Consider the following 56,265-nt stretch of genomic DNA (forward strand, 5'->3'; position numbering starts at 1 on the left):
GCACGGCGATTTCACCCCGGGCAACGTCGTACTGGGCAACGGCGAAGCCCGCCTGGTGGACCTGGAAGGCGCAGGCCGCCGTCACCCCGGCCTGGACGCCGCCTGCCTACGCCTCCCCTTCCCGCACTACGGCTACTGGGCCACCATCCCCGACCAGGTCCTCAACCAACTCGACGCCACCTACCGATCCGCCACCGGCGACCCGGCCCACGACGGGATGATGGCCACCGGCTCCGCGGCCTGGGCCATCATCCGCGCCTCCCGCCTCCGCCTGATCGCGTCATCCGACCAGGCCCCGGCCGAGGCACTGAGACGCCGTACGCAGATCGTCCACACACTGACCGCAGCAGCAGCCTGCATGCGAGCCGTCTACCCGAACCTGAGCAGCTGGCTCGACCAACTGTCCGACGCGATGCGACTGCGCTGGGCCGAAGCCCGCCAACCACCCCGCACCTTCCAGGGCTTCCGCTCGGTGTAGCTCCGCTGGTCAGTCCAGGGGGCGGAGTTCGTCGGCGTAGGAGACGGAGACTCGGCGGAGGACGCCTTCCTTGACGGAGTACTGGCCCATGCGCCACAGGGGCGGGCTGTAGGCGTGGACGGTGACGCTGCCTTTGTCGAGGCCGGTGAGGCGGTGGATGTGCTCGGGGCCGAAGCCGTAGACGTCGCCGGCCTGGACGACGGTCTCGACGGACTCGGTGCCGATGGCGAGGTTGTGCTCGACCAGTTTGCCGCGGGCGACCGCGACCGCGCCGGAGGAGATGTCGTGGTCGTGCCAGCCGGTGTCGTTGACCGGGGTCCAGCAGATCAGCCAGACGTCGACGTTGGCGTCGCGGTGCAGGGAGGCGAAGACGCGCTCCTCGTCGCTGTACGCGACCTTGTCCTCCCACAGGTGCGGCTGGGCGGCGATCGACGCGGCGAGCTCGGACAACTCGGCCGGGTCGAGGTCGCGACCCGGAAGGTCGTCCAGCGACACACAGTTGTTGAGCTCCACGAGCCGGCTGGCCTGGCGGGCCGGGACGACGGGTACGTCGATGGGCTGGGCAGTCACTGCACTCCCCTCTCAGGAGATGGTTGCCCGGCCCCGTGCAGGAGCCGGTGTGGGTTGTCGTGGCGGATCACCGCGGTCGCGGCGGCGCCTTGGCGGTGGTCGGTGATCCCGGCGTACGGCCGGTCGGTGCCGTGCACGACCTGGTCGATGCCGAGGATCCGCGCGACCGCGTCGATCCCCTGCGGGCCGTAGCTCGAGGTGTCGACGTACAGGTTGGGGTCGATGGTGCCGAGCCGGCCGCCGCGCGCGGTCAGCCGTTCGTGGTGGACAGGCGCGAGGCCGGCCGCGGCGACGAAGCAGATCCGCAACCGCGGGAAGTCGCGGCGCCCGCCGTACGCGTGCCAGGCCCACCACGCGGCCTGCAGCTGGCTCGAGTAGTCGACGACCGGCGCCCACCAACCGGGCGATTCGTCGACCGGTACGGCGGCGCCGGGGTGGACGAGGACCGGCTTGTTCAACCGCTCGACGGTCGCGAGGAGCTCGCCGTGCGCGTTCCATCCGGCCGGTGTCCCGAGCACCTGAGCAGGCAGCTGCAGTCCGACGAATCCCTTGCCCAGCAAGGTTTCCAGGCCGCGAACGTCCGGATCGACCACACTGACCGAAGCCCACGCCTTGAACGGCCTCGGCAGCCCGGCGGCACCGACGTGCCAGGCGTCGAGCAACGACGCGTCGTCCAACTGCTCGATCCCCAGCGGACTCGACAGCGACACCACTGCCAGCGCCGTCCCGGCGTCCCGCTCCAGCGCGACCCGCTTGTCGACGGCGTGGGCCGCGGGATCGATCTCGTACGGCGCCTCGGTCTCGGTGTGCAGCGTCCAGCCGTCGAGGTACGGCGGCGTGCGGCGCGCCCGGAGCCGGTCGACGAACTCCGCCGGCCACAGGTGCTGGTGGACGTCGATCACGGCTTCACCTCCCGGACCTGATCAGATTGAAGCGCTTCAAGCTGCCTAGAGTGAAGCGCTTCAATACCTCGCTTGTCAAGTTTGTGTCCGTGCAACGGGCTAGGGTGCACCACATGTCCGGAAACGGCCGGAGGCCAACCCTCAAGGACATCGCCGCGGAGACCGGCCTGTCGATGGCGGCCGTGTCCTACGCGCTGCGTGGCCTGCACGGGACGCCGGAGACCCGGCAGCGGGTCCAGGACGCGGCCGAGCGACTCGGCTACCAGGCCGACCCGGTCGCTCGCGCGCTCGCGTCCGGCCGGAGCGGCTCGGTCGGCGTACTGTGCGCCTCCCTCGAGGACCTCTGGCAGCAGCGGCTCGCGGCCGCGCTCGGCCGGGAGCTGCTGGCGCCGGACCGGAACGCCTTGATCATCGACTCGGCCGGCGACGCCGACCGCCAGCTCGAGCTCGCCCAGCACCTGGTCGACCACCGCGCGGACGCGATCGTGGTGATCCCGGTCAACCCGGCCGCGAAGGGCTGGGCCCGGATCGCCCAGCAGGCGCCGGTGATCGCGATCGGCGACGCCCTCGCGGGGGCGAAGGCGAAATCCGACGTGATCTTCGACAACGAGACCGGCGTCAGTACGGCGCTGCGCACCCTGGCCGGCGCGGGCCACCGGACCGTGGCCGTACTCAGCCCGTCGCACCGCTTCGAGGCCCAGCGCCCGGCCGAGGAGATCGCGCAGCGGGTCGCGGCCGGGCTGAAGCTCAAGATCAGGATCGTCACCTGTCCGCACGACCTGCCCGGCGCCACCGAGGTCGCCCGCGACCTGCTCAGCGGCCCCTCGCGCCCGACCGGCATCCTGGCGCTCGCCGACTCGATGGCCTTCGGGGTGTACGCCGCCAGTCGCGAGCTCGGCCTCCGCGTCCCGGACGACCTGTCCCTGCTCGGGTACGACGACCAGCCGATGTCCCAGCTGCTCACGCCGCCGCTGTCCACCTTCCACTGGCCGCTCGAGGACCTGGTGAACGACGTCGTCGCCCGGGTCACGTCCGCGGTCGACACCAACCGCCGCGTCCGCCGTACCACCGTCGCGCCGACCCTGATCGAACGCGGCTCGGTCGCGGCACCTCCGGGAAAGCTTCACCCCGCGAAACTAGACTAACTCAGTACACTTTCCGACCGCTGTCCAGCATGCGGAAGGCCGGCCGAGCTGGGTGCTCGGCCGGCCTTCGCGGGAGTACTGCGTCTACTTGGTGCCGAAGACCTGGAGTTCGGTCATGTCGGTGAACTGGCAGCCGCCGAAGGCGCCGTCGGGGCAGTTCGTGGCGAAGTCGGGCACCTGCGGGCTGAGCATCCAGAACCGCACGTACTGGATCCCGGTCGCGTTGCCGGACGCGTTGACCAGGTTGTACTTGCCCCGGTTCTCCGCGGTGAAGGTGCCTTCCGCCGCGGTCGCCCAGGTGGTGCCGTCGGCCGAGGTCTCGATCCGGTACTGACCGGTCGACGAGCTGCCCGGGTCACCACAGGTGTTCGACGGGTCGACGTTGAACGCGCTGATGTCGACCGTCTCCGGAAGCTTGATGTCGATGTGCTTCGGGATCATCTGGTTGGTCGGCGTCGCGTTGTCGTCACCGGTGGTGCTGCCCCAGCCGGTGCCCTGCGCGTTGTCGATGGCGTAGTCCGGACCGCACTGCGGGCTGTAGTCCGGCCCGTTGAAGTCGACCACCGAACCGCCGCCGGACGACGCCGCCCAGTTGCGGCGCGGCTCGAAGTTGGCGGTGGCCCCGGCCTTGACCGTGACCGGCTGGACGATCAGCTCGTAGCCCGGAGCGGACACGACGACCTTCGGGTAGGTGCCCGGGGCAACACCGGTGATGGTGAACGTGCCGTTCGCGTCGGTGGCGTCGGCGTAGTCGCCGGCGAAACCGGAGGCGTGACCGCCGACGTAGACCAGCGCACCGGCCACCGGAGCACCGGTGTCCTTGTCCTTCACCGTGCCGGTCAGCGTGGTGGTCGCGCCCGTCGGCGGCTTGTGGAAGTCCTCCGCCGGGAACGCGTCCCCGCCGTCGACGACACCGGCGTACCAGCCCATGCCGCGGTTGGCGAACACGGTCCAGATGATGTCGGCGTTCTTGCCGCCGCTGGCGACCAGGTCGGCCTGCACGACCGCGTTGCGCATGTCGAGCATGGTCGGGTCGTTCGGCGCCAGCTCCATCGCGCGGGTGATGATGCTGACCGCGTAGCTGCGGCCGAACCGCTCCCGCAGGTCCCACAGCGTCTGCGCCCAGACCTCACCCGAGGCGTGCACCTGGGGGGCGCCGCCGATGGTCGGGAAGTCGCCGTAGGTGTAGCCGCCCTGCGAGCCGTCGGCGGCGACACAGGCCGCGGCCTTGGCCCGGACCCGGCAGTCGATGGCCTGGGTACGGATCGAGCCGCCACCGGTGACGTACTTGCCCTCGAGGATCTCGCCCGGCGCGGTGGTGTCCTTCTCCAAGCCGTGCGAGACCAGGTAGTCGAGCGCGTAGAAGTCGCTCCACGCCTCACCCATCGCGCCGGCCTGGATGCTGTTCAGCGTCGAGTTGCCGGTCGCGTCGACGACCAGGCGGTTCGACAGACCGTGGCCGTACTCGTGGTACAGGATGTCGGCCGCGTTGGACGAGCTGGTCGCCACGGTGGTGGTGTCGCCCGGCGTACCGAACAGGTACATCTGCATGGTCGGCGGGATGCCGTCCGGCGGGGTGTTCATGTTCGCGTTGTTGACGTGGTTCGCGTCCGGTCCGCCGTTGGCGGCGGTGGCCGCGCCGTCCAGCGCGTTCAGCAGGACCGGGTCGCCGCCCGCGGCGTCGAACGAGCCGGCCGCCGGGGTGAAGCTGATCGGCGGCTTGGCCAGCCAGTCGTGGAAGTTGCTGGCCAGGTAGAAGCCGTTGGTGACGTCCTGGTTCACGTTGGTCTTCCAGGAGTCCGGCTTGGCCGGGTCCCAGGAGCAGACGAACGTCGCCGAGCACAGCGATCCCGGCGCGGTGAACGGCGTCAGCTTGTACTCCGCCGTGGTCCGGGTGCCGGGCACCTTGACCGTCTCGCCGGCGTCCGGCTGGTTGTTGTCGTTCACGTCCGCCCAGGCGGCGACCGACGTACCCTCGAGCAGGGTCTTGGCGTTCTTCGGCAGCCACTTGTTGTAGATCAGGTTCTCGACCCGCTGCGTCCCGCCCTTGGCGGCGCCCGGGTAGTTGTCCTGGACGAGCGCGTCGCCGACACCGTCGCTGGACAGGTTCCGGCGGTAGAGCAGGCCGCCGGTCTGGGCGTCGATCACGTGCGTGTAGATCTTCGTGCCGCCGGTGTTGACGTACGTCATCCAGCCCTTGCGCAGCCCGTCGGCGGTGTGGAACCACACCTGCTTGACGACGTCGCCGTTGCTGAACTTGGTCTCGGCGCCGGTGGTCTTCGCGGTCGCGGACTTCGCCGTCCCGCCGATGTCCTCGGCGGCGGCGCTGCGAGCGGCCGCCGCGGTCAGCTTCGGCGCGGCCGCGGCGGACCGGCCCTGGGCCTGGGCGGTGAGGCCGGCGACCGGCGAGCCCATGACCGAGATCAGCTGGCCGTTCTTGGTGACGTTGGCCTTCAGGCCGTTGCCGAACACCTCGATGCCGTCGACCACCTGGGTCCAGAAGATGTGGTGGGTGCCGAGGTCGTCGACGTAGTCCTTGCGCAGCTTCAGCGTGGCCAGGTCGTCGGCCGAGAGCTTGAAGACCTCGGGGTGCGCCTTCACGTAGGCCAGCGCGATGTCCTGCGCCTTCTTCGCGCTCTTGCCGGTCAGGAAGCCGTCCAGCTTGGTCACCTGGGCGGGCGTGCCGGTGTTCGGGTCCACCTCGACGACACCCTGGGTGCCGAGCGAGTTGCGGAACTTCTCCGACGCGGCGGTCTCCTTGCCGGCCACCTTCGCGGCCCGGGCGTACGTCGTCTTGGCGCTGGGGGTCCGGGCGTCGTAGTTGCCCTTCTGCTCCCGCCCCCCGAGGTGCTCGCCCTGGGCCGCCTTGCCCTGGTCCGGGCCGGCGGTCTGCGCGGCCGTGGCACCGCCGGCGGCGGTCACGACCAGCACAGTGGCGGCGGAGACGGCGGTGGCTGCCAGGAGCCCCCGCCCTCTGCGTGATGTGGTCACAAACGCTCCATGGAGTTGTGTGCGCGGATCGCCCTCCACGACCCGTCCCGGGGGTGACCCTAAGCCTGGCGGGGGCCCCGGGGAAGGGAAATCACCGGATTGGCGTGGAGACGAGGGTTGTCCTTCGTGTGCGGAAGAGTACTAGGAGCGACAGCAGAACGGTTGCACCCAGCCACAGTCCGGTTGCTGTGAGTGTCGCTCCGCCTGGGTGGACGATCGATTCGCCCCGCTGGGCCTGCCAGGTGACCAGCCAGATCAGACCGGCGTACGACGCCGCGCCGACGGCCACCAGCGCGGTCCGGGGACCCTCCGGACGCAGAGCCGGGAAGCGGCGCGCGAGCAGAACGAGGCCCAAGGCAAGCAACGGGATCGCCTGCAGGGCGTGGACGCCGAGGAAGTGACCGATCCTCAGGTCGCCGCCCGTCGTGCTCCAGCCGGTGACCGGCAGACCGCCGCCGCCGTCCTCGACGCCGACCGAGTGCGACCCGAAGTGCAGTTGCTTCCCGGCCTCGGCGGCCTCGCGTTCCTGGGCCGGCGTCGACCGGAACATCAGGTTGCCGAGCAGCATGCCGGCGAGCGTCGTACCGAGGGCCAGCCGGATGCTCCAGCGCAGCGCCCGGTCTCCCGGCTTGTCGAACAGCAACTGGATCGCGATCACGAGTACGGCGGCCCAAACCAGGTAGATCGTGGTCGCCATGACGTTGTGGATCAGTTGGTCGGTCGCGGTCGAGACGTTGAAGTGCAACTGCCGCCCGCGGACCACGACCTGTCCGGCGATCAGGACCATCTCGGCCGCGACGCCGGCCGCGACGACCGTCCCCATCCACCAGCCGAGCCGCCGGGCCTTCGTCTGCAGCGACAGCATCCAGGCCAGCGTGACGCAGTAGATCCCCAGGCTGATGGCGAACTTCAGCGGCTTCATCCAGATCGGGTGCCCGATCAGCACCCGGTCGTCGAGCAGCGCTCCGCCGATCCCGATCAGCGTCATCACGGCCAGGCCGATCGACACCGCGACCAGGGGCCGGTGCAGCCGGGCGGGTCTGGGCGGAAGAGTCGGTACGGCGTCCGGCCGCGCGGTCATCGTGGTCATGTCCCGATCCTCGGCAGCGGACGCCCGCGAGGCAGGAGCGTCAGCCCCACCGGCGGGGTGGATCTTCCTCTACCCCTAGGGGTCCGCGCCCTTGACACGGTTTCGGCCTGCGGGCGTAAGGTGACGAGAAATCGATTTCCCACGTTGGAGGTCCGCTGATGTCCCTGCTCAGCCGTCGAACGTTTCTGCAGGCAGCGGGCGGTACGGCGCTCGCCGGGGCGCTGGCCGGATGCGGTGGGGGTGACGACAGCGGCGGCGGCTCGTCGACGAAGGAGCTGTCGTTCGTCTACATGGGCACGGCCGAGCAGCAGGCCACCTGGAACAAGCTGTTCGCCAAGTTCGGCGAGCAGCACCCGGACATCAAGCTCAAGGCCGAGGGCATCCCGCTGTCGAACTGGGGCGACTTCTTCAACAAGCTGTCCACCCGGCTGGCCGGCGGCCAGGTGCCGGACGTGATCCAGGTGGCCACCGAGGGACAGCGGCTGTTCGCGTCGAAGGGCCTGCTCGCGCCGCTCGACGACTACATCGCCAAGGACAAGGCGACGATCGACGAGTACTACGCCGACATGGACCCGAACCTGATCGAGTGGAACAAGAAGTACAGCTCCACCGACGGCAAGACGTACTACCTGCCGGGCGAGTTCAACACGATGTGCATGTGGTACTCGAAGGAGCTGTTCGCGAAGGCCGGCGTACCGGAGCCGAAGGCGACCTGGACCTGGGACGACTTCCGGTCCGCGTGCGAGCAGATCAAGGCGAAGACCGGGGCGTTCGGCTACGCGGCCGGCCCGGAGTACTTCGCCGCGATCATGCCCTGGCTGCTGACGAACGGCACCAGCAGCTTCAGCGACGACTGGTCGACGCCGACGTACGACGACCCGAAGGTGATCGAGGCGGCCGAGTTCAACCGGAAGCTGGTCGCGGACAAGCTGTCGCCGCCACCCGGCGGCACGTTCGACGCGACCACCGCGGCCGCGCAGGGCAAGCTGGCGATGTTCGGCGGCGGCCGGTGGCCGATCATCAGCATCCGGAACCTGAAGGCGACCGCGAAGATGGGCATCGTGCCCTGGCCGGCCAAGGCGGAGCAGGGCTCGCCGGTCGGCTGGAACGGCTACCCGATCATAAAGGCGTCGAAGAAGAAGGACGACGCCTGGACCTTCATCAAGTTCCTGATCTCGAAGGAAGGGTCCTCGTTCTTCGCCCAGCTCGGCGGCACCATCGTGCCGGCCCGCAAGTCGATCGCGAACAGCGAGTCGTTCCTGACCGACGCGCCGAAGGGCACCGAGTACCTGTACCAGGCGCTCAGCTACGCGACGCCGATCCCGTCGCCGGACAAGGGCGCCGCTGTCCAGAAGGCCGTCGAGGACGGCTGGAAGCAGGTGCTCACCGGCAACGCGTCCCCGGGCGACGCGCTCGGCAAGGCGCAGACCGCGCTCGAGGGGCTGGTCTGACTTGGCGACCGCCGTGGCCGAGCGGGCCCGGGTGCAGCAGGCGACGGCCACGCAGCGGCGGGACTGGTTGCCGGGCTACCTGTTCATCAGTCCCGCGGTCCTGCTCTTCCTGGTCTTCGTCGCCGGTCCGCTGGTCGCCGCGTTCGGGCTGAGCCTGTTCCACTGGGACTTGCTCAGCCCGCCGGAGTTCGCCGGGCTGGACAACTTCCGGCAGCTGGTGAGCGACAGCGCGACGATCCGCGCGGTGGTCAACACGTTCGTGTTCGCGATCTCGTCGGTGGTCACCCACATCGGGTTCGGCATGCTGCTCGCGCTCGGCGTCCACCGGACGATGACGCGCGGGACGAAGTACTTCGTCCGGACCGCCTTCTTCTTCCCCTTCCTGATCTCGTGGGCCGCCGTCGCGCTGATCTGGAAGTACGTGCTGGACCCGGCCTTCGGGCTGGCGAACTTCTACCTCTCGTCGACCACGAACTGGCTGGCCTCACCGACCTGGGCGCTGCCGACGCTGATCGTGGTCGACTGGTGGCACACCATCGGCTACACCTTCATCATCCTGCTCGCCGGCCTGCAGACGGTGCCGGCCCAGTTGCACGAGGCCGCCCGTGTGGACGGCGCGAACGCGTGGTGGCGGTTCTGGAGCGTCACCCTCCCGGTGATGTCGCCGACGATCTTCTTCGCCACCGTGATCACGTTCATCGGCGCGTTCCAGATCTTCGACCCGATGGTGATCATGACCCAGGGCGGCCCGGACGGCGCGACCCGGAGCATCGTGATGTACACCTACGAGAAGGGCTTCCAGTCCTTCGAGGTCGGGTACGCCGCCACCCTCTCGCTGGTGCTGTTCGTGGTGATCATGCTGGTCACCGGCCTGCAGTTCCGCCTCAGTCGCCGGTGGGTGCACCAGTGACCGGCGGGGCGTACCGGTGGCGCGGCCGGCTGATCGACCTGGTGCTCGTGGCCGGCGGACTACTGATGATCGCGCCGCTGGTCTGGCTGATCGTGACCGCGCTGTCGGAGCCGATCGACGCGTTCCAGTTGCCGCCGCGGTGGATCCCGCGGCCGCCGAGCCTGGAGAACTTCCGGCAGGTGCCGGACCTGATCCCGTTCGCCCAGATGGCCTGGAACAGTCTGCAGATCGCGGTGATCACGACCGCCGGCGCGTTGCTGACGAGTGCGCTGGCGGCGTACGCGTTCTCGCGGTTGCGCTTCCCCGGACGGGACCAGATCTTCTCGGTGCTGCTGGCCGCGCTCGTCGTGCCGGTGCAGCTGACCGTCGTACCGGTGTTCATCCTGATGCGGTGGCTGGACCTGGTCGACACCACGGTGGCGATCTGGCTGCCGGCGCTGGTGAACGTGTTCGGGATCTTCTTCCTGCGGCAGTACATCGCGTCGATCCCGCGGGAGCTGGACGAGGCGGCGATCATGGACGGCGCCGGGCACTTCTGGATCCTGTTCCGGGTGATCCTGCCGCTGGCCCGGCCGGGCCTGACCGCGCTCGGGATCTTCGTCTTCGAGGCGTCCTGGAACAACTTCTTCTGGCCGTACATCTTCCTGTCGTCACCGGAGAAGATGACGCTGCCGGTGGGGCTGGTGTCCTTGCAGGGCGCGATGGGCGGTGGCCCGGCGGTCGTCCTGTTCGCGGCGATCACCCTGGTCGTTCTGCCGATCCTCGTCCTCTTCCTGATCTTCCAGCGCTCGTTCATCGCCTCGATCGCCTCCACCGGACTGCGCGCATGACAGACCACCTTCCCGCGGCCTTGCGTGCGTTGTGGCACGAGCTGCCGCTGCTCGCGGCAGCCGGAGTCCTGACCTGTACGGCGTCCGCAGTCGTCGTGCTGTTGATGCCTGGCGTCTCACCGGGCAGCGTGTTGCTGAGTGCGTTGCTGGTCGGTCCGGTGTGGGCCGGCCTGGTGGCGACGACCGACTCTGTCGTGCGTGACGGCCGTGGTGGGGTGTTGCTGATGCTGCGCAATGTTCGACGCTACGGCCCGGCCGGTGTGGAGGTCGCCGTCGTGCCTGCGGTCGTCGGCGCGCTCGCCTTGCTCAACTGGAGTCTCTACAGCGGTCCGCTGTTCCTGCTGCCGATGGCGGTCAGTGGGTGTGCGGCGGTACTGGCCGTGCTGGCCGCCTGCTGTGCGTTCAGTCTGCGGGTGACAGCCGGACTGCGTGGGCGGGCGCTGTGGTTCACGTCGCTGGCGTTGGTCGCTCGCGCACCTGCCGTACCGCTGGGGATCGTTGCGCTGGGCGTCGTCGCGCTGCTGCTCGGCACGTCGGTCACTGCCTCGTTGCTGTTGCTCGCACCCGGTCCGGTGGCGCTGTTCGCCTCGGCCGGTACCTGGACTGTCTACCGGACGGAGAACCATGCACTACAGCGGTGACAAGCTGACGCACTTCGCACTACCGCTCGGCGGACTGGGGACCGGCACTGTCGCCCTGGCCGGCAACGGTGCGTTGCGGCAGTGGCAGCTGCACAACATCGGCAACCACGAGGCCTTCGTACCGGACAGCTTCTTCGCGCTCCGGCTGTCCCAGGTGGAGCCACCGCTGGACGACATCCGCCTGCTCCAGGGCCCGTTGCGGCAGCCGACGCACACTCCGCTGGTGACCGACGATGTCGTACCGGAGAGCGAGCGGCGGCTGCACCAACTGCTGCATCCGGTCGGCTCGGCCACTGTGTCGGCAACCTATCCGCGCGCCCGGGTGGACTACGACACCGACCTGCCGTTGGACGTGAGCATGGAGGTGTTCAACCCGCTGGTGCCGACGGACGCGGTCGCGAGCTCGCAGCCGGTCGTTGCGTTCACCTTCACCTTGCGCAACACCGGTGACTTCCCGCTGCACGGTCTGCTCGCCGGCGCCCTGCAGAACTCCGTCGGCTGGGACGGCGTGACCCCGATCGACGGCGTCTCCTGCTGTCTGTACGGCGGCAACACGAACCGAGTGCGGCAGTCCGACCAGTGGACGTCGCTCATCATGGAGAACACTGCTCTCGCTTTGGATCACCCGGGCGCCGGGCAACTGGTGCTCTCGACCGAGAGCACTGCCGCCTTGAGCTATCCGCAGTGGTCGACGCCGGAGCAGTTCGTCACCTATCTGGCCGGCCGCCCGACCCGCCGGCCGTACTCGGCCGACGGTCCCAGCGCGCACGGGACGACGTGGAACGGCGCGCTGGCCGCCCCCTTCCGCCTGCAGCCGGGCGAGACCGTGCAGCAGCGGTTCCTGATCGCGTGGCACTTCCCGAACCGATATGTCGACTTTCAGCAGTTCGGTCCGCGGCGCGACTACGGTCACAGCCGCTTCTGGCTCGGCAACGCCTACACCCGCCGTACGCCGGATGCCGTCGCGGTGACGGACTCGTTCATCTCCACCTGGTCAGACCTGGAGTCCGGCACGGCAGCCTGGGCGGATGCGTTCGAGCAGAGCAGTCTGCCCGGTGAGGCCGGATCACGGCTCGCTGCGCTGGTTGCCGACGTACGCAGCCCGACCGTCTTCCAGACCGCCGACGACACCGTGCTGGGGTTCGAAGGCGTGCTCGGCGCGTCCACCGGCATGTGGGGCGGCCGGTACGGCGGCTCCTGCCCGCTCAACTGCACGCACGTGTGGAACTACGAGCAGACGCTCTCCCGGCTCTTTCCCTCGCTGGAGCGGAACATGCGGGACACCGAGTACGACGTGATGCAGGCGCCCGAGGGGTACATCCCGCACCGGGTGATCGCGCCGACATACCACCGGCAGCTGTGGGACGTGGTGATCGGCGGCCCGGAGGAGCCCGCGCTCGACGGCATGCTCGGCGCCGTACTCAAGACCTACCGTGAGGTCCGGCAGGGTGCGGGACTCGAGTGGTTGCGGCACCGCTGGCCGAACGTCGAGCGACTGCTCACGCACATCCGGGACAAGTGGGATCCGTCGGCGACCGGCGTACTGCGCGGCATCCAGCCCAGTACGCACGACATCGACCTGTGTGGCGTCAACACGTTCATGGGCACGCTCTGGCTGGCCGCACTGCGAGCCGCCGAGGAGATGGCGCTGCTGCTCGGTGAGGACGGCAAGGACTACCGCGTGCTGTTCGAGGCGGGCAGCAAGGCGTACGACGAGCTCCTGTTCACCGGCGAGTACTACCGGCAGGTCCTCGCGCCGGAGGAGACCCGCGACTTCCAGTGGGGTGACGGCTGCCTCGCCGACCAGCTGATCGGCCAGTGGTGGGCCCACCAGCTGGACCTCGGCTACGTGCTCCCGGCCGACCACGTGAAGACGGCGCTGCGCAACGTCGTACGGCACAACCTCCGGGTCGGCTTCGAGGGGTTCGACCACCCGTACCGAGTGTTTGCTGATGGCAACGACACCGGGCTGCTGATGTGCACCTGGCCGCACGGCGGTCGCCCGGACGTCCCGACCCGGTACTGCGACGAGGTGTGGACGGGCTCGGAGTACCAGGTGGCCGCGCACTGTCTCTACGAAGGACTCGTCGACGAGGGCTTCCAGATCCTCCAGGGCCTCTGGGACCGGTACGACGGCAGCCGGCGCAACCCCTTCAACCCGATCGAGTGCGGCGACCACTACATCCGCAACGCCGCCGGCTGGACCGTCCTCGAAGCCCTCGCCGGCTTCCGGTACGACGCCCTGTCCGGCAGCGTCACGTTCGCACCCCTGGACGTCGCCCGCACCGACGACCACTGGCAACTCCCCTTCGTCGCGGCCACCGGCTGGGGCGTGGCGACGAGCACCGCCGACACCCTCACCCTGACCTGCCACGCCGGCCGGCTGACGCTCCGAGCCGTCCACCTCGACAGCACTCCGCACCCGGTAGACGCCACGGTCCTCCCCGGAAAACCCTTGGTGATCCACCGGAGCTGACGCCTACCGTCGAGAGCATGTCGCTGCTCGACCAAGCACAGGCACTCCAGGCCGAGGCCCGGCAGCTCGCCGACCGTCTCCAGCTCGAATCCGCCTTCCCCTGGCGGCCCCAGCTGATCGGCAGCGCCCTGTCGGGCCTGATGGTCGACCGCGACCTCGACATCATGTTCGACGCCCCCGACGCCACCGCGCCCCGGATCCTCGACGGCCTGACCCACGTCGCCCGCCGGATCGACGTCCGGAGCCTCGACCTCCGAGACGAACGCGCCGACCGCCGCCCAACCCCGGCAATCACCGACGAACGCTTCTACGCCGTCCTCCACACCCCCACCTGGAAAATCGACCTAACCTTCTGGCTCCACATCATCGACCGCCCGCACGTGGAGGACGCTCTCAGGCTGCGCGACGCGACGGCCGAGCAGCGCCTGACCATCCTGCGCCTGAAGGCGGCCGGCCCCGACCTCGGCAGCTCCGACATCTACGCTGCCGTGCTCGGAACGGACAGGAGTGCCGGCCGTCCGGCAACGCCACCGGACGGTCGGCACTCGTTCTAGGGGAGTCCTAGTTGGGCGGACTCCTGGTCGGTGAAGAGGCGGGAGCGGATCAGGAAGCGGACGCCTTCCGGGGCCTCGACGGAGAAGCCGCTGCCGCGGCCCCTCACCACGTCGACGGTCAGCTGGGTGTGCTTCCAGTACTCGTACTGGTTCGCGGACATCCAGAACGCGATCGGCCGGTCGAGGCCGTCGACCACCAGATCGCCGAGCTGCACGTCCGCCGACCCCGTCCTGAACTCCCCGTCCGGGTAGCACATCGGCGAACTGCCGTCGCAGCACCCACCGGACTGGTGGAACATCAGCGGACCGTGCATCTCGGTGAGGCGGCGGAGCAGCGCCGCCGCCTCGTCCGTGAGCAGCACCTTCTCGACCATGGCCTAGAAGAACCCGAGCTTGTTCGGGCTGTAGCTGACCAACAGGTTCTTCGTCTGCTGGTAGTGGTCGAGCATCATCTTGTGGTTCTCCCGGCCGATGCCGGAGCTCTTGTACCCGCCGAAGGCCGCGTGCGCCGGGTAGGCGTGGTAGCAGTTGGTCCAGACCCGGCCGGCCTGGATCTCGCGCCCGGCCCGGTACGCCGTGTTGATGTCCCGCGACCAGACGCCGGCGCCCAGCCCGTAGAGCGTGTCGTTGGCGATCTTCATCGCGTCGGCGTAGTCGTCGAACCTGGTCACCGCGACCACCGGGCCGAAGATCTCCTCCTGGAAGATCCGCATCTTGTTGTCACCCTCGAAGATGGTCGGCTGGATGTAGTACCCGCCGGCCAGGTCGCCCTCGAGCTCGGCCTGGGCGCCGCCGGTGACGACGCGAGCGCCTTCCTCCTTGCCGATGCCGATGTAGGCGAGGATCTTCTCGTACTGGTCGTTGCTCGCCTGCGCGCCCATCATCGTGTCGGTGTCCAGCGGGTTGCTCTGCTTGATCGCCTGCGTCCGCGCGGTCGCGTCGGCCAGGAAGCTGTCGTAGATCGACGACTGGATCAGCGCCCGGGACGGGCAGGTGCAGACCTCGCCCTGGTTCAGCGCGAACAGCGTGAACCCTTCCAGCGCCTTGTCGTAGAAGTCGTCGTGCGCCGCGGCCACGTCGTCGAAGAAGATGTTCGGGCTCTTCCCGCCGAGCTCGAGCGTCACCGGGATGATGTTCTCCGACGCATACTGCATGATCAGCCGGCCGGTCGTGGTCTCGCCGGTGAACGCGACCTTGGCCACTCTGTTGCTCGAGGCAAGCGGTTTGCCGGCCTCGACGCCGAACCCGTTCACCACGTTCAGTACGCCGGGCGGCAGCAGGTCGTGGATCAGCTCGAGCAGCACGTGGATCGACGCCGGCGTCTGCTCGGCCGGCTTCAGCACGACCGCGTTCCCGGCCGCCAGCGCGGGCGCCAGCTTCCAGGTCGCCATCAGGATCGGAAAGTTCCACGGGATGATCTGCCCGACCACGCCGAGCGGCTCGTGGAAGTGGTACGCGACGGTGTCGTCGTCGATGACCGAGACCGACCCCTCCTGGGCCCGGAGCGCGCCGGCGAAGTACCGGAAGTGGTCGATCGCCAGCGGCAGGTCGGCGGCCAGCGTCTCCCGGACGGCCTTGCCGTTGTCCCAGGTCTCGGCGACCGCGAGCGCCTCGAGGTTGGCCTCGATCCGGTCGGCGATCTTGTTCAGAATCGTTGCGCGTTCGGTCGGTGACGTGCGTCCCCAGGCGGGTGCGGCACCGTGGGCGGCGTCGAGGGCGCGCTCGACGTCGTCCGCCGTACCGCGGGCGATCTCGGTGAAGACCTCACCGGTGACCGGGGTCGGATTCTCGAAGTAGCCGCCCTTGGCCGGCGGCACCCACTCACCGCCGATGTAGTGCTCGTAGCGCGATTTGTACGCGACCGGGCTGCCATCACTGCCGGGAACTGCGAAGATCGTCATAGGTCCTCCTACGGAACGCTCGACGGTGGACCGAACCTAGGCAGCGTGACGTTGCATCGACGTTGCAACTCGGAGTGAGGCTGGATGGACGCACCGGAGCAGGCCCGCCGGCTGAGTGAGCTGTACGACGAGGTGCTCGGCGGCGGCCGGGTGCCGCCGAGCCAGCGCCCGCTCGTCGCCGCCTCGTGGCAACGCTCACTGGCCGCCGACGTCGATCCCGAGCTGGACGCCCCGCCGGTGATCGTCGACACCGGCGTGGTCGAGGGCCTGCGGGAGAACCACCCGCTCCGGGCCGTCCTGCCGGTCCTGCGGCAGACGCTGACGTCGATCGCCGACGAGGCCTCGCACATCATGATCATCACCGACGCCCGCGGCACGATCCTCTGGCGCGAAGGCGCAGCCGACGTCCGCCGCCAGGCCGACCGGATCGCCCTGTCCGAAGGCGCGATCTGGTCCGAGGACAAGATCGGCACCAACGGCATGGGTACGGCGCTCGCGGTCGGGAAGCCGGTGCAGATCCACTCCGCCGAGCACCTGGTCCGCCGGATCCACGAGTGGACCTGCGCGGCTGCGCCCGTACACGATCCGGACACGGGCAAGCTGCTCGGAGCGGTCGACGTCTCCGGACCGCTGCGCACGGTTCACCCCGCGATGGTCGCGCTTGTCACCGCCGCGGCCCAGCTGGCCGAGGGACAGCTGCGCGTCCGGATGGCCGCGGCCGACGAGATGCTGCGGGCCCGGAACATGCGCCACCTGATGGCCCTGGGCGACGCACCCGGCGCACTCCTCACGCCGACGGGTCGCGTCCTCGCCGTACAGCCGCTCGAGTGGTTGCCCGACCGTCTCGACGTACCGGCCGGCGCCGACCGCATCGACCTCGGTGACGGCCGGGAAGGCCTGATCGAGCCGCTCGACGAGGGCTACCTGCTGCGCATGCCCGGTACGCCGGTACGCCGGAGCACCCGCCCGTCACTCCGGCTGAAGCTGCTCGGGGCCGGTCAGCCGATCGCGGTCGTCGGCGGCCGGGAGATCGCGCTGACGTTGCGGCGCGCCGAAGTACTCGCGCTGCTCCTGCTGCACCCGGCCGGCCTCACCGCCGAGCAACTGATGCTTCAGTTGTACGGCGACGAGGGCAATCCGACCACCGTGCGCGCGGAGATGCACCGACTGCGGAACCTGCTCGGCGGCGGAGTCCTCGACACCAAGCCGTACCGGATCATCGCCGAGGTCACCGGCGACGTCACCGACGTCCAGGCCGCCCTCCGCGACGGCGAGCTGACCACCGTCCTCGACCTGTACAACGGACCGTTGCTCGCCCGGTCCGACGCGCCCGCGCTGCGCGCCGAGCGCGACGAGCTCGACGCGAGCGTCCGCCGCGCGGTCCTCGACACCGCCGATCCCGACCTGGTGTGGCGCTTCGCCCAGACCTCGACCGGTGCCGAGGACCTAGAGATCTTCGAGACGCTCGTCACAACCTTGCTGCCCGCCGACCCCAGGCTTCCGGTCGCGGCGGCCCGGCTGCACCGGCTGAACGAGTAACCTCGGGTTGTTCCAGGTCACATCTCCCACGTGACGCGGGCCGCATCGACATGACTCACGAGTAACCAACCAATAACATCGCTGGTATGCAGATCCTCGCCATCGTCGTCTCGCTCGCGATCGCCGCCGTCGGCATCGCGTTGTTCGGCAAGACGATCGGGCACATGGTGTCCGTCATCAAGCTCGGCCAGCCGGCCCCGGGCCGCGCCGACCGTCCCGGGCAGCGCAGCGTCACGCTGGCCAAGGAGACGCTCGGGCACACCCGGATGCTGCAGTGGAGTCACATCGGCGTACTGCACTGGTTCGTCGCGTTCGGCTTCATCGGGCTGTTCCTCAGCCTGGTCACCGCCTTCGGGCAGCTGTTCGACGCACACTTCGCGCTGCCGGTCATCGGGCACTGGTTCGTGTTCGAGTGGGTGACAGAGTTCCTCACCTGGACCGGGCTGATCTCGATCGTCGGCCTGATCGTGATCCGGCTGCTCAACCTCCCGAAGGGGCACCTGGCCCGGTACTCCCGGTTCTTCGGATCGCGCGCCTGGCAGGCGTACTACGTCGAGTACACGATCCTCGGCGTACTCGTCTGCATCCTGCTGCTGCGCGGCCTGGAGTACCAGCTGGGCGCGGGCTCGAAATTCCACTTCCCGGGCACGTTCTTCATCGGCGAGCAGCTGTTCGGCGGACTGAGCGAGAGCGGGCTGGAGAACGTGGTCTACCTGGTCGCGATGATCAAGATCCTGATCTCGTTCGCCTGGATGATCACGATCTCGCTGAACGCCACCATGGGGGTCGCCTGGCACCGGTTCACCGCCTGGCCGAACATCTGGTTCAAGCGTGAGGCCGACGGCGGCAACGCGCTCGGCGCGCTGCAGCCGATCATGGTCGGCGGCGCGCCGATCGACTTCGAGAACATCGAGGACCTGGACGAGGACGCCGCTCTCGGCGTCGGCAAGGTCGAGGACTTCACCTGGAAGGGCCTGCTCGACTTCACCACCTGCACCGAGTGCGGCCGCTGCCAGTCGCAGTGCCCGGCCTGGAACACCGAGAAGCCGCTGTCACCGAAGCTCGTGGTGATGAACCTCCGCGAGCACGCGTACGCCAAGGCGCCGTACCTGCTCGCGTCGTCCGACGACGAGCGCAAGTCGCTGCCGGAGCTGGTGCTGGCCGAGCAGGACAAGCCGCTGGTCGGGTCGCCGGACGTCGCGGTAATCGACGAGGACGCGCTCTGGGCGTGTACGTCGTGCGGCGCGTGCGTGCAGCAGTGCCCGGTCGACATCGAGCACGTCGACGCGATCATGGACATGCGCCGCTACCAGGTGCTGATCGAGTCCTCGTTCCCGTCCGAGCTGAACGGGCTGTTCAAGGGCCTGGAGAACAAGGGCAACCCGTGGAACATGAACCCGTCCGGCCGGATGGACTGGGCCAAGGACCTGCCGTTCGAGGTCAAGCAGGTCGGGACCGACATCGAGTCGCTGGACGAGGTCGAGTACCTGTTCTGGGTCGGCTGCGCCGGTGCCTTCGAGGACCGCGCGAAAAAGACCACGCAGGCGGTGGCCGAGCTGCTGAACATCGCCGGCGTCAGCTTCGCCGTCCTGGGTGACGGCGAGACCTGCACCGGTGACCCGGCCCGGCGCTCCGGCAACGAGTTCGTCTTCCAGCAGCTGGCGATGCAGAACGCCGAGGTCTTCAAGGAGACCGGCGTCCGCAAGGTCGTCGCGACCTGCGCGCACTGCTTCAACACCCTGAAGAACGAGTACTCCCAGCTCGGTGTCGAGCTCGACGTCATCCACCACACCCAGCTGCTCAACCGGCTCGTCCGCGACGGCAAGCTCACCCCGGTCGCCCCGGCCGACAGCACGCTCAACGGCCAGAAGATCACCTACCACGACCCGTGCTACCTCGGCCGCCACAACCAGGTGTACGACGCCCCGCGCGAGCTGCTCGACATCATCCCGGGCGCCGAGTACGCCGAGATGCCGCGGAACCGGACCAAGTCGTTCTGCTGCGGCGCGGGCGGCGCGCGGATGTGGATGGAGGAGAAGATCGGCACCCGGATCAACGTGAACCGGACCACCGAGGCGGTCGAGACCGGCGCGGACAAGATCGCCACCGGCTGCCCGTTCTGCCGCGTCATGCTCTCCGACGGCCTGACCGCCAAACAGTCCGACGGCTCCGCCCGCGACTCCGTCGAGATCGCCGACGTAGCCCAACTCCTCCTGACCTCAGTCAAACGCGCGGAGAACTGACCCCCGCCACCCCAGCAGCCGTCCATCACTCGCCACCTGCCACCACCCGCCGGGAGCTAGCGCAGGTAGGAGGCGCCGTTGAAGTCGAGGACGGCGCCGCTGGACCAGCCGGCCGCGGGTGAGGCGAGCCAAAGGACGGCTTCGGCGACCTCCTCCGCGGTCGCGACCCGGTCGAACGGGCTCTGCGCCCGGATCGCGTCGCCTCCGGGGCCAGACAGCACCGCCTCGGCCATGTCGGTGGCGATGAATCCGGGAGCGATTGACGTCACGGTGATGTCATGTGGCGCCAGCGACACCGCCAACGACTGCCCGAGCGAGTGCAGTCCGGCCTTCGCGGCGCCGTACGCGGGCACGTCCGGCTCACCGCGGTACGCCCCGCGAGACCCCACGTTGACGATCGCGCCCCGCCGTACGCCGTCGGCCGGGTCCTTGTCCAGCATCTGCCGGGCCACGCACCAGGTCACGTGCGCGGCGCCTTCCAGGTTCACCGCGAGGGTACGGCGCCAGGCCGCCACCCAGTCGTCGTACGACGTCTCGGCGAGCGGATGCCCGAGCCGACGGGAGCCCGCGACCGGCTCGTCCACGAACAGCGCCGCGTTGTTCACCAGCACGTCGATCCGGCCGAGGATCGTGACCGATTCCTCAACCAGGGAAGGGATTTCGGCCGGATCGCCGAGGTCGGCGGCGACCACGCCGTGACCCTCGCCGGGCAGGCCGGCGCGGACCTGCTCGGCCCGCTCCACCGCGCCGCGGCAGTGCAGCACGACGCGGTCACCGGCCCGCGCGAACACCTTCGCGACCTCCGCCCCGACACCCCGGGAAGCACCCGTGACGAGCACACCTCTGGACACTGCTCCTCCTGTCGCCGACTGCAGGACATTCTGCCTGTGCCGCCGTCATGACATCAGACGGGGTTGACAGTGACGTCATCATGACGTCATGCTTGCTGTCATGGAACTTGACCACTATCTCGAGTCGGTACGGCGGAGCGTCGAGAACGCGACCGCCCTGGCCGACGACCAGACTCGCTCCGTGGCCCAGCGCCTCGGAGCCACGCTGGATGACGCGGGCCGCCTGGCCCTGATTTCAGCCCTGTCCGACGCCGCCGGGGAGATCAGCCGCGAGCTGTCCCCCGGATCGGTCGAGCTCCGGATGGCCGGCGGCCGTCCCGAGTTCGTGGTCACGCCGGCCCCGAGCCAGCTGACCGGCCACGACGACACGGACGACGAGGACATCGACGACGAGACCGACGACCAGCCCGCCGAGGCGATCGCCCCGGAGGCCGACGAGCCGACCGCGCGGATCACCCTGCGGCTGCCGATGTCGGTGAAGAACAAGGTGGACGAGGCCGCCGCCGCCGAGGGCATCTCCTCGAACGCGTGGCTGATGCGCACGGTGATGACCGAGCTGAGCGACCGTGGCCGGGGCCGCGGCCGCGAGCCGCGCCCGCCGCGGCCCCCGCGTCCGCCGCGCGGCGGCTTCTTCGGTCCCGACGGACCGCTCGGCCCGAATGGACCGCTCGGACCTGAGGGCGTGTTCGGCCCGGACGGCGTGTTCGGCCCGGACGGACCGTTCGGCGAGGAGGGCGTGTTCGGACCCGAGCGCGGCAAGCGCGGGAAGGACCGCGACCGTGATCGTGACCGGGGCCGGCGGGACCGGGACCGGGACCACCGCGGCGGGCGCCGCGGGCCGGGCCAGCGGATGACGGGGTGGGTCCAGTGAGCGGGTTCACCAGTCAGTTGGTCGAGGACGCGAGCCTGATCGACCGGGTCCGGATCGAGATCGGCTCCGGCCGGGTCGAGATCGTCCCGGCCGACGGCACCGACACCGAGGTCACCCTCGAGGTCGACAGCGGCAGCGAGGAGGACGTCGTCTTCAAGGTGCACGACGGCGAGCTGATCGTCGAAGGCCCCCGCGACGTCCGCCGCGGCCCCGACATCCAGGTCCGGATCGCCACCCCGGCCACGCTGGAGGCCCGGATCAAGACGGGTTCCGGGGACATCAGCGCGCGGACGCCGCTGAGCAGCGCCCGGCTGTCGACCGGCTCCGGCGACGTCCGGATCGAGCGGGTCGAGGGCGACCTGGCGATCAACACCGGCAGCGGCGACGTCCGGGTCGGGCACGCGGCCGGCATGGTCCGCGCGGGCACCGGCTCCGGCTCGATCACCATCGACGAGGCCGGCGACGCACTCGGGCTGAGCACCGGTTCCGGTGACGTCCGGGTCGGCGACGCGGCCGGCCCGACCACCGTCAAGGTCGGCTCGGGTGACATCACCATCGAGCGGATCCGGGACCACTCGGTCGCCACCTCCGGATCCGGTGACGTCCGGGTCGAGATCGCCGACGGACCGAGTGTCCAGGCGGAGACGGCCCGGGGCGACGTCCAGATCGGGGTGCCCGACGGCGTCCCGACGTTCCTGGACCTGAAGACCGTCACCGGGCGGATCCGGTGCGAGCTCGAGCGCGGCGAGAAGCCGGCCGAGGGCGAGCGCGCGCTGATGCTGCGGGCCCGCACGGTCTCCGGCGACATCAGTGTCGTCAAGGTCTGATCCACACCAGCTGAGTCACACCAACTGAGTCACCACCACCCAGCAGGTCCCGCCGGCCACGGCTCCGGCGGGACCTGGGCGAAGCACTGCCGAGATCAGGACAGAGTGAGGAGAGCAGAACGATGATCACCGAACACCAAGAGGTCGCCCGCTACCAGGTCGCCGAGAAGGTCCGGCAGGCCGAGATCCAGGCCCGCCGCCGGCAGGTCCGCGAGTCGCTCAAGGTCGACCAGGTCAGCGCCCCGCGCCACACCCTGGCCACCGCCCTCCGGCGCCTCGCCGACCGCCTCGAGCCCCAGGCCCACGCCCGCCGCCCCGGCCTCTCGGTCGTCCGATGAGGCCGAACAACGCCCCGGCCCTGTACAGCCTGCTGCACCGTCTCGGCCTGCTGACGACCACGTCCAGGTGACGCTGCTAGCGTTCCCCCGATCATTCAGGGCGGTGGGGGAAGACAGCATGAAGCTGCGTCAGGCAGTTGTCACCGGCTTTGCCACCATGGCGCTGCTCGGCGGCTGCAGCGGGAACGACGCCGACGTCAGGCCGGACGACGCCGGCACGACCGCGGCGAGTACGCCGGCCGCCTTCGATCCACCCAGACAATTCGTCCCTACGGCTGCCTTCGGCATCCGGCGGAACCTGAAGGACAACAAGGACACCGTGTCCGCCGGCATCGTGGGCCAGACCGCGGTGAGCACCGGACTCACCGGGACCACCGGCCGCAGCATCGTGACCGAGGGCAAGTCCTGGACCGTCCCGGCGGCAGCGGCCGGAATCACCACCTACGACGTGTCCACGCCGATGCCGGTCCAGCTGCAGGGTAAGGACGTCGTCCGCCGTCGCGTACGTCCAGTCCAGCAAGTCCCGAGGACGCGTCCTCTTTCAATGGCTCGATCCGGCCGACGGCACCAAGGTCGCCGAAGTGACCGCCGACCTCAGCACCGCCCTCGGCCGCGGTCAACGCGGCAACCGCGTGCTGCGACAGGTGTACGACGCCTCGACCGGACAACTCGCGATCGGTGTCAGCCCCGGTTCGGACGCGGCCGAGGCGAGGGCCGGCGACTTCACCGTGTACGTCGACCCGACGACCCGGAAGTCGTCCGTGATCCCGTTCGTCGTCCCGGGCGGCGTACGGAACAGCGTCATCGCGGGGGTCGGGCCGGGCAACGCCCTCGTGGTGGTCAACGGCGCCAAGGCCCGGATCACGAAGCGACTTCCGACCCGCGTCGAATCCGTCTGGCCGGTCGGCAGCGGCGCACGGCACGCGGTCTTCCAGGGCTCGGAGATCGTCCGCAAGCCGGCCTACCAGTACCGCGACACGTTGCTCTCGGTGGATCTCGTCTCCGGCGCGGTCGTGCCGATCGTGTCACCACACATCGGCCCGTGGGGCTTCACTTGCCTGGGCGATCGAGCCGGTGGGATCGTCTGCAACGGGTCAGAGGATCTCCGGATGACCGAGATTCTCGGCATCGACGACGCGACCGGCCGGAAGATCTGGGGCTTCACCGAGCAGCAGGGCGCCGTACCGCGGATCACGGCGGCCTTCCACGGCGTCGTCTACGCACAGAACGGCGCGAAGCCGGTGCTGCTGGACATCTCCACCGGGAAGTACCTCTCGACCAGCGCTCCGTCCTCGGCGCTGTCCAGTTCCTTGGAGCTCTTCGACAACGCCGTACAGTCGCCCACGGCCGTCACGCCGTACGGTGGGGTCTACCTCCAGCCCGCCACCGGCACCGCGAGCTACGACAACGAAGCGATCCTGGTCGCGCTCCGGCCGACCGGCTGAGGACTGCAGGTTCGTGCAAGGGCTGTGGATAAGTCCGCGGCGGGACCCACGGACACTGCTAGCGTTCAGGCGATCATTCTCGGTCGACCTGGGAGAGTAACCAACGATGCTGCGCCCGATGGCAGTTGCCACCGCCACCGCCACCGCCGCCGTCGTCCTGCTCGCCGGTTGCGGCGGCAGCGACGACCCGAACTCCGAGTCCACCCCCGACGCCGGTGGTGCCAGCTCGGCGACAACCCCCTCGGCGCCGCCCGTCCCGTCCTTCGACCCACCCAAGTCCTTCGCCGCCGCATCGGCGTTCCCGCTCGAAGGCCAGGACGGCGTCCGGACCGGCATGGTCGGCCGGACCACGCTGGTCGCGAGTGCCACCGGCCTCACCGGGCGGGACATCGCTGCGCAGAAAGAGCCCTGGATGGTGCCCGCGGCCGAGGCGGCGACGACCGAGATCGTGCGCCTGACCGATCCGATGGCCGTCCAGCTGGACGGCGAGGACGTGGTCGCGATGGCCTACGTCCAGAACGACAAGGGCAACGGCACGCAGAAGGCCAAGGGACAGGTGCTGTTCCAGTGGATCGACGCCGCCGACGGCAAGAAGGTCGCCGAGGTGGTCACCGATCTCTCCGCGACGCTCGGCCCCGGCGAAGGTGCCGACGACCTGGTCGGCCAGGCGTACGACGCCGCCACCGGCCAGCTCGCGATCGGCCTGAAGCCCGCCGGCGCGGCCGGACGCCAGAAGGTCGGCGCGACCTTCACCGTGTACGCCGACCCGAAGACGCAGAAGTCCACGGTGATCCCCTCGTTCGACGTCGCCGCGGTGCTCAACGGAGTCGTCGCCGGCGCGAACGGCGGCAACGCGGCGGGCCAGGGCGAGGCCACGATCCTCGTCGCCGACGCGGCCACCGGCAAGATCACCAAGCGGACGCCGACCAACCAGGCCGTCCTGCACGTCGCCGGCCACGGCTCGAAGCGTGGGTACCTGAGCGGGACCACGCGCCGGAGCGACACCGACAACAACAACACCGTGTACTCCGTCGACCTCCCGACCGGCGCCGTCGTACCGATCAAGGGCCTCGTGCAGGACGGCACGATGAACTTCGGCTGCCGGGGTGACGAGGCCACGGCGGTGGTCTGCACCGCCCGGGCCACCGATGGCAACGACGAGATCATCGGCATCGACGACAGCACCGGGAAGAAGGTCTGGGGCTACACCGAGAAGACCTCGAACCGGATCGTTCCGTCCGTCACCGCGGCGTTCCACGGCATCATCTACGCGCAGACCGAGGCGCAGCCGGTCCTGATGGACGCCGCCACCGGTGAGGACCTCAAGGGCAGCACACCGGCGCCGTCGGAGAGCGCAAGCCCGACGGACGGCGGGACGCCGAGTTCCTCGCAGTCGCCCGGCTCCGGCTCGCAGACGAACGGTCCGGCCAACGCGAACGGTTCGGTCATGTCGCTGTACGACGGGAAGCTGCGGTCACCGCAGACCGTCACCAAGTACGGCGGGGTCTACGTGCAAGGCGACTACAAGCCCGCGCTCATCGCGCTGAGTCCTACCGCGTGAACGAACGGGCCCCGGTCGACCGGGGCCCGTTCGTCGTTCAGATGTCCGTGCGGTGGAAGTTCTTGTAGGAGCGCGACGGCGTGGGGCCCCGCTGGCCCTGGTACCGCGAGCCGTACTTGCTGGAGCCGTACGGGTGCTCGGCCGGGGACGACAGCCGGAAGAAGCAGAGCTGGCCGATCTTCATCCCGGGCCAGAGCTTGATCGGCAGCGTGGCCACGTTGGACAGCTCCAGCGTCACGTGGCCGGAGAAGCCGGGGTCGATGAAACCCGCGGTGGAGTGGGTGAGCAGACCGAGCCGGCCCAGCGAGGACTTGCCCTCCAGCCGGGCCGCCACGTCGTCGGGCAGCGTCACCAGCTCGTACGTCGATCCGAGCACGAACTCACCCGGGTGCAGGATGAACGGCTCGTCGCCCTCCGGCTCGACCATCCGGGTCAGGTCGGGCTGTTCCTCGGCCGGGTCGATGTGCGGGTACTTGTGGTTCTCGAACACCCGGAAGAACCGGTCCAGCCGTACGTCGACACTCGACGGCTGCACCATCGCAGCGTCGAACGGGTCCAGCTGGACCCGCTTCGCGTCGAGCTCGGCCAGGATGTCACGGTCGGAGAGCAGCACGAAGGCAACCTAGCAGCGCCTCGCCCCGTCGGCCCAGTCCCGTCGGCTCAGTCCCGTGGGTTCTGTTCCCGTCGGCTCAGTCCCGTCGGGTCTGTTCCCGTCGGCTCAGTTCCTGGCCGCCCCCGGATCCGGCCGCCGCTCCCCCGGCAGCGGCCCGAATCCTTCCACCTGCTGCGGACGAGCGACGCATCGCGCTCGTCCGGCCCTGCGATCCCGGTGCCCGGTGACCGATCGTCCGGAGCCCTCAGCTCCCCGGCGTGACCACGTCTCCGGGCTTCCCCGAGTTGTCGTCCGTCCGGCCGTCGTACCCCGGTCGTCGTCCGGCACCGTTGCGGCGTACCGGCGAGTCAGGGGCCTCAGGCAACGAACGTCAGTTGGCCAGCCGGTTGAACTTCGACACCTGGGTGGCGAAGGTCTTCACCTGGGCCGGCGACCAGTCCTTGAGCAGGTCCTCGATCACCCGGTGCCGCTTCTTCCGGGCCGCCGCGAGCTTGCGCTTGCCCGCCGCGGTCAGCGTCAGCAGCGTCGCGCGGGCGTCGGACTTGTCGGCCGCACGCTTCAGCAGACCCTCTTCCTCCAGGCGCGCGCAGGCCCGGCTGACCGGACCCTTGTCCACCTCGAGCGCCGCCACCAGGTCGGCCATCCGCACCGGCGCCAGCTCCTCGACGTGGTTCAGCAACGCGTACTGCGCCGGCTCCAGATCCGGATGCGCCTCGTCGGACAGCGTCCGCTGCAGACCGCGCAGCCGTCGTGCCAGTGTGACGAGCTCCTTCTCCAGGTTGTCCAGCGCGTCACTCGTGTCTGTTGCCACCATTCACCCCTTCATCCAGTTGCCCCGCAACCATCTTGTCCGGTCCAGGTGAGGACCGCATCCTCACGTTGCGTCGAATGTTGCCCCCGGCAACGCCCTCTAATCTGCCAGAAGATGCCGGGCCTGCCCAGTCCTCGGCGTGCCCTTTGTGGAAAACTGCCCAGGTAACCCCCGCGCAAACCGCCCGGCGGCCACTTTTCGATGCGTTCGGCATCAGTTCCGGCGGCGCGAGTACGACGTCCGCCGACGCCGGCCCGATGCCCGCGGACCGTTCTGCCCGGCATCGGCATCCCTCTAGACCACCCGAGCACCCCGATCCGTCGCGGCACGCGGACCCACCGTGGCTCGCGCCCCACCCATCCGCTATGCTCGTCTCCGCCTGCCGGGACCACCGGCCGGCCGCGCGGGTGTAGTTCAATGGCAGAACATCAGCTTCCCAAGCTGACAGTGCGGGTTCGATTCCCGTCACCCGCTCCACTTGTCAGGACATGTCAGAGCCCAGGCCGTCCGGCCCGGGCTCTTTTTTGTTGCCTGGTGCCCCTAATTCCGACAACTGGAGTTTTCGGTTCAAACGGTTGAGTTAGGCAAGTGGTCCGGGCCGGCCGTAACAGATTCTTGTTGGATCAGTTATCCAGGGCAACGGGTGAACTACGGGGTGCAACATCGCGCCGCCGCGGGGACCTCGTTGCCCGGTCCACCCGCCGCGGGCCGGGTTCGTCGTACAACGGGAGCCTTTCATGCGTTTCGCCCGCACCGCCCTGGGCCTGCTGCTCACGCTGGCCGGCCTGGTGGTCACGCTCGCCGGCGCAGTCGCCGCCTTCTGGCTGGTCGGCCCGGACAACACGATCGCCACCGGCAGCCGGCCGTTCAGCAGCCAGGGCCTGGCCGTCATCACCGCGCCCGACCTGCTCGACCGGCACGGACCGACCCTGCACGTCACCGCGAGCGGTGACCGTCCGGTCTTCGTCGGCGTCGGCCAGGACCTGGACGTCGCGAACTACCTGTCCGGTACGGCGCACAGCCGGCTGATCCGGTTCGACCCGCCGGCGACGTTCGGCACGCAGGAGATGCGCGGTCGCACCACCCGGTTGACCCCGCCGAGTGAGCTCGACTGGTGGGTCGCCGAGGCCGGCGGGCCGGGCCGGCAGTCGATCGCCTGGCCGATCCAGGACGGCCGGTACGACGTGGTCGTGATGAACGCGGACGGTACGCCGGCCGTGGGTGCCGACGTCACGTTCGGCGTCGAGGTCGACCGGGCGTTCGGGATCTGCCTGCTGGTGCTGGGCGCCGGCACTGTCGTACTCGCCATCGGCCTCACCCTGACCTTCCGCCGCCGCCCCACCCCGGCCCCCCACATCCGCATCACCCCTCTCCCGGCCATCCCCCAGCCGACAGCCCTCCAACCGGCAACCCCGCTGCCGGCAACCCTGACCTCGCGACGGGCCCCTGGCCAGCCGCACACCGCCCACGCAGCCGCCCTGGCCAACCCCCAGCCGGGCGCCGCCCGACCAGCCGCCCTCTCCCCGTTCTCGCCCACTCCTCAGTCGGCGGCACTCTCCTCTCGCACCGCCACCGACCAATCAGTCGCCCACCAACCAGCACCTCCCACCCCGCGCACCGAAACCTCCGGCCGGCAGTCCGCCGACGACACAACCACCGTCACCCCGGCCTCTGTCCCCGCGGCCTCAACCACCGCGTCCGACAACCCTTCCGGCACCCCGTCGGACAGCCCGGTCGACGCGCCTCTGTCGCAATCGCCGTACGGAGCCCCGGCCTACCGTGCGCCAGTGCGCCGGCCGGCCGAGGGGCGGGAGCCGATCACCACCGCCCCCATGCTGATGTCACCGGTCGCGGTGGCGAAGGCGAAGTCGCCCGCCTTCCTGGTCTCCGTCGGCGCGGTCCGCGACGACGCCGAGCACCAGGGAGCCCAGACCCGGCTCGACGAAACGGACTACCAGGAGGTCTCCTACGAGATCACCGAGTACGACGAGGAGCCGGCGACCGTCCGGCTGGAGGAGTCGCCGGAGTTCGAGCGCAGCGACGAGGCGGTGCGGAAGACCGCCGCGCTCCTGGCCAGCGGCGCCATGTTGCTGACGACAACGAGCTGCGGGCTGCTCCCGGCCGAGAACAGCGCGGCCGCGCCGGACACCCGCCCGGCGATCACGGTCGCCGACGCCCAGGACGTCGTCAAGCGGTACAACGAGCTGAACAACCAGGCGAACCAGGCGCGGGATGCGAAGCTGGCCGAGACGATCGAGGCCGGTCCGACGCTCACCCAGACCCGGGCCGGTTACCTGATCGGCCGCAAGCTGGACGCCGCCGGGAAGGACAAGGAGAAGCCGTTCAGCTTCACCGAGCCGAAGATCGGCGCACCCGAGTTCGGGTCGTACCCGATGCGGTTCGTGGTCAGCTCCGGCGTCTCGGACGCCCCGGGCAGCCGGCAGCTCGGTGTCTGGCAGCGGGAAAGCGCCGGTACGCCGTGGCTGCTGACGCACTCGGTCTACCCACTGAAGTCGGTCAAGCTCCCGTCGATGGACGGGCTGCGGACGCCGTCGCAGGCCGACGTGGACGGCCTGTTCACCCGGCCGTCCGCGGCCGCCGAGACGCTCGCGGCGTACCTGTCGGAGGGGGCGAAGTCGTCGGAGGCGAAGCTGTTCGCCCCGTCGCCCGGGACGACGACCCTGCTCGAGCGCCGGGCGAAGGCGAAACTCGCGGACACCAAGGAGACGTACATCGCGAGTGTCGCCGACACCTTCGCGGCGTCCGGCGAGCCGCTGCCCTTCATCACGTCGACCGGCGAGGCGCTGGTCTTCGTAGCGCTGACCGAGCAGTACCTGCAGCGGGTCGAGCCGGGGTCGAACGCCTACTGGACCAGCGGCGAGGCGACCGCGTTCAGCAGCATGGTCAAGTACACGCAGACCTTGCACCAAGACTATCTGTATCAGGCGGCCCTGGTGATCCCGACGAAGGAGTCCGGCGGGCCCATCCGGATCCTGTCGCTCGACGGCCAACTGGTGGGCGCGGGCGGCTCCTGAGCCGAAATCAGCGGCGTGCAAGCGCTTGCCGGAGGATAGTTCCGGCTGGTTGACTCCCCGGGTGAGGATTTTCCCATCCGCCTGGGAGTACCTGTGGACATCACCCGCCGCCGCCTGCTGTCGTTCGTTCCCGCCACCGCGCTGCTGACCGCGGTCAACCCTGCCCCGGGCGCCCGCGCCGCCACCCGCAGTACGGTGGCGGACCCGAGCCAGTTGCTCGCCAACGCGATCGCGATCTACGCCGGTACGCCGGAGTCGAACGCCCGCCCCGAGGTCGCCGCCAAGCTGACCGCCCTGGACGCGACCGCCCGGACCTGGCTGACCGCGATGGACGGCGCGGGACCCGGGGAGTTGTTCGCCGGTCTCCCCCTCGGCACGAGCGACTCGAACCTCAACGCGTCGTACCAGCACCTTTACGAGATCGCCCTCGCGACCAAGCGGCCCGGCCCGGCGTCGGACCTGCAGGGCAACGAGCAGGTCCGCGCCCGGGTGGCCGAGAAGCTGGTCTGGCTGCACGACAACTACTACGGCGACCAGTCGAAGGGGTACTACGGCAACTGGTTCAACTGGGAGATCGGCATCTCGACCCACGTGTCGAAGACGCTGGCCCTGCTGGACGCCCCCGCCGACCTGATCGCGCGGTACGTCCCGTCGATGGACGCCTACCTGCGCAACGGCAAGGACGGTGACGTCGACCTGGACTCGCGCTTCCACACCGGCGCGAACCTCGTCGACATCACCGCCAACCGGGTGCTGCAGGGCGCGCTGATGGGCGACGACGCCCGGATCCGCAAGGCACTGCAGGACCAGTTCACCGTGTTCGCGACGATCGACCCGTACAACCTCCAGCACGGAGTCACCGACGGGTACTACGCCGACGGCTCGTTCATCCAGCACTCGTCGGTCGCGTACACCGGCTCGTACGGCAAGGGCCTGCTCAGCCGGGTCGTGCAGACCATCAAGGTGCTCGCGGGTACGGAGTACGCGCAGAGCGACGACCTCGTCGGGGTGGTCCAGGGCTGGGTCGAGCACGGGTTCGCGCCGCTGATCTTCGAGGGCTGGATGATGGAGATCGTCAAGGGTCGCGCGGTATCCCGGACCGGCACCGGGTACGCCGACGTCGCGGTCGTCGTGGAGGCGATCGTCGACCTGGCCGACTACGCGACCGGCACGGACGCTGGCCGGCTCAAGTCGTTCGCGAAGTACACCGCCCGGCCGACGATCAACCCGAACACCTTCGTCTCGCCGGTCAGCATCGCCCGGTTCGCCGACATCGTGGCCGACCCGGCGATCGTCCCGGCCGATCTCAACCCGGCCGCGAGTACGACGGCGTTCAACGCGATGGACCGGACCGTGCACCGGCGGCCCGGGTTCGCGTTCGCGCTGGCCCGGAACTCGGACCGGATCAGCAAGTACGAGTACATGAGCGGCGAGAACCTGCTGCCGTGGTTCCAGGGCGACGGCGCGCACTACCTGTACCTGTCCGGCCAGGACCAGACGCAGGCCTTCGGCATCGACTACTTCACCACGGTCTCGCCGTACGCGCTCGGCGGCGTGACCGCACCGGTCGAGACCCGGAAGTCGATCCCGGAGCTCTACGGGACGCCGTACTACGACAACCCGGACCACCCGCTGAACTTCACGCCGTCGAGCGAGTCGCAGAACACCTACGTCTACTTCCCGACCGGCACGAACGCGCACTCCGGCGGCGCGACCCTCGGTGCGTACGGCGCGGCCGGCTGGGTGCAGTCGAGCGACTTCGCGTACGCGTCCCGCGACGTCCTGCCCGACGATTTCGTCGTGTACCGCAACGCCGAGGCGACCAAGTCGTGGTTCCTGCTCGACGACGAGATCGTCGTCCTGGCCGCCGGTGTCGGCGACTCGACGCGCGCCGTCACGACCACGATCGACACCCGGATCGCCGCGCCGGGTGATCCCGTCGCGATCACCGGCGTACGGCGGGACGGCACGGCCTGGACCGGGACGGGTACGACGGATCCGCGGTGGCTGCGGTACGCGAACGGCGCGGTGTCGCTCGGGTACTACTTCCTGCAGCCGAGTCAGGTGTCGGTGGACCTGCAGCAGGTGACGCGGAGCCGGCGGGTGGTGCGGACGTCGAACCCGGACACGGCGGCGACGAAGCAGGTGTTCGGACTGACGGTCGCGCAGCCGGCCGGATCGAAGCGGTCGATGGCCTACGCATTGGTGCCTAATGCAACGGAGTCCGCACTGCGCTCCTACCAGCACGGACGGGTCGTCGTGTTGTCGAACACTCCGCGGCTGCAGGCGATCCATCACCTCGGTCTCGGGCTGACCGGCGTCAACAGCTTCGGTCCCGGCCGGCACAACCTGCCCGGCCTGACCGTCGACGGTCCGGCGTCGCTGCTGCTGCAACGACAGAAGGACCGCTCGCTCACCGTGGCCGTGTCCGACCCGACGACGGCTCGCGACACGATCACGGTGAACCTGTGGGCGCAGTACCTGCGACCTGCCTCTGCGGTCCCGGGTGTCCAGGTGGTGCGGACGTTGACCGGGACCCGGCTGACCTTCACCACTCACCACACCTACGGACGGAGCCTCGCGGTCAAGCTTCTTCGAGCCTGGTGATCAGCGCCTGCATGGTGGCGAGCGTCGTCTTCAGATCGTCCAGGTCGACGCTCGCGCTGAGCTTCTCGGCGAACGGGTGCTGGGCGATCGAGATCTGCCGGATCGCCCAGTAGCCGGCCTCGGTACAGGCGAGCAGTTTGGCGCGACGGTGCGCCGGGTTCGGCCGGTACTCGGCCAGGCCGCGCTCGACCAGCAGGTCGGCGATCCGCTGCACGCCCTGCCGGGTGACACCCATGATCCGGCCGACATCGGCGACCGACCGCGGCTCGTCCAGGACGCCGCCGAGGACCTGCCACCACGCGGCGGTCAGCCCGCCGTGGGCCGCGAGGTCCTGGGCGGCCTCCATCAGCCGGGCGTTCAGCCGGAAGGTGGCGAGAACGACATCGGTCAGAACCGCACCACCTTCCGACTGCGGACCCGGCTTCGGCCAGTCCTTGCGCGGAGGAACAGTCATCAGCCGACGAGCGCCGGGTACGCCGACGGGTCGCCGCGGTGGAACACGCCTTCGTACGCGTCCAGCTTCACGTCGGACGCGAGCCCGAGCCGCTGCAGCGCCGCCCGCGCGAACTGCACCGGCGAATCGGGGCCGGCCGTGATCAGGTCGCCGTCGACCACCGCGCGCTCGTCCACGTAGTTGTCGCCGCCCTGGTAGCCAGTTGCCAGCAAGTACTCCCTCACGGCGCTCGTGTGCTTGCGGTCATCGAGCAGCCCGGCCCGCGCGAGCCCGGCCGTCGCACCGCAGATCGCCGCGACCGGTACGCCGGCGTCGAGGAACCGCTGCGCCAACTTCGCGAACGCGTCCCCGCCACCCTCGTCCCACTGCGCCGACCCCGCCAGCACCAGCAGGTCGCCGTCCTCGGGCTCGACCTCGGCCAGCACCTTGTCCGGCACGATCCGCAACCCACCCATGGTCGTCACCGGCTCCCGCGTCTCGCCGACCGTGACGATCGTCCACTGCTCGCCGGTGAACCGCCCGGTCCGCAACTCGACCAGCAGATGCCCGATCTCCCAGTCCGCCCACGTCTCGTACACACCCACATATGCTGTCTTCATAGACAACATACTGTCATGACGACAACATGTTGTCAATAAGTCGGCTGCAACTTCTCCTGAGTCCTGGGACGCTGGGTTCATGCCCGTCCGCCCGCTCACCCGCGACGACTGGCATGCGTTCTGGCCGCTGATCAAGGCCTTCGGCACCGACCGCACCGAGGAACAGACCGAGTCGCTCTTCGCGGAGCTCGTCGAGGACCCCCGCTGGGTCGCCCTCGGGTACGACGACGCCCGCGGCCTGCTCGGCTACGCGGTCGTCCAGGACTACGGCACCCACCTGCGCGCCGGCCGCCGCCATCACGGCCGCCTCCACGACCTGTACGTCGTACCCGACCACCGCCTCGAAGGCATCGGCCGAGCCCTCATGCAGTCCGTCGCCGACTGGGCCTCCACCCGGGTCCGCCACCTCGAATGGCAGGCCCACCACCAGGACGCCGCCCCCTTCTACGAACGCCTGGGCCACCACGGCAACCCCTGCCCCCAACCCGACTACCCCACCTTCGAAATCACCTACCCCAACTGAAGTCAGGCAGGCACGTCGACCGGTAGACCGGCTGCCCGGGCAGCGTCGGCAAGGCGCTTGTCGTAGGTGACGAAGGAAGTCAGCTGGGGGTGGAGACGCAGCGCGGTCGCCAGATGAATCGCGTCCAGACTGCGCACGGTCGCAGGTCTCACGGTCTGCGCCAGGATGCGAATGCCGGCGTCAAGCTCGACCAAGTCGATCAGGTCGAGCACAGGATGGAGGCGGACAACGGCGTCCGGCGCGTACCGGGCCAGCGCTCGCGACGACTCGATCTCCGCGAGCACCGAACTCGCCCATCCGGTCTCGGCCCGCACGTCCAGCCAGTCACGCAAGGCTTGCGACTCGGACTCGGCGTGCACCAGCTTCACGATGGCCGCCGAATCAAGGTAGATCATCAGCGCTCGTCCTCCCGGGCGCGCGAGATCTCGGCGGCGACGTCGACGCCGTCGGGCTCACCCAGCGGCATCCGCAGAACCGCGCGGCGCATCGCCGCGGCTCGCTCCTTCCGCAGCGCGGCCTCCAGCACCGCATGCCGGATCGCCGCCGAGCGAGAGTCACCACCCTGGGTGAGTACGTCGAGCGCGTGCTCGGTCTCCGCATCGGTTCGGATCGTGATCGTGTCGGCCATACAGCCAGCGTAAGACGAATTGTCTTACACCACCAGAGCCGTCCGCCTGCGGTGGTCCAGACGGAGGAGGGTGAGACCGGCGGTGGTTGTGGTGAGGGCGGAGAGGGTGAGGGCTTGGTGGGGAGGTAGGGCGGCCAGGAGGTTGGTGGCGGGGATGAGGGGGAGCGTTTGCGCAAGGGAGAGGAGGGACTGGAGGCGGGTCAGGTGGGATCTCGGTGTGCTGCGGACGTAGAGCGGGGCCAAGTGGGTGGTGAAGAGACCGACGCCCAGGCCTTGGACCAGAGCGGCGGCGGCTGCTGGTACGGGCGAGGTGGTGAACGCCAGGGTGGCGATGGCTGCACCTGCGAGGATGCAGCCGAGTCCGGCGGTGAGGGTCGGGCGATGGAAGGTGCCGAGGCGGGCGACCAGGAGCGTGATCACGAGGCTGCCTGCCACGGTGGCGCCTACGACCAGGCCGGTTTGGGACGCGGACCAGGCGTGAGTTCGGGCCAGTAGCGGCACGCAGAGCGAGGTCACCGGCAGGACGAAGGCGGCGACCAAGGCAACCACGAGGAGGACGCCGCGCAGGACCGGGTCGGTCCAGGCCACGCGCATGCCGTCCACGGCGGCCCGGGCCACCGACGTACGGTCGGTCGGCGGCGGGACGTCGTACGAAGGTCTGATTGTCAACAAAACTACGAACAGCACGGCGAATGTCAGTCCGTCGACTGCGAGTGCGCCGGCTACGCCGATCGCCGCGACGAGTACGCCGCCGAGCGGGCCGCCGGCGAGGCGGATGAACTGGGTGACCGACGTACTCATCGCCATGGCCCGCGGCAACTCGTCGTCCGTGACGAACAGCCGCGGGAGCGCTCCGGCGGCGGGAAGGGCGAACGCGTCGACCGTCCCGATCACGGCCGCGGTCAGGATCAGCAGGGTTGCCGAGGTCCCGTTGACCGCTACGGCCGCGGCCAGTCCGAGGCAGGCTGCGGTGACGATCGCCGAGCAGCTCAGCAGGATGCGGCGAGGGCCGATGCGGTCGCCGAGGACGCCACCGAGGAGCAGGAGTACGGCGCGGGGCAGGGTGAACGCGGTCAGCACGAGTCCCGCAATGTGCGGCGCGATGCCGGTGGCCGCCCAGCCGAGCGCGAAGAACAGCGCGCTGTCGCCGAACGCCGAGAGTGTGGATCCTGCCAGCCAGCCGTAGTAGCCGCGGTTCACCTGTCGAGCCGGACGGGCATCACCAAGGTGGTGAAGGTGCCTTGGTCGGCGGAGCGTACGACGACCGGGCGGTCGGGAGCGCAGATCTCGAGCAGGACGTCGGGGCCGACGCTGGCGTCGAGTGCGGCGGCGAGCAGGGGCGCGGTGAAGCCGATCCTGGTCGAGCCGGATCCGATCACGTCGAGCTTGACCTCGCCGTCGATCCGCAACTCCCCCGGTTCGAGGTCGACGGCAACGACCTCGCGACCCTCCAGCGCGGTCCGCAACGCCAGACGGTCGACGACGCGACACTTCGGCGGAGTCAGTCCGTCGAGGATCACGTCGTACGCCGGGTAGTCGCCGGAGATCACGGTGAGCTCGCGCGCCTCGCCGTCTCGCACGAGCACGGCTCCCTCGGGCCGGGTCTCGAGTCGGACCAGCTCACCCGCGGCGACCCACCGGCTCAACCCGCTGAGCTCGACCGCAGGCACCAGCAAGTTGCTCCGAGCCCCGCTGAACTCCACCGGCTGCAAGGTCCGGAGAGCCAGCCGATACCGATCAGTCGCCACGAACGTCGCCTCATCAGCCCCGAGCTCGACCAACACACACTCGAGCACCCCCAACCCCACCTCCTCGGCGCCGGAGGACGCAGATGGGTGGGCGGCGGGGGTTACTTGGCGAAGGGCGCTGGCGAGTTCGGGGCCGCCGAAGGTGACGGTGGTGCGGTGGGAGAGGAGGGTGGTCAGGAGGTTGTCGGCGGCGGTCTGAGCGGCGGCAGTCTGGGCTTCCAGGGTTTGGAGGTGGGCCCGGACGATCGCGGCCAGGTCGGACGGAGTGGCGTCGAGGGCCTGGCGCACCTCGGCGAGGGGCAGGCCGAGCTCGCGGAGGTCGCGGAGCAGGCGGGCCCGCGGTTCCTGGGCGCGGTCGTAGTACCGGTAGCCGTTGGTCTCGTCGACCGCGGCGGGTGGGAGTACGCCGCAGTCGTCGTAGAACCGCAGCGCGCTGGGCGCCAGCCCCACCAGCCGGGCGAACTCACTGATCGTCAACCTCATGAGGGCGACCCTCAGCCCTGCACCAACTCGAAGGTCAAGTCCGCAGCCGTCCCCACAGCCCGAGCGTCTTGCCGAGCCGCTCGCCGCGGATCCATTCCAGGATGCCCTTGGCCGACCGCTCCGGCGAGACGTCGCCGCGGACCGAGCGCGGCACGTGCTTGCGGATCTCGGCCGCGTCCGCGAGCGCCTCGGCGATCTGCGCCTCCGCCCAACCACGCGCCGCCAACCGCTTCCGCCGTACGGCGTCCGGGATGTCGAGATGCAGCCACCGCCCCTCCGGCAGCTCCGTCGGCAGCACCGGCGACAGCAGCAGCACCGGAATCCCGGACCGGCGGATCAGCTCGGTGATCCGCAGCCACAGTGCGTTGTACGCCGGCCAGATCGGCGCCGCGGTCGGGGCCGCGATGTCGATCCCGAGCAACCGTCCGTGATCGTCCAGCAACTCGTCCATGTCCATCACGACCATGTTCCCCGGGCTCAGCCGCACCAGTTCCGGCACGACCGTCGACTTCCCCGAACCGGGCGCACCCGTCACCACGAAGAGCCTTGTCACAGGAATAGTGTGAGTCACTCGATCGTCAGACTCACCGGCGGTCGCGCGTCTCGCCCGGCGACCGGCAGCCCACGCGCTCCGGGAGTGATCGACCCGAGCACACTCGAGTGCCGCGCACCCGTACAACTCGGCACCGTCCCGCCCAGCCCGTGCACCGTCAGGAACCCGAGTACGGCGAACGCGTACGCCTCCTTGGCCGCCGACGGCAACCCCAACTCGTCCGTACTGCGGACCGGCACCGAGCCGAGCTCCGACGCCAGCTGATGCATGAGCACCGGGTTCCGGATGCCGCCGCCGGAGGCGATCACCTCGGTCCCGCCGTACCGCCGGACCGCGTCGGCGACCGTCCGAGCGGTCAGCGCGGTCACCGTCGCGACCAGGTCGTCCGGCGGGATCTCGCCCAGTCCCTCCAGAGCACGAGCCACGTAGGCCAGGTTGAACAGCTCCTTGCCGGTGCTCTTCGGCGCCGACCGCCCGTAGTACGGCTCGGCCAGCAACCGCTCGAGCAGCTCCCCGTGGACCCGGCCGCGCCCGGCCATCGCGCCGTCGGCGTCGAAGGGCTGCCCGGTCAGCTCCTGCACCACCGCGTCGATCAGGGCATTCGCCGGACCGGTGTCGAAGGCGACCGGCTCACCGTGGACGACGGTGACGTTCGCGATCCCGCCGAGGTTCAACGCGATCGGTACGCCGGGCCGCCCGCGCAACCACAGCACGTCGAGGATGCTCACCAGCGGCGCACCCTGACCGCCGGCCGCGACGTCGCGCGCCCGCAGATCGGAGACCACCGTCGTCCCGGTCGCCTCCGCAATCCAGGCAGGCTGCCCGAGCTGCAGCGTTCCCCGGACCGCCCCGCCCTCGACCCAGTGGAACACCGTCTGCCCGTGCGACACGACCAGGTCGGCCGCCCCGCCACAGAGCTGCTCGACCGCCTGCCGGGCCACCTCGGCGAACGCCTGCCCGATCCCGGTGTCGAGCCGGCACACCTCCTCCAGCGACACACTTGCCGGTGGCAACGATCCGGCGATTGCCGCCCGCAGCGACGGCGAGTAGGGCTGGCTGAGCAGACCGAGCGGCGTCAGCACCAGGCGGTCGCCCTCGAGCCGCAGGTCCGCGGCGGCGGCGTCGATCGCGTCGTACGACGTCCCGGACATCAGGCCGATGACTCGCATGTCAGTCCCGCAACTCCCGTCGATGGTCGTCCCCGCGCAGGGTCAGCAAGGCGACCACGCTGACCGCGCACGTGACCACCACGTAGTACGCCGGGATGTCGACGTTGTCCGTCCGCTTGATCAACTCGGTGATGATCAACCCGGCGGATCCGGAGAACACCGCGTTGGACAGCGAGTACGCGAGCCCGAGTCCGGTGTACCGCGCCCTGGTCGGGAACATCTCCGCCAGCATGGCCGGCCCGGGACCTGCCATCAACCCGACCACCAGACCGGCGACGAACACGGCCGCCCCCTTGGCCGCATTGCCCGCATCCTTGTCCTGCAACAGATTCATCAACGGGAACGCGAGTACGACGACCAGCGCCGCGCCGGCCACCATCACCGGCCGCCGCCCGATCCGGTCGCTCAGCCAGCCGGCCGGCATGATCGACGCGGCGAACCCGGCGTTCGCCAGCACGGTCGCGACCAGCGCCTGCTGGAACGTCGCGTTCAGGGTCGCCTGCAGGTACGACGGCATCACCACGAGGAACGTGTAACCGGCGGCCGACCAGCCCATCAGCCGGCCGATGCCCAGGGCAATGGCCTTCACCACCTCCGCCGTCCCGGCCGGCCGTGGCTCCTCCTGCTGCTGCACGCGGGCGAAGTTCGGCGTCTCGTCGAGCCGGAGCCGCAACCACAACGCCACCAGGCCGAGCGGCAACGCGAGCAGGAACGGCACCCGCCAGCCCCAGTCGGTCAGCGCCTCCTTGCTGAGCACGGTCGCCAGGATCGCCGCCAGCCCGGCGCCCGCGAGCAGTCCGAGCGCGACGGTGAACGACTGCCAGGCGCCGTACAGACCGCGCTTCGTCTTCGGCGCGAACTCGGTCATGATCGACACCGCGCCGCCGAACTCACCACCCGCCGACAGTCCCTGCAGCGCCCGGACGAGCGTCAGCAACCACGGCGCGGCCGCACCCACGGTCGCGTACGTCGGCAGCAGACCGATCAGCGTGGTCGACAGCGTCATCAGCAGCAGGACCAGGATCAGCGTCGGGCGCCGGCCGATCCGGTCACCGACCCGGCCGAACACGGCGGCCCCGATCGGCCGGAAGAAGAAGGCCAGCGCGAACGACGCGTAGGTCTTGATCAGGCTCTCGGCGTCGCTGGTCGACGTACTGCTGAAGAAGTTCGCGGCGATCACGGTGGCGAAGAAGCCGTAGGCGCCGAACTCGTACCACTCGACGAAGTTGCCGACCGTCCCGGCGACCAGGGACCGCCTGGTCCGGGCCGTGTCCACCTGTGCAGCGGCTGGTGTGCTCATCGGGTCCTCTCCCGCTCAGCCCCCGAAAACTTGTTCCGCCCCGCACCACATCCTCGTCCATAAGTTCCCACCCCGGCGACCCGGGCCGCAACCACCCGGAGGCCGTCACCGAACGCTCACACCTCTTGACACCGCGTCCGCGGCCGCCGAAGATCGGGCTGCTATACCGGTTTAGCACCGGTGACCAGTTTGCCCCGCCCAGCAGACCTGGAGTTGATCGATGAGCCAGCCCATTCGCAGAAGAACCCTGTTCTCGGCCCTCGCGGCCTCGTCCGTGGTGGCCGGCACCGGCGCCGCGCTCCCCACCACGGCCGCCGCGAAACGCTGCCCGCGGGCGAAGACCGGACCGATCTCGGTGGTGTACGTCGAGGTCAACAACGAGAGCATGACCAACGTCGCGAAGTACACGCTCGCCGAGGGCGGCGCGCAGGTGTTCGACGTCGCGCTCATCTTCGCGGCCAACATCAACTACGACGGCACGAACGCCTACCTGCACTTCAACGAGAACGTGCAGAACGTGCTCGACAACGTGGCGACCGAGGTCCGGCCGCTGCAGCAGAAGGGCATCAAGGTCCTGCTGTCGATCCTCGGCAACCACCAGGGCGCCGGTTTCGCGAACTTCCCGACCCAGCAGGCCGCCGACGCGTTCGCGCAGGAGCTCGCCGACGCGGTCAACCAGTACGGCCTGGACGGGATCGACTTCGACGACGAGTACGCCGGCTACGGCAACAACGGCACCGGCCAGCCGAACGACTTCTCGTTCGTCTACCTCGTCTCGGCACTGCGGCAGAAGCTGCCGAACAAGCTCATCACGCTGTACGACATCGGCCCGGCGTCGGACCGGCTGACCTACAACGGCGTCAGCATCGCCAACACCTTCGACTACGCGTGGAACCCCTGGTACGGCACGTGGATGGTCCCGAGCGGCCCGTCCGCGAAGTCCCGCCTCTCGCCGGCCGCCGTGTCCTACAGCGCGACCAGCTCGTCGACGGCCGCGAGTCTCGCCCAGCGCACGGTCGACGAGGGGTACGGCGTCTTCCTCACCTACAACCTCACGTCCGCGAACACGGCGTCGTACATCTCCGCCTTCACCGACAAGCTGTACGGCAGCGCAGCCGTCTACAAGCCCTAGCAAACACAAGGATGGCCGGCCACTGTGGCCGGCCATCCTGACGACTACCCGCGACCGCGGCCCTTGCGGTCATTGCCGGCGTCGTCGACGCGCCGCCGGACCTCCTCGGGCGAGTCTCCGCGGCCCGCACCCCTGGTGACGTTCCTCGCGGCCGCAGTCTGGCCGTTCGCCTCGAGCCGGTCGACGACCTTCCCGAACTTCCGCTGCTGGTCCAGCGCCTTGTCGCCCGCCAGATCGTCCTTCGCTTTACCCCAGGCCATTCTCATCTCCGCTGCGAATCGGTGGGAGGCCGTGCGCGACCCCTTGCTGTTTTGCGATCCTAGGACGGCAGGAGGTCGTTGCCGGTTCCCGCTAATTTCAGACCCCGTACACCCAGCCCGGCCGCCATGCGAACGGAGCGGCGACCAGGTGCTCGAGCGACGCGCGACTGTCGAGCAGGTGGTCGAGGGACCAGCGGTTCGCGGAGTGCGCGACGACCAGCACGACCTTGCCGTTGTGCCAGCGCTTGAGGTCCTCGAGGAACGAGCGCGTCAACTCCATCACCTCCCAGTAGCTCTGGCCTCCGGGGAACGGCTTGTGCACTCGTTCCGCGCGCGGTTCGAGCGCCTCTCGTGGTGATCCGTTCAAGGCGCCGTAGTTGCACTCGCGCAGCCGCCAGTCCTGGAAGTGCGGCGCGGTCAGCCCGGAGAACTCGACGGTCTGCACCGCCCGCCGCAGGTCCGAGCTGAAGACGAGGTCGACGTCCTTGCGCCGCGCACCCAGCTCTGCCGCCTGCTGCCGACCGGCCGCGGACAACTCGCCGGGCAGCCATCCGGTCGCGATCCCCTGCTCGTTGTCGAGCGTGGTCGAGTGCGTCTCGTAGATCAGCGTGACCGTCACCCGCACAGTCTCCTGGATCACGTCCTGGTCAAAGTGCCTTTGCCTTCGTTACCCGTGGGTATATACTTAAGTTACTCGTGAGTAAGAGACGGTTGCGAAGAGGTAGGGGAACCTGTGAGAGAGCGAAGCGATCGAACCAATATGCACAGCAGCCTCTGGCTCACGCCGAAGCCGAGCGGAGCGAGGTGAAGGCGTGAGCCACTACAAGTCGAATCTGCGGGACATCGAGTTCAACCTGCTCGAGGTCCTGGGCCGGGACGAGGTGCTCGGGCAGGGCCCGTACGCCGAGATGGACGTCGACACCGCCCGTGAGGTCCTGGCCGAGATCGACCGGCTGGCCAAGCACGAGCTGGCGGAGTCGTTCGCCGAGGCCGACCGCAACCCACCGGTGTTCGACGCCGAGGCGCACGAGGTGCGGATGCCGGAGGCGTTCAAGAAGAGCTACCACGCCTACATGGACGCCGAGTGGTTCAAGCTCGAGCTGCCCGCCGAGCTGGGCGGCCAGCCGACCCCGCCGTCGCTGCGCTGGGCGGCCGCCGAGCTGGTGCTGGGCGCCAACCCGCCGGTGCACATGTACGCCGCCGGCCCCAACTTCGCGCACGTGCTCTGGCGCAACGGCACCGACCGCGACCAGAAGATCGCCCACCACATCATCGAGCGCGGTTGGGGCGCGACCATGGTGCTGACCGAGCCGGACGCCGGCTCCGACGTCGGCGCCGGCCGGACCAAGGCCACGCTGCAGGAGGACGGCAGCTGGCACCTCGAGGGCGTCAAGCGGTTCATCACCTCCGGCGAGCACGACCTGACCGAGAACATCGTCCACCTGGTGCTGGCCCGCCCGCAGGGCATCGAGGGGGTCGGCGGTCCGGGGACGAAGGGCCTGAGCTTATTCGTCGTCCCGAAGTACCACTTCGACCTGGAGACCGGCGAGCTGAACGGCGAGCGCAACGGCGCCTTCGTCACCGGGGTCGAGAAGAAGATGGGCATCAAGGTGTCCACCACCTGCGAGATCACCTTCGGCGACGGCACGCCGGCGAAGGGCTGGCTGCTCGGCGAGGTGCACGACGGCATCGCGCAGATGTTCCAGGTGATCGAGTACGCGCGGATGATGGTCGGCACCAAGGCGATCGCGACCCTGTCGACCGGCTACCTGAACGCGCTCGAGTACGCCAAGGAGCGGGTCCAGGGCGCCGACCTGACCCAGCCGGCCAAGGACGCGCCGCGGGTCACCATCACCCACCACCCCGACGTCCGCCGGTCGCTGATGACCCAGAAGGCGTACGCCGAGGCGCTGCGGGCGCTCGTCCTGTTCACCGCGACGTACCAGGACCGGGCCGAGCAGGCGCGGTACGCCGGTGAGCACGACGCCGTGGCCGAGGGCGTGAACGACCTGCTGCTGCCGCTGGTCAAGGGCTACGGCTCGGAGAAGTCGTGGACCCTGCTCGGGACCGAGTCGCTGCAGACGTTCGGCGGCTCCGGGTTCCTGCAGGACTACCCGATCGAGCAGTACGTGCGGGACGCGAAGATCGACACGCTCTACGAGGGCACGACCGCGATCCAGGGCCAGGACCTGTTCTTCCGCAAGATCATCAAGGACCAGGGCAAGGCGCTGGGCCACCTGGCCGAGCAGATCCAGGGCTTCGTCACCTCCGAGGCCGGCAACGGCCGGCTCAAGGAGGAGCGCGGGCTGCTGGCGAAGGGCCTGGAGGACGCCCAGAAGATCCTGGGGGTGATGGGGCAGGCGCTGATGGCGAGCAACCCGCAGGCGGAGAACGGCGACCCGCGCAACATCTACAAGGTGGGCCTGAACACCTCCCGCCTGCTGTACGTGCTCGGTGACGTGGTCTGCTCCTGGCTGATGCTGCGGCAGGCCGAGGTCGCGCTGAACAGGCTCGGCGGCGAGCTCTCCCCGGCCGACCAGGACTTCTACACCGGCAAGGTCGCCGCGGCCCAGTGGTTCGTCCGGACGACGATGCCGTCGGTGCGGGCGGAGCGGGTCAAGGCCGAGCTGACCGACCTGGACGTGATGGACCTGCCCGAGTCCGCGTTCTGACCCTTCCTGCTCCTCCGGCTCGGTCACTTGCGCGGATCGAGCCGGAGGCCCGGCAAGCCCGGGGCAGCAGCGGGGCACCCGATCTGCCCCAGGTTGCCCCACGATCTGCCCTGGTCCGGAACCACCGCCCGTAGGAACGTTTCTGCCCGTGGCAACCACACGACCCTGGCTCGGCTTCCCCTGTCCGAGCCAGGGCCGTGCCACGTCTCCAGCGGGTCCGGGTGGGGAACCTGTCCTCCGCAGGATGCGTCCGTGCTGCTGTGTCCAGGTCGGGGTCGGCGTCAGCTCGTCGTACGCTGTGCGCGATGTTCGTCCGCCTGTGCCGCCTCGCCGCCCTGCTCGCCGTCCTGGCGCTTGTCCCGGTCCTGCCCGCGCGGGCCGCGACGCCGGAGCTGCCGGACCGGATCGCGGCCGCGTGGCGGTCGGACAAGATCTACGTCGACGAGCGGCTCCGCCCGATCCCGGAGCTGGACCGGCTCCGCGCGGAGGCCGCCGGCGTCGACTTCGCCGTGTACGTCGCGCTCGTGCCGCGGACGCCGTACACGCGGGAGAAGGTGGGCGACCTGGTCACGCTGCTGCAGGCGCGGGTCGGAGAGCCGGGGTTGTACGTCGTGGCCGTGGTGTCCGACGGCTACTGGTCCGGGACCGAGGAGCTGTACCGTCCGGCCGGGCTGAAGGGCCGGAGCCTCACCCGCGTCCAGCTCGACGACGACCAGCACCGGGACATCGTCAACGACCGGCCGGTGCCACAGCTCGTGCGGACGATCCAGCAGGCGGCGACGGCGTACGACGGACGCGCGCTGCCCCAGATCCCGGCCGGCGACCTGGAACCGGAGCGGCCGCAGCGGGGCCGGTCGACGACCGATCTGGAGGACCTGTCGGCGTTCATCGGCCTGGGGATCGGCGCACTGATCGGCTTCGCGTTGACGTTGTGGCTCGTGCTGAGCCGGCGGAGCGGATCGGTGCGGACGAAGCGCGCGGTCGCCGCCGAGGAGCCGATGAACGTCGACAAGATCCAGGTCCGCGCGGACGAGTGGATCGAGCGCGCGCAGCGGGCGATCGACCGGCTGGACAAGCGGAGCGGGAAGTTGGTCGAGGTGCTCGACCAGCGCGAGGACGCGTACCGCCGCCTCGACGCGGCCCGCACGCTGCGCAACGGTGAATCCGACGACCTGTTGTCGGTGACCGGGGCGTTCGTCCTCGCCCGCCAGGCCGAGCGGGGCGCGAGTGGGGCGAAGGTCCTCCCGCCGTGTTTCTTCGACCCGACCCACCGGTCCGGGACGTTGAGCGTCACCTGGGCGGACGACGTCGAGGTGCCCGCCTGTCAGGCGTGCGCACGGCTCGTCGGCAAGGGCACGACGCCGCGGGGTCTCCGGGTCTGGCGCCGCTCGGGACTCGTCGGACGTGAGCACGTGCCCTACTGGACGCTGGATCCGGAGGACAACGTGATGGTCGCGACCGGGTTCGGGGCGCTGTCCGACGACCTGCCCGAGCGGGTCGCGCAGCTCGAGGACGGTGTCCGGTGACCAGACGTCTCCTGTCGTTGCTGACAGCAACTGTTGCGCTGCTGTCCGGGACCGCTTGGGCCGCGACTCCGCCCGACTCCCGGATCACCGCCGCCACGGCCGCCTGGTCGAGCCGGCCGCTGTACGTCGACCCGGACTACACCTCGCTCGTCGACGAGACGCAGACCGCGGAGATGCTGCGCGCGATGTCGTCCGTCCAGGTGCCGGTGTACGTCGCCGTCGTACCGACCGGGGACTGGTTCCCGGAGGAGGGCGACACCGCCCTGCTCGCGGGCCGGCTGGCCGCCGCGAACGGCAAGCCCGGCGTGTACGTCGTGATGGACGGCAGTACGACGTACGGCGTGGAGCACGAGGTCAAGGTGTACGCGCCGTCCAGTTCCTACGCGGAGGCGAAGCAGTCGATGGGCAGCCAACTCACGGACTACCTGGCCGACGTCAAGGTGGACGACCGGTACGAGGCCAAGCCGGCCCGGACCGAGCCGCTGCCGCCGCGCCCGGAGAGCACGTCGGAGCCCGACCGCTTCACCACGCGCGACGCGATCGGCAACGGCCTCGGCGGCGGCGTGCTCGGCCTGATGGGCGGCGCGCTGCTCGCCGGCGTCGTCCTCGCAGTGGCGGCGATGGTCGCCCGACGATCTGGAGGAACGCGGTGAAGACCCGGCTGGCCTTGACCGTCCTGCTGACGCTGCTGGTGTCGCTGACCGCCGTCCCCGCGCAGGCGAAGACACCAGCCGAGCGGGCCAAGGAGATCGCGACCGCGCTGACGAAGCAGCCGCTGTACGTCGATCCGGCGTACGACGAGGCCTTGCCGGACCGACTGCGGGAGGACGTGCTGGCGAAGGCGGGCGCGCTCGGGTATCCGGTGTACTCGATCGTGCTGCCGCTGACGCCCAGCGACGCCTTCCAGGGCAAGGAGAGCACCGTGCTCACCCTGGTCATCGATGCGCTCGACCGGCCAGGGTTGTACGTCGTGGTCGACGGTGGCGGGCGGTTCCCGTGGTACGAGGCGCACGACGTACCGCAGGTGAACGAGGACAAACTCCGCGCGGCCCGGGAACGCGCGCTCGACGACACCGGGTACGACGCGGGTCCGACCGAGGTGCTGTCCCGGATGTACGAGCTGCTCGCGGCGCCCGCGATGCCCGCGCCCGCGGAGACGACCCGGCCGGCCCGCGCGCCCCGCGAGTCCTCGGACGAGGAGTCGTCAACGGGAACGGTCGTCCTGCTCGTCGGGCTGGGCATCGCGGCCCTCGTCGGACTGGGTCTGGTGATCGGGCTGCGTCGACCCGGCTCCCGGCAGCACGATCGGCCGCGCCGGGAGAAGCCGTTCAGCATCCCGCCGCACGTGGCCGCGACCGTTGCGGCCGAACGGCGGCGGCGCCTGGCCGGCGAGACCACTGCCGAACTCACCAGGCTTGGCTCGAAGTTGGCCGCCTTGCCGACGGCCGAGGGTGCTGGGCTGCGTCATCAGCAGGCCGCGCTCGACGCGCACCACGCCGCGGGCAAGGTGCTGGACTCGTCCGAGGACCTCGTCGACGTGGTCGGTGCGATGGTCCTGCTGGACAAGGCGCGACGCGAGTACGACGCCGCCGTCGCGACCGCGGCCGGCCGGAAGCAGGACGCCGTACCGGATCTGTGTGCCTTCAATCCCTTGCACGGAAGGTCTTCCGGGCAGCGGACGCAGGTGGACGCGGACGGGACGACGCTCGCGCTGCCGTTGTGCGCGGACTGCCGGCGGGCGCTCAAGCGCGGCAAGGCCCCGGCCTCCCTGCCCGGTGACGACGGCCCCTATTGGCACGGCGACGACCTGTGGGCGCGGACCTTCTTCGGCACGCTCGACGACGACCTGGCTGCCGCGGTGTCCCGGGGCGACCACCGGGGCTGACCGGCCCGGCCGGGGCTGACCGGGCTGATCGAGGTCGACCGGGGTTGATTTGGGCTGGGGCGTCCCTGAGCGGGGTTCAGGGGCGGCTCGGGGGATCTGCCGGATCCTTCGCCACCGCCGCCCGGCCTACTGTCGAGCGGACAGGATGGGTCGAGAAGGGGCGGACGATGGCGGAGACCAAGCAGCTCGGGGCGGTGCTTCTGATTGCCGGGGCGGCGCTGGCGTTCTGGCAGTTCGGGGACCGGGACTCCTCCGACGACCACGAGATCGGCGAGCGGATCAGCACGGTCGAGCTGGCCGCGAAGAGCGCCGACGTCACCATCAAGGTCTCCGACGGCGACAAGACGACCGTGCAGGAGAAGCGCAGGTTCTGGCTGTGGAAGAAGGGCGACGCGTACTCCGTCGACGACGGGGTGCTGCGGCTCGACGGCGACTGCGGCTGGCAGTGCAGCGCGGACTTCGTGGTCACCGTCCCCCGCGGGACCACGGTGACCGGCGAGAACGGCAGCGGGGACATCTCGATCTCCGGCGTCGGCGGGGTGGACGCCAAGTCCCGGTCCGGGGAGTTCGAGGTCAGCGACGTGACCGGGAACGTGAAGATCGACCTGACGTCGGGTGACGTGGTGGTCCGCGACCTGACCGGGAAGCTCGATGTGACCGCGACGTCCGGCGACGTCGAGGCCTCCGGGCTGAAGGGCGGTCCGGTGAACGTCGAGACCACCTCCGGCGACCTCGAGCTCGAGCTCGCCGAGGCGAACGACGTACGGGCCAAGGGCACCAGTTCCGACATCGACGTGACCGCGCCGGCCGGCAGCTGGAACGTCAGCACCGAGACCCGCAGCGGCGACGTCGACAACGCACTGGGCGACGACGCGAACGGGTCGCACACCGTCCAGGCCACCACGACCAGCGGGGACATCGAGCTGCACGCCCGCTGAGGTTTGTCGCTGGGTACCAAGTCCTCGTCCGGTGGTGTAACAGACATGCGTCGCGGATGGCTAACACCGCCTGAGCGGAGTAGCGTCGAGGGTGTTGGACGACTTCACGAGGAGGCTCTTCGGATGAGCATCGGTGTGGGGATCTTTCTGATGGTCGTGGGCGCCATCCTGGCGTTCGCCGTCCGCGACTCGTGGGACGCCGTCAACCTGACCGTCGTCGGCTACATCCTGGTCCTGGCCGGACTGGCCGGGATCGTGCTCTCCTTCTACATCACCAACCGGCGGCGGCGCGTCGAGACCGACGCGATCGACCCGGCGATCGAGGAAGAGTACCGGGTGGTCGAGGAGCACCACCGCGACGTCAAGGAGTAGAGGCTCCGGACAGCACCAGCTCCAGCCGCGTGGCGCCGTCGGGCGTCACGCGGATCGGCACGCCCCAGTCCTGCCGGTGCATGTGACAGGCCGGGAACTCGACCTCGGCCGCGTCGTCGCAGGAGGCTGCCTGGACGGCGACGTGCAGCACCCCGTCCCCCACCCGCTGGTCGACGACGAGCCGCCGGCTGAGCTCCGTGGAGTCGCCGGCACCTTCCCGGAGCAGTGACTCGGGTGTGGACGAGACCAGCAGCCGGGTGGACGGCCCGTAGCGGTCGTCCAGCTTCTGCCCGGGCGGCGGCGTGAACACCACGTCCAGAGTCAGCTCGCCGCCCGCGACGTCCATCGGCGGGCGTTGTGTCCTGGTGCTGAACTCGTCCACGGTCGCCGACGCGCCCAGCGGGACCCGGGTCAGCCGGTGCGCGGCCGACTCGACCACGAGCAGCTCGTTGCCGACGACAACAGCTCCACTCGGCTCCGCCAGCCCGGTGGCCATCGTCTCGACCACCTCGGTGCGCGGGTCGTACCGGCGTACGGCGCCGTTGTATGTGTCCGCGATCGCGATCGATCCGTCGGGCAGGACGGTGACGCCGAGCGGATGCTGCAGCAAGGCGTCGGCCGCCTTGCCGTCGCGCAGACCGAAGTCGAACAGGCCGGTGCCGACGGCGGTGTGCACCTCGGTGTCGATCCAGCGAAGCGCGGAGACCTCCGAGTCGGCCAGCCACAGTCGATCACCGTCGACGGCGAGACCGCTGGTCTGGGCGAACCAGGCTTCCTTGGGAGGACCGTCCTTCAGGCCTTCGTTCGTGGTGCCGGCGGCAACTTCCGTCGTCCGGGTGAACGGGTCGTACGTCCAGAGTTGGTGAATGCCGGCCATCGCGATCCACACCTTGTCCTGCCACCAGGCGACGTCCCACGGTGAGCTCAGGACGTCAGTGACGTCGCCGTCCATCCACTGCTTGCCGGTCCCGACGAGCGTTGTGACCTGGCCGGTCTCCAGGGTGATGCCGCGGAGCGCGTGGTTCACGGTGTCGGCGACGACGACGTCGTACCCGAGTCGGCCGGCCACGTCGGTCGGCAGGAGGGTGAGTCCGTTGGGCTCCGAGAACGCGGCCTGCTCAGCCGCGCCGTCGGCGAATCCACGCCGGCCGGTGCCGAAGCGACGTACGACGGTGGTGGCGTCCTCGGCGATCTGGACGATGCTGTGGTTGCCGGCATCGGCGACCAGCAGGCCGTTGTCTAGGGCAACCACCTTGGCCGGGAAGCGCAGGTCGGTGGGCTCCGGCTCCGGAGCGACGTACGGCGACTTGCCGCGCGTCAGCGTACCCGCCTGCTCGTGCTCGGCGATCAGCTCGGCCAGCTGGGCGTCGAGAGCGTGCGCGTGCCCTTCGCCGGAGTACTGCGCGACGATGTAGCCGTTCGGGTCGACCAGCACGAGTGTCGGCCAGGCGCGGGCGGTGTAGTTCTGCCAGGTGACGAGCTCGGGGTCGTCCAGCACCGGATGACCCACCTCGTACCGCTCCACCGCGGCCCGGACCGCCTCCTCCTCACCCTCGTGCGCGAACTTCGGCGAATGCACGCCGACGATCACCAGCGCATCGCCGTACTTCTCCTCCAACGGCCGCAACTCGTCCAGCACATGCAGACAGTTGATGCAGCAGAACGCCCAGAAATCCAGCAACAGAAAGCGTCCCCGGAAGTCGGCCAGCGCCAACTCCCGCCCACCCGTGTTCAGCCACCCACGACCCCTGAGCTCCGGCGCACGCACATGCATGCCCCCATTCTGCGCCGGGCTTCAAGCCCCCGGTCAGCGGGGGAGGACGAGGGTGTCGGTGAGGAGTTTGGCGGTTTTGCGGAGGGTGGCCGGGGAGGAGGAGAGGTCGGCGGCCAGGGAGTAGGGGGTGAGGGACTCACCGGGGCCGACGAGGCGGTGGCGGTGGGCCAGGAGCCAGACGATCGCGCGGGGCCAGGTGGAGAGGCGGGCCTTGGCGAGCAGGTCGGGGGCGTCGCGGACGAGGCGCTCGGCGATGTCGAACGCGTCCCCGGCGTACGTCGTCCCGAGCGTCTCGCCGGCCATCAGCCAGGCATGCGGGGCGAGCACCGACAGCGTCGCCGCCTGCGACTTGTCCAGGCCCTGCAGATCCGGTTGTGGCGGCGAACCCAGGCCGGACAGCGCCCGGTACGCGTCCTCGAGGTCGTTGGTGGTGTCGTCCAGGAAGACGCGCTCGCCCGGCCTGGAGCCGACCGGGTCGATCATCGCCGCGGCCTCGAGCGCCGGAGTCCACACGTCCACCGCGTCGACCGCCTCGTCGATCACGTCCAGCGCCAACTGTGTGCGGTCCCCCGCGAACTCGAGCCAGGCCTTCACCACGCCCGGCACGGCCTCGAAGTACGTGCTGTCGGCAAGGACCTTGCGCGGCAGCCAGTGCGCCAGGAACAACTCCACCAGTACGGCGCTGACGCGCAGCGGACCGCCGACGGTGTGGTCCACCGCGTGGTCGATCCACAGCCGGGCGATGTCGGCCGCGTCGTCGGACAGCCCCACGGCGTACCGCGACTCGAGGAACTCGTCGACCAGTTGCTCGCGCTGCCGTGGCGACAGCAACGGCCGGATCGGCGGGCGGACCGGGCGCTCGGGCAACTGGGTCAGCCGGTTCACCAGCAGGCCGGAGAAGAACTCGAAGTCCTCGCTCACCGGTGGATCGTCGAAGTCGTTGGTCTCGCCGAGCGCCTGCAGGATGATGCCGGCCGCGGTCGACGGACGGACCGTCCGGATGGTCACCCGGCCGCCGCGTTGGTACGCCTCGAGCACCCGGTCCACCGGCGGGCCGACGAACACGTCCTTGACGATCGCGCCGAGGTTGTTGTCGATGAACACCACCACCGTGTGCGGGTGCTGGTCGTCGTCGTAGTCCAGGATGACGCTCAGCCCGTCGCCGGTGATGTCCTCGGACACGATCGCGCTGGTCAGCCGGAACCCGGCGATCCGGGTGACCCACTCGGGCACCTCGGCCTCGGTCCGCAGGCGGGACAGGTGCGCGCGCTGTAGCGGCAACCGGCCGGCCGGACCGACCGTGCGGGCCAGACTCGTCAGCAGCACGAAGGATTGCGGGTCGCGGCGTTCGCCGAGCACCCGGGCGGCGTCGGCCCAGAAGAACCGCTCGACCTCGCCGATCTCGTCGGGGCGCCCGGCCGGCCACAGCTGGTCGGCGAGCATCGCGGCGGACCGTGCCACCGAGGCCTCGGCGATCACCGGATGCAGGGACCGGGGTGCGGCGGCCAGGTCGAGGGACAGCGTTTCCAGCAGGGTTTCCAGCACGGCGACGCTCGGCGTGGTGTCGACGTCGACACCCGCCGTCGGCCGGTGGGTCGGGCCGGGCGTGGAGCCGACCAGCCGCAAGTGGCTTGGTCGGCCGTCCCGGCCTCGTGGTGACTTGGTCACGTCCGCGACATTACCCGCCGGGAACGGTCCGCCGCAGGCCCGTGCGCGCGTCCTGTGGATAAGCACCCCACCCCCACCAGTGATCGTTCGTCGCATTTTGACCCTCGGACGCCGACTGTCCGGCCGTTGTCCACAGGGGGTCAAAATGCGACGAACGATCACCAGGGGGTTGGGGGTGGGTCAGCCCTTGAGGGCACCTGCCATCAGGCCGCCGATGAACCAGCGGCCGAGCAGGATGTAGACCAGCAGCGTCGGGAACGACGTGATCAGCGCGCCCGCCATGCTGGCCGCGTAGTCGACCTTCTGGCCGCCCGACAGCGCCGCCAGCCCGAGTGTCACCGGGCCGTTCTGCTGCTGGGTGAGGAAGAGCGCGAACAGGAAGTCGTTCCAGACCGAGGTGAACTGCCAGATCAGCGTCACCACGAACCCGGAGATCGAGATCGGCAGGATGATCCGGACGTAGGTCTGGACCAGCCCGGCGCCGTCCACCCGGGCCGACTCGATGATCTCGTTCGGCACGATCGTGGCGTAGTAGTTGCGGAAGATCAGCGTGCAGATCGGCAGACCGTAGATCACGTGCGCGATGATCAGCGTCGGCACGCCCCGGGTCACGTCCAGCTCGGTGAACGTCGTCCGCAACGGCAGCATCACCGCCTGGTACGGGATGAACATCCCGAACAGGATGAACGCGAACACCAGGTTCGCCCCCGGGAACCGCCAGCGGGCCAGCACGAACCCGTTCGCGGAGCCGATCATCGACGAGATGATCGCGGCCGGGATCGCCAGGCTCAGCGACCGGATCATGTACGGCTGCAACACGTCCCACGCCTTGCGCCACGGCTCCAGCGTCCAGGTCTCCGGCAGCGACCACTGCGCCGCGGCGGTGGTGTCGCTGGCGGTCTTGAAGCTGGTGATGATGACGACGTACACCGGGGTCAGCACGAACAGCAGGAAGAACAGCAGCAGGAGGTAGCGGATCGTCCGGCTGCGCCGGGTCGACCCGTCGGCGATCGGGCTCCGCCGCGGCTTCCGGCTGATCGCCGCGGCAGCCTGGCCGGTCGCGGCATCTACGGCGGTCATGGGGCCTCCCGGCCTGGACTGAGGAGCGGAGGGAGCGCAGCGACTGGAGCGACGAGGGAAGGCCGGGAGTCACAGCCCCATGACCGGCCGCGCGGCAGCGCGGCATTCAACACCGTCATTCGTCAGTCTCCTGCCGGACGGTGTAGGCGACGTACGGGATGACGAGTACGGCGACCACCGCGAGCATCACGATCGCGATCGCGGCCGCCTTGGCCTGGTCACTGCGCAGCAGCGTGTTCCACATGTAGATCGACGGCACCTCGGTGCGGAACTGGTTCGGCCCGGTGATCGCATAGATCAGGTCGAACAACTTCAGCGACATGTGCCCGAGGATGATCAGCGCCGACAAGGCGATCGGCGACAGCTGCGGGAACAGCACGTGCCGGTACAGCTTGAACTCGCTCGCGCCGTCCACCCGGGCGGCCTCCCGCAACTCCGGCGGGATGCCCCGGAACCCGGCCAGGAACAGCGCCATGATGTAGCCGGACAGCTGCCAGATCGCGGGCAGGGCGATGGACAGCATCGTGGTCCATCGGCTGCCCGCGGTCCACCAGGAGTTCTCCAGGAAGTTCAGGCCGACGATCGAGAACAGCCGGTTCAGGCCGCGCGCATCCTCGCCCTGGGACGGGTTCAGCAACCAGCTCCAGACCACGCCGGAGGCGATCATCGAGATCGCCATCGGGAACAGGTAGATCGACCGGAAGATGCTCTCGCCGGTGACCCCCTTCTCCAGCAGCAGCGCCCAGAGCAGGCCGAAGATCAGCGTGCCCACGATGAACGCCACCGTGAGCACGCCGAGGTTCTTCAGCGAGTTGAGGAACCGGTCCTCGCCGAACAGGTTCACGTAGTTCTCGAACCCGACGTAGTCGGCCGGGCCTCTGCGGGCCGTGTGCCGGTCGGTGAGCGAGGTGTTGAACGACCACGCGATCAACCCGTAGACGAAGTACCCGAGCAGGAGCACGGTCGGCAGCAGCACCAGGGCGCCGGGGCCCCAGGTGCGGATTCTTCCGTGCATGCTCAGTCCTCCGAACCGGCGCTCGTCCGCAACCCGACCGGCATCAGCTCTTCTTCATCGCGGTGCCGAGGGCCTGCTGCAGCTTGGCGACGTCCGGGCTGCCGCTGAACTGGCTGATCGCGGACAGGATGTCGTTGTTCTGGCCGAGCGTGCAGGCGGCGCCGTGCGCGCAGGACGGAACGATCTTGTCCTTCTTCCAGTCCGCCATCGCGGCCTGCTGGTACTTCGGGTAGTCGCCCGGCTGGGCGTCGGAACGGGCCGGGATCGAGCCCTTCTTGGTGTTGAACGCCTTCTGGCCCTCGGCCGAGCCGGTGACCTTCAGCCAGCACTTCGCACCGTCGGGGTTCTGCCCGTTGGTCGGCAGCGTGAAGGAGTCCGACAGGTACTGGAAGTTGCCCGCCGTGCCGGGGGAGGGCCAGTAGGTGTACGCCGTGTCCGGCACCTTGTCGGCCAGCTGCTGGGCGGCGACCCAGTCACCCATCACGAAGTAGCCCGCCTGGCCCTTGTTCAGGTACTGCAGCGCGTCCGGCCAGTCGATCGCCTCGCGGTCGGCGTTCGTGTAGGTCAGCAGCTTCTTGTACTTCTCCAGGGCCGCGGTCACGTCCGCGCCCTCCCAGCCCTCGCCCTTCCACAGGCTGCCGAACTTGTCCGGCCCGAGCTCGGCCAGCAGCACGACCTCGACCAGCATCTCCTGGGCGAAGCCCTTGGAGATGGCCAGCGGCGCCTTCACGCCGGCGGCCTTCAGCTTGTCCATGTCGGCCATCCAGGCGTCCACCGACGCCGGCGCCGTGGCCGCGTCCAGGCCCGCCTTCTTCAGCACGGCCGGGTTCGTCCAGGTCACGTTCGCGCGGTGCACGTTGGCTGGGATCGAGTAGATCTTGCCGTCGATCGTCAGGTTGTCGATCAGGCTCTGCGGGAAGGCCTTGTCCAGGCCGAACTCCTGGTAGAGGTTGCTGACGTCGTCGACCTGGCCGGCGTTGATGTAGTCGCTCAGCTCGGCACCGGCGTGCGCCTGGAACGTGGACGGCGGCTTGCCGGCCTGCAGGTCGTTGGCCAGCACCTGCTTCGCGTTCGAGCCGGCGCCACCCGCGACCGCGGAGTTGACGAAGTTGAAGTCGCCGCACTCGGTCTTGAACACCGAGACCATGCCGTCCAGACCGGCCTTCTCACCACCGTCGGCCCACCAGGTGAAGACGGTGACGTCCTTGGTCGCCGCCGCGTCCCCTCCGCCGCCACCGCCGTCGTCGCTGTTCCCGCAGGCGCTGACCGCGAGAAGACCCGCCGCACCCAGCACCGCGACGGTCCTGCTCAGACCACCACGCATGTTTTCACTCTCCGATCAGCTCATGGAAGCCGCCTGTGACAACGATGCCCCCTTGACGGCCCAACTCTGGGCACGCCGCGCGCTGGGTGTCAACGTTCCGCGCATCCGCGTTGCGCAGACGTGACCCCCGCTGCGACCGGGGTGTGAGAGCGCGCACATCCTACGCCCAGCAAGCACCTTGAGCACCGAGCTTGCGCGATTGTGACTGCTAGAGCGTGAAATACCGGCCGCGACGGTGGATCAGCGGTGGGAGCTCGTCTGGGGCGAGCTCGACGTGGGCGATGTCGAGCTGGACCTGCAGGGCCCAGCCGACCTCCGGTGGTTCGGTGGAGGCGAGGGTGCAGCCGGCCCACGTGCTGACGCCGACGGGCGCCGGGCCCCAGTCGGTGTCCGTCCAGTCGATCAGCTTGAACGGGCCACCGGGAGCCGGGGCCACGTAGCCGAACGCGTCGGCGAGTTGGCGATGCGGTTCGCCGAGCAGC

52 protein-coding genes and 1 tRNA gene (2 of these 53 cut by a window edge) are annotated in these 56,265 nt (G+C 69.6%); 26 read left to right on the forward strand and 27 right to left on the reverse strand.

Going from position 1 to position 56,265, the window contains the following annotated elements; translation table 11 throughout:
• Positions 1-478, forward strand: partial view of a phosphotransferase family protein gene (locus ACQPYZ_RS34585; protein WP_433163432.1) — the final stretch only. Its footprint begins 569 nt before the window's first position; only the last 478 of its 1,047 coding nucleotides appear in the window; the start codon falls outside the window, past its left edge; its stop codon occupies positions 476-478.
• 9 nt (positions 479-487) lie between these two features.
• Here the strand turns inward: ACQPYZ_RS34585 and ACQPYZ_RS34590 are convergent, their stop codons facing one another.
• Complete coding sequence (locus tag ACQPYZ_RS34590) at positions 488-1,048, reverse strand: cysteine dioxygenase (protein ID WP_433163434.1); 561 nt, start codon at positions 1,046-1,048, stop codon at positions 488-490.
• Positions 1,045-1,950: an amidohydrolase family protein gene (locus ACQPYZ_RS34595; protein ID WP_433163436.1), complete on the reverse strand. Its 906-nt coding sequence runs from the start codon at positions 1,948-1,950 to the stop codon at positions 1,045-1,047. The genes ACQPYZ_RS34590 and ACQPYZ_RS34595 overlap by 4 nt, the downstream gene beginning before the upstream one ends.
• Positions 1,951-2,063: 113 nt before the next feature.
• Between ACQPYZ_RS34595 and ACQPYZ_RS34600 the strand changes: the two genes are divergently transcribed.
• Positions 2,064-3,095: a LacI family DNA-binding transcriptional regulator gene (locus tag ACQPYZ_RS34600; protein ID WP_433163438.1), complete on the forward strand. Its 1,032-nt coding sequence runs from the start codon at positions 2,064-2,066 to the stop codon at positions 3,093-3,095.
• 84 nt (positions 3,096-3,179) lie between these two features.
• Here the strand turns inward: ACQPYZ_RS34600 and ACQPYZ_RS34605 are convergent, their stop codons facing one another.
• Complete coding sequence (locus ACQPYZ_RS34605; RefSeq protein WP_433163439.1) at positions 3,180-6,086, reverse strand: M36 family metallopeptidase; 2,907 nt, start codon at positions 6,084-6,086, stop codon at positions 3,180-3,182.
• Between the two features lie 91 nt (positions 6,087-6,177).
• Positions 6,178-7,176, reverse strand: coding sequence for a hypothetical protein (locus ACQPYZ_RS34610; RefSeq protein WP_433163441.1), 999 nt, complete (start codon positions 7,174-7,176; stop codon positions 6,178-6,180).
• A gap of 158 nt (positions 7,177-7,334) precedes the next feature.
• On the opposite strand from ACQPYZ_RS34610, the gene ACQPYZ_RS34615 reads away from it, so the two are divergent.
• The 6 genes from ACQPYZ_RS34615 to ACQPYZ_RS34640 are packed head-to-tail and all read left to right on the forward strand — an operon-like array spanning position 7,335 to position 14,038.
• Complete coding sequence (locus ACQPYZ_RS34615) at positions 7,335-8,627, forward strand: ABC transporter substrate-binding protein (RefSeq protein ID WP_433163443.1); 1,293 nt, start codon at positions 7,335-7,337, stop codon at positions 8,625-8,627.
• A 1-nt stretch (position 8,628) separates the two neighbouring features.
• Entirely contained in the window at positions 8,629-9,537 is a 909-nt protein-coding gene (locus tag ACQPYZ_RS34620; protein WP_433163445.1) for a carbohydrate ABC transporter permease, read from the forward strand.
• Complete coding sequence (locus ACQPYZ_RS34625; protein ID WP_433163447.1) at positions 9,534-10,367, forward strand: carbohydrate ABC transporter permease; 834 nt, start codon at positions 9,534-9,536, stop codon at positions 10,365-10,367. Before ACQPYZ_RS34620 ends, ACQPYZ_RS34625 begins: the two co-directional genes overlap by 4 nt.
• Positions 10,364-11,008, forward strand: coding sequence for a hypothetical protein (locus tag ACQPYZ_RS34630; protein ID WP_433163448.1), 645 nt, complete (start codon positions 10,364-10,366; stop codon positions 11,006-11,008). Before ACQPYZ_RS34625 ends, ACQPYZ_RS34630 begins: the two co-directional genes overlap by 4 nt.
• The gene (locus ACQPYZ_RS34635; protein WP_433163450.1) at positions 10,992-13,484 is read left to right on the forward strand and encodes a GH116 family glycosyl-hydrolase; all 2,493 of its coding nucleotides are present in this window, start codon (positions 10,992-10,994) and stop codon (positions 13,482-13,484) included. The genes ACQPYZ_RS34630 and ACQPYZ_RS34635 overlap by 17 nt, the downstream gene beginning before the upstream one ends.
• 17 nt (positions 13,485-13,501) lie before the next feature.
• Complete coding sequence (locus ACQPYZ_RS34640) at positions 13,502-14,038, forward strand: hypothetical protein (protein ID WP_433163452.1); 537 nt, start codon at positions 13,502-13,504, stop codon at positions 14,036-14,038.
• Here ACQPYZ_RS34640 and ACQPYZ_RS34645 read toward each other — a convergent pair.
• Positions 14,035-14,412 carry a DUF779 domain-containing protein gene (locus ACQPYZ_RS34645; protein ID WP_433163453.1) on the reverse strand — a complete coding sequence of 126 codons (378 nt, stop codon included), beginning with the start codon at positions 14,410-14,412 and terminating at the stop codon, positions 14,035-14,037. The genes ACQPYZ_RS34640 and ACQPYZ_RS34645 overlap by 4 nt on opposite strands.
• A gap of 3 nt (positions 14,413-14,415) precedes the next feature.
• Positions 14,416-15,939 (reverse strand): aldehyde dehydrogenase, encoded by a 1,524-nt coding sequence (gene adh, locus ACQPYZ_RS34650; protein ID WP_433163455.1) that lies wholly within the window; start codon positions 15,937-15,939, stop codon positions 14,416-14,418.
• Positions 15,940-16,023: 84 nt separating this feature from the next.
• Between adh and ACQPYZ_RS34655 the strand changes: the two genes are divergently transcribed.
• Entirely contained in the window at positions 16,024-17,478 is a 1,455-nt protein-coding gene (locus tag ACQPYZ_RS34655) for a GAF domain-containing protein (protein WP_433163457.1), read from the forward strand.
• 86 nt (positions 17,479-17,564) lie between these two features.
• Positions 17,565-19,721 carry a (Fe-S)-binding protein gene (locus ACQPYZ_RS34660; RefSeq protein ID WP_433163459.1) on the forward strand — a complete coding sequence of 719 codons (2,157 nt, stop codon included), beginning with the start codon at positions 17,565-17,567 and terminating at the stop codon, positions 19,719-19,721.
• 56 nt (positions 19,722-19,777) lie between these two features.
• Here ACQPYZ_RS34660 and ACQPYZ_RS34665 read toward each other — a convergent pair whose 3' ends face one another.
• A complete protein-coding gene (locus tag ACQPYZ_RS34665) occupies positions 19,778-20,572 on the reverse strand; it encodes an SDR family NAD(P)-dependent oxidoreductase (protein WP_433163460.1) in 795 nt (264 codons plus the stop codon).
• Between the two features lie 100 nt (positions 20,573-20,672).
• Between ACQPYZ_RS34665 and ACQPYZ_RS34670 the strand changes: the two genes are divergently transcribed.
• The 3 genes from ACQPYZ_RS34670 to ACQPYZ_RS34680 all read left to right on the forward strand — a co-directional run bounded on the left by ACQPYZ_RS34670 (position 20,673) and on the right by ACQPYZ_RS34680 (position 22,608).
• Entirely contained in the window at positions 20,673-21,443 is a 771-nt protein-coding gene (locus tag ACQPYZ_RS34670) for a hypothetical protein (RefSeq protein ID WP_433163461.1), read from the forward strand.
• Positions 21,440-22,270, forward strand: coding sequence for a DUF4097 family beta strand repeat-containing protein (locus ACQPYZ_RS34675; RefSeq protein ID WP_433163463.1), 831 nt, complete (start codon positions 21,440-21,442; stop codon positions 22,268-22,270). The genes ACQPYZ_RS34670 and ACQPYZ_RS34675 overlap by 4 nt, the downstream gene beginning before the upstream one ends.
• 122 nt (positions 22,271-22,392) lie before the next feature.
• Positions 22,393-22,608: a hypothetical protein gene (locus ACQPYZ_RS34680; protein ID WP_433163464.1), complete on the forward strand. Its 216-nt coding sequence runs from the start codon at positions 22,393-22,395 to the stop codon at positions 22,606-22,608.
• A gap of 129 nt (positions 22,609-22,737) precedes the next feature.
• Here the strand turns inward: ACQPYZ_RS34680 and ACQPYZ_RS34685 are convergent, their stop codons facing one another.
• A complete protein-coding gene (locus ACQPYZ_RS34685) occupies positions 22,738-23,049 on the reverse strand; it encodes a hypothetical protein (protein ID WP_433163466.1) in 312 nt (103 codons plus the stop codon).
• A 140-nt stretch (positions 23,050-23,189) separates the two neighbouring features.
• Here ACQPYZ_RS34685 and ACQPYZ_RS34690 point away from each other — a divergent pair, with 140 nt between their 5' ends.
• Together ACQPYZ_RS34690 and ACQPYZ_RS34695 are read left to right on the forward strand one after the other, a co-directional pair.
• Positions 23,190-24,053, forward strand: a complete 864-nt coding sequence (locus ACQPYZ_RS34690; RefSeq protein WP_433163468.1) for a hypothetical protein — start codon at positions 23,190-23,192, stop codon at positions 24,051-24,053.
• A gap of 118 nt (positions 24,054-24,171) precedes the next feature.
• Positions 24,172-25,614, forward strand: coding sequence for a hypothetical protein (locus ACQPYZ_RS34695; RefSeq protein WP_433163470.1), 1,443 nt, complete (start codon positions 24,172-24,174; stop codon positions 25,612-25,614).
• A 37-nt stretch (positions 25,615-25,651) separates the two neighbouring features.
• Here the strand turns inward: ACQPYZ_RS34695 and dcd are convergent, their stop codons facing one another.
• Together dcd and ACQPYZ_RS34705 are read right to left on the reverse strand one after the other, a co-directional pair.
• Positions 25,652-26,227: a dCTP deaminase gene (dcd, locus tag ACQPYZ_RS34700; protein WP_433163472.1), complete on the reverse strand. Its 576-nt coding sequence runs from the start codon at positions 26,225-26,227 to the stop codon at positions 25,652-25,654.
• Positions 26,228-26,597: 370 nt separating this feature from the next.
• Positions 26,598-27,038 (reverse strand): MarR family winged helix-turn-helix transcriptional regulator, encoded by a 441-nt coding sequence (locus tag ACQPYZ_RS34705; protein WP_433163474.1) that lies wholly within the window; start codon positions 27,036-27,038, stop codon positions 26,598-26,600.
• A 403-nt stretch (positions 27,039-27,441) separates the two neighbouring features.
• Here ACQPYZ_RS34705 and ACQPYZ_RS34710 point away from each other — a divergent pair.
• From ACQPYZ_RS34710 to ACQPYZ_RS34720, 3 genes are all read left to right on the forward strand, one after another.
• Positions 27,442-27,515: transfer RNA gene (locus ACQPYZ_RS34710), tRNA-Gly, on the forward strand.
• Between the two features lie 260 nt (positions 27,516-27,775).
• A complete protein-coding gene (locus ACQPYZ_RS34715; RefSeq protein WP_433163476.1) occupies positions 27,776-30,073 on the forward strand; it encodes a hypothetical protein in 2,298 nt (765 codons plus the stop codon).
• A 93-nt stretch (positions 30,074-30,166) separates the two neighbouring features.
• On the forward strand, positions 30,167-32,680 hold the full coding sequence (locus tag ACQPYZ_RS34720) for a polysaccharide lyase family 8 super-sandwich domain-containing protein (protein WP_433163478.1): 2,514 nt from the start codon (positions 30,167-30,169) through the stop codon (positions 32,678-32,680).
• On the opposite strand, the gene ACQPYZ_RS34725 is transcribed toward ACQPYZ_RS34720, so the two are convergent.
• The gene (locus ACQPYZ_RS34725) at positions 32,658-33,134 is read right to left on the reverse strand and encodes a MarR family winged helix-turn-helix transcriptional regulator (RefSeq protein WP_433163480.1); all 477 of its coding nucleotides are present in this window, start codon (positions 33,132-33,134) and stop codon (positions 32,658-32,660) included. The genes ACQPYZ_RS34720 and ACQPYZ_RS34725 overlap by 23 nt on opposite strands.
• Positions 33,134-33,733 (reverse strand): DJ-1/PfpI family protein, encoded by a 600-nt coding sequence (locus ACQPYZ_RS34730; protein WP_433163482.1) that lies wholly within the window; start codon positions 33,731-33,733, stop codon positions 33,134-33,136. Before ACQPYZ_RS34730 ends, ACQPYZ_RS34725 begins: the two co-directional genes overlap by 1 nt.
• Positions 33,734-33,812: 79 nt before the next feature.
• Between ACQPYZ_RS34730 and ACQPYZ_RS34735 the strand changes: the two genes are divergently transcribed.
• Positions 33,813-34,256, forward strand: coding sequence for an N-acetyltransferase family protein (locus ACQPYZ_RS34735; RefSeq protein ID WP_433163484.1), 444 nt, complete (start codon positions 33,813-33,815; stop codon positions 34,254-34,256).
• Between the two features lie 2 nt (positions 34,257-34,258).
• Here ACQPYZ_RS34735 and ACQPYZ_RS34740 read toward each other — a convergent pair whose 3' ends face one another.
• The 7 genes from ACQPYZ_RS34740 to ACQPYZ_RS34770 are packed head-to-tail and all read right to left on the reverse strand — an operon-like array spanning position 34,259 to position 40,137.
• A complete protein-coding gene (locus ACQPYZ_RS34740) occupies positions 34,259-34,651 on the reverse strand; it encodes a type II toxin-antitoxin system VapC family toxin (protein WP_433163486.1) in 393 nt (130 codons plus the stop codon).
• Positions 34,651-34,884, reverse strand: a complete 234-nt coding sequence (locus ACQPYZ_RS34745) for a hypothetical protein (protein WP_433163488.1) — start codon at positions 34,882-34,884, stop codon at positions 34,651-34,653. The genes ACQPYZ_RS34740 and ACQPYZ_RS34745 overlap by 1 nt, the downstream gene beginning before the upstream one ends.
• Before the next feature lie 24 nt (positions 34,885-34,908).
• Positions 34,909-36,084, reverse strand: a complete 1,176-nt coding sequence (locus ACQPYZ_RS34750; protein WP_433163490.1) for an MFS transporter — start codon at positions 36,082-36,084, stop codon at positions 34,909-34,911.
• Positions 36,081-37,115, reverse strand: a complete 1,035-nt coding sequence (locus ACQPYZ_RS34755) for a MerR family transcriptional regulator (RefSeq protein ID WP_433163492.1) — start codon at positions 37,113-37,115, stop codon at positions 36,081-36,083. The genes ACQPYZ_RS34750 and ACQPYZ_RS34755 overlap by 4 nt, the downstream gene beginning before the upstream one ends.
• 34 nt (positions 37,116-37,149) lie before the next feature.
• Positions 37,150-37,668 carry an AAA family ATPase gene (locus ACQPYZ_RS34760; protein WP_433163494.1) on the reverse strand — a complete coding sequence of 173 codons (519 nt, stop codon included), beginning with the start codon at positions 37,666-37,668 and terminating at the stop codon, positions 37,150-37,152.
• A gap of 14 nt (positions 37,669-37,682) precedes the next feature.
• Positions 37,683-38,837 (reverse strand): anhydro-N-acetylmuramic acid kinase, encoded by a 1,155-nt coding sequence (locus tag ACQPYZ_RS34765; RefSeq protein WP_433163496.1) that lies wholly within the window; start codon positions 38,835-38,837, stop codon positions 37,683-37,685.
• 1 nt (position 38,838) lies between these two features.
• The gene (locus ACQPYZ_RS34770) at positions 38,839-40,137 is read right to left on the reverse strand and encodes an MFS transporter (protein WP_433163498.1); all 1,299 of its coding nucleotides are present in this window, start codon (positions 40,135-40,137) and stop codon (positions 38,839-38,841) included.
• 220 nt (positions 40,138-40,357) lie between these two features.
• Between ACQPYZ_RS34770 and ACQPYZ_RS34775 the strand changes: the two genes are divergently transcribed.
• Positions 40,358-41,269, forward strand: coding sequence for an endo-beta-N-acetylglucosaminidase H (locus ACQPYZ_RS34775; RefSeq protein ID WP_433163500.1), 912 nt, complete (start codon positions 40,358-40,360; stop codon positions 41,267-41,269).
• Between the two features lie 44 nt (positions 41,270-41,313).
• Here the strand turns inward: ACQPYZ_RS34775 and ACQPYZ_RS34780 are convergent, their stop codons facing one another.
• Positions 41,314-41,529: a hypothetical protein gene (locus ACQPYZ_RS34780; protein WP_433163502.1), complete on the reverse strand. Its 216-nt coding sequence runs from the start codon at positions 41,527-41,529 to the stop codon at positions 41,314-41,316.
• Between the two features lie 97 nt (positions 41,530-41,626).
• Positions 41,627-42,148 (reverse strand): histidine phosphatase family protein, encoded by a 522-nt coding sequence (locus ACQPYZ_RS34785; protein WP_433163504.1) that lies wholly within the window; start codon positions 42,146-42,148, stop codon positions 41,627-41,629.
• Between the two features lie 193 nt (positions 42,149-42,341).
• Here ACQPYZ_RS34785 and ACQPYZ_RS34790 point away from each other — a divergent pair, with 193 nt between their 5' ends.
• From ACQPYZ_RS34790 to ACQPYZ_RS34815, 6 genes are all read left to right on the forward strand, one after another.
• Complete coding sequence (locus tag ACQPYZ_RS34790; RefSeq protein ID WP_433163506.1) at positions 42,342-44,201, forward strand: acyl-CoA dehydrogenase; 1,860 nt, start codon at positions 42,342-42,344, stop codon at positions 44,199-44,201.
• A gap of 305 nt (positions 44,202-44,506) precedes the next feature.
• On the forward strand, positions 44,507-45,727 hold the full coding sequence (locus ACQPYZ_RS34795; RefSeq protein WP_433163508.1) for a hypothetical protein: 1,221 nt from the start codon (positions 44,507-44,509) through the stop codon (positions 45,725-45,727).
• Positions 45,724-46,380 carry a hypothetical protein gene (locus tag ACQPYZ_RS34800; RefSeq protein WP_433163510.1) on the forward strand — a complete coding sequence of 219 codons (657 nt, stop codon included), beginning with the start codon at positions 45,724-45,726 and terminating at the stop codon, positions 46,378-46,380. Before ACQPYZ_RS34795 ends, ACQPYZ_RS34800 begins: the two co-directional genes overlap by 4 nt.
• On the forward strand, positions 46,377-47,612 hold the full coding sequence (locus ACQPYZ_RS34805; RefSeq protein ID WP_433163512.1) for a hypothetical protein: 1,236 nt from the start codon (positions 46,377-46,379) through the stop codon (positions 47,610-47,612). Before ACQPYZ_RS34800 ends, ACQPYZ_RS34805 begins: the two co-directional genes overlap by 4 nt.
• 167 nt (positions 47,613-47,779) lie before the next feature.
• A complete protein-coding gene (locus tag ACQPYZ_RS34810) occupies positions 47,780-48,550 on the forward strand; it encodes a DUF4097 family beta strand repeat-containing protein (RefSeq protein WP_433163513.1) in 771 nt (256 codons plus the stop codon).
• Between the two features lie 123 nt (positions 48,551-48,673).
• Positions 48,674-48,922 (forward strand): DUF6458 family protein, encoded by a 249-nt coding sequence (locus ACQPYZ_RS34815; protein WP_433163515.1) that lies wholly within the window; start codon positions 48,674-48,676, stop codon positions 48,920-48,922.
• Here ACQPYZ_RS34815 and ACQPYZ_RS34820 read toward each other — a convergent pair.
• The 6 genes from ACQPYZ_RS34820 to ACQPYZ_RS34845 form a co-directional block, all read right to left on the reverse strand.
• Positions 48,912-50,696 carry an NHL domain-containing thioredoxin family protein gene (locus ACQPYZ_RS34820; protein ID WP_433163517.1) on the reverse strand — a complete coding sequence of 595 codons (1,785 nt, stop codon included), beginning with the start codon at positions 50,694-50,696 and terminating at the stop codon, positions 48,912-48,914. The two genes, ACQPYZ_RS34815 and ACQPYZ_RS34820, sit on opposite strands and share 11 nt — an antisense overlap.
• A 33-nt stretch (positions 50,697-50,729) precedes the next feature.
• Positions 50,730-52,364, reverse strand: a complete 1,635-nt coding sequence (locus tag ACQPYZ_RS34825) for a hypothetical protein (RefSeq protein WP_433163519.1) — start codon at positions 52,362-52,364, stop codon at positions 50,730-50,732.
• 180 nt (positions 52,365-52,544) lie between these two features.
• On the reverse strand, positions 52,545-53,444 hold the full coding sequence (locus ACQPYZ_RS34830; RefSeq protein ID WP_433163521.1) for a carbohydrate ABC transporter permease: 900 nt from the start codon (positions 53,442-53,444) through the stop codon (positions 52,545-52,547).
• A gap of 115 nt (positions 53,445-53,559) precedes the next feature.
• Positions 53,560-54,459 (reverse strand): carbohydrate ABC transporter permease, encoded by a 900-nt coding sequence (locus ACQPYZ_RS34835; protein WP_433163522.1) that lies wholly within the window; start codon positions 54,457-54,459, stop codon positions 53,560-53,562.
• Positions 54,460-54,502: 43 nt separating this feature from the next.
• A complete protein-coding gene (locus ACQPYZ_RS34840; RefSeq protein ID WP_433163524.1) occupies positions 54,503-55,783 on the reverse strand; it encodes an ABC transporter substrate-binding protein in 1,281 nt (426 codons plus the stop codon).
• Positions 55,784-55,991: 208 nt separating this feature from the next.
• Positions 55,992-56,265: the 3' portion of a flavin reductase family protein gene (locus ACQPYZ_RS34845; RefSeq protein ID WP_433163526.1), read on the reverse strand. 245 nt of this gene lie beyond the right edge of the window; the window shows 274 of its 519 coding nt (coding positions 246-519); its start codon lies beyond the right edge, outside the window — the gene reads right to left on this strand; the stop codon is at positions 55,992-55,994.

The sequence above is a fragment of the Kribbella sp. CA-247076 genome (assembly GCF_050942445.1).
Taxonomy (GTDB): domain Bacteria; phylum Actinomycetota; class Actinomycetes; order Propionibacteriales; family Kribbellaceae; genus Kribbella.

Coding starts and splice junctions, on each gene's coding strand:
- ACQPYZ_RS34600 (WP_433163438.1), top strand. CDS start 2,064: ATGTCCGGAAACGGCCGGAGGCCAACCCTCAAGGACATCGCCGCGGAG.
- ACQPYZ_RS34610 (WP_433163441.1), bottom strand. CDS start 7,176: ATGACCACGATGACCGCGCGGCCGGACGCCGTACCGACTCTTCCGCCC.
- ACQPYZ_RS34615 (WP_433163443.1), top strand. CDS start 7,335: ATGTCCCTGCTCAGCCGTCGAACGTTTCTGCAGGCAGCGGGCGGTACG.
- ACQPYZ_RS34630 (WP_433163448.1), top strand. CDS start 10,364: ATGACAGACCACCTTCCCGCGGCCTTGCGTGCGTTGTGGCACGAGCTG.
- ACQPYZ_RS34635 (WP_433163450.1), top strand. CDS start 10,992: ATGCACTACAGCGGTGACAAGCTGACGCACTTCGCACTACCGCTCGGC.
- ACQPYZ_RS34640 (WP_433163452.1), top strand. CDS start 13,502: ATGTCGCTGCTCGACCAAGCACAGGCACTCCAGGCCGAGGCCCGGCAG.
- ACQPYZ_RS34645 (WP_433163453.1), bottom strand. CDS start 14,412: ATGGTCGAGAAGGTGCTGCTCACGGACGAGGCGGCGGCGCTGCTCCGC.
- adh (WP_433163455.1), bottom strand. CDS start 15,939: ATGACGATCTTCGCAGTTCCCGGCAGTGATGGCAGCCCGGTCGCGTAC.
- ACQPYZ_RS34655 (WP_433163457.1), top strand. CDS start 16,024: ATGGACGCACCGGAGCAGGCCCGCCGGCTGAGTGAGCTGTACGACGAG.
- ACQPYZ_RS34660 (WP_433163459.1), top strand. CDS start 17,565: ATGCAGATCCTCGCCATCGTCGTCTCGCTCGCGATCGCCGCCGTCGGC.
- ACQPYZ_RS34670 (WP_433163461.1), top strand. CDS start 20,673: ATGGAACTTGACCACTATCTCGAGTCGGTACGGCGGAGCGTCGAGAAC.
- ACQPYZ_RS34680 (WP_433163464.1), top strand. CDS start 22,393: ATGATCACCGAACACCAAGAGGTCGCCCGCTACCAGGTCGCCGAGAAG.
- ACQPYZ_RS34695 (WP_433163470.1), top strand. CDS start 24,172: ATGGCAGTTGCCACCGCCACCGCCACCGCCGCCGTCGTCCTGCTCGCC.
- ACQPYZ_RS34715 (WP_433163476.1), top strand. CDS start 27,776: ATGCGTTTCGCCCGCACCGCCCTGGGCCTGCTGCTCACGCTGGCCGGC.
- ACQPYZ_RS34725 (WP_433163480.1), bottom strand. CDS start 33,134: ATGACTGTTCCTCCGCGCAAGGACTGGCCGAAGCCGGGTCCGCAGTCG.
- ACQPYZ_RS34730 (WP_433163482.1), bottom strand. CDS start 33,733: ATGAAGACAGCATATGTGGGTGTGTACGAGACGTGGGCGGACTGGGAG.
- ACQPYZ_RS34735 (WP_433163484.1), top strand. CDS start 33,813: ATGCCCGTCCGCCCGCTCACCCGCGACGACTGGCATGCGTTCTGGCCG.
- ACQPYZ_RS34740 (WP_433163486.1), bottom strand. CDS start 34,651: ATGATCTACCTTGATTCGGCGGCCATCGTGAAGCTGGTGCACGCCGAG.
- ACQPYZ_RS34745 (WP_433163488.1), bottom strand. CDS start 34,884: ATGGCCGACACGATCACGATCCGAACCGATGCGGAGACCGAGCACGCG.
- ACQPYZ_RS34755 (WP_433163492.1), bottom strand. CDS start 37,115: ATGAGGTTGACGATCAGTGAGTTCGCCCGGCTGGTGGGGCTGGCGCCC.
- ACQPYZ_RS34765 (WP_433163496.1), bottom strand. CDS start 38,837: ATGCGAGTCATCGGCCTGATGTCCGGGACGTCGTACGACGCGATCGAC.
- ACQPYZ_RS34770 (WP_433163498.1), bottom strand. CDS start 40,137: ATGAGCACACCAGCCGCTGCACAGGTGGACACGGCCCGGACCAGGCGG.
- ACQPYZ_RS34775 (WP_433163500.1), top strand. CDS start 40,358: ATGAGCCAGCCCATTCGCAGAAGAACCCTGTTCTCGGCCCTCGCGGCC.
- ACQPYZ_RS34780 (WP_433163502.1), bottom strand. CDS start 41,529: ATGGCCTGGGGTAAAGCGAAGGACGATCTGGCGGGCGACAAGGCGCTG.
- ACQPYZ_RS34795 (WP_433163508.1), top strand. CDS start 44,507: ATGTTCGTCCGCCTGTGCCGCCTCGCCGCCCTGCTCGCCGTCCTGGCG.
- ACQPYZ_RS34810 (WP_433163513.1), top strand. CDS start 47,780: ATGGCGGAGACCAAGCAGCTCGGGGCGGTGCTTCTGATTGCCGGGGCG.
- ACQPYZ_RS34815 (WP_433163515.1), top strand. CDS start 48,674: ATGAGCATCGGTGTGGGGATCTTTCTGATGGTCGTGGGCGCCATCCTG.
- ACQPYZ_RS34820 (WP_433163517.1), bottom strand. CDS start 50,696: ATGCATGTGCGTGCGCCGGAGCTCAGGGGTCGTGGGTGGCTGAACACG.
- ACQPYZ_RS34830 (WP_433163521.1), bottom strand. CDS start 53,444: ATGACCGCCGTAGATGCCGCGACCGGCCAGGCTGCCGCGGCGATCAGC.
- ACQPYZ_RS34835 (WP_433163522.1), bottom strand. CDS start 54,459: ATGCACGGAAGAATCCGCACCTGGGGCCCCGGCGCCCTGGTGCTGCTG.
- ACQPYZ_RS34840 (WP_433163524.1), bottom strand. CDS start 55,783: ATGCGTGGTGGTCTGAGCAGGACCGTCGCGGTGCTGGGTGCGGCGGGT.